At 42.4% G+C, this 52,076-nt stretch carries 50 protein-coding genes, 5 tRNA genes and 1 pseudogene (1 of these 56 running past the window's edge); 26 read left to right on the top strand and 30 right to left on the bottom strand.

Annotated features, from left to right (window positions below):
* Positions 1 to 178: 178 nt before the first annotated feature.
* The 10 genes from HKX40_RS04265 to miaB form a co-directional block, all read right to left on the bottom strand.
* Positions 179 to 255 (bottom strand) — tRNA-Asp (locus HKX40_RS04265).
* 89 nt (positions 256 to 344) lie between these two features.
* A tRNA-Glu gene (locus tag HKX40_RS04260) sits at positions 345 to 420 on the bottom strand.
* A gap of 16 nt (positions 421 to 436) precedes the next feature.
* Positions 437 to 513, bottom strand: a tRNA-Asp gene (locus HKX40_RS04255).
* Between the two features lie 110 nt (positions 514 to 623).
* A tRNA-Glu gene (locus HKX40_RS04250) sits at positions 624 to 699 on the bottom strand.
* 59 nt (positions 700 to 758) lie between these two features.
* Positions 759 to 834, bottom strand: a tRNA-Ala gene (locus tag HKX40_RS04245).
* A 199-nt stretch (positions 835 to 1,033) separates the two neighbouring features.
* Positions 1,034 to 2,692, bottom strand: a complete 1,659-nt coding sequence (gene lnt / locus HKX40_RS04240; protein WP_171588314.1) for an apolipoprotein N-acyltransferase — start codon at positions 2,690 to 2,692, stop codon at positions 1,034 to 1,036.
* Positions 2,693 to 2,697: 5 nt separating this feature from the next.
* Positions 2,698 to 3,588, bottom strand: coding sequence for a CorC family transporter (locus HKX40_RS04235; protein WP_171588313.1), 891 nt, complete (start codon positions 3,586 to 3,588; stop codon positions 2,698 to 2,700).
* Between the two features lie 132 nt (positions 3,589 to 3,720).
* A complete protein-coding gene (gene ybeY / locus HKX40_RS04230; protein WP_171588312.1) occupies positions 3,721 to 4,185 on the bottom strand; it encodes an rRNA maturation RNase YbeY in 465 nt (154 codons plus the stop codon).
* 2 nt (positions 4,186 to 4,187) lie between these two features.
* Positions 4,188 to 5,183, bottom strand: a complete 996-nt coding sequence (locus tag HKX40_RS04225; protein ID WP_171588311.1) for a PhoH family protein — start codon at positions 5,181 to 5,183, stop codon at positions 4,188 to 4,190.
* Between the two features lie 120 nt (positions 5,184 to 5,303).
* The gene (gene miaB, locus HKX40_RS04220; protein ID WP_171588310.1) at positions 5,304 to 6,728 is read right to left on the bottom strand and encodes a tRNA (N6-isopentenyl adenosine(37)-C2)-methylthiotransferase MiaB; all 1,425 of its coding nucleotides are present in this window, start codon (positions 6,726 to 6,728) and stop codon (positions 5,304 to 5,306) included.
* 253 nt (positions 6,729 to 6,981) lie between these two features.
* Here miaB and HKX40_RS04215 point away from each other — a divergent pair, with 253 nt between their 5' ends.
* Both HKX40_RS04215 and HKX40_RS04210 read left to right on the top strand, forming a co-directional pair.
* Positions 6,982 to 7,416 (top strand): type III secretion system chaperone family protein, encoded by a 435-nt coding sequence (locus tag HKX40_RS04215; RefSeq protein ID WP_171588309.1) that lies wholly within the window; start codon positions 6,982 to 6,984, stop codon positions 7,414 to 7,416.
* Positions 7,417 to 7,609: 193 nt separating this feature from the next.
* Entirely contained in the window at positions 7,610 to 9,421 is a 1,812-nt protein-coding gene (locus HKX40_RS04210; protein ID WP_171588308.1) for a cation:proton antiporter, read from the top strand.
* Positions 9,422 to 9,523: 102 nt separating this feature from the next.
* Here the strand turns inward: HKX40_RS04210 and HKX40_RS04205 are convergent.
* Positions 9,524 to 9,901 (bottom strand): annotated as a pseudogene (locus HKX40_RS04205) (acyl-CoA thioesterase); the annotation flags it as partial.
* A 198-nt stretch (positions 9,902 to 10,099) separates the two neighbouring features.
* On the opposite strand from HKX40_RS04205, the gene HKX40_RS10840 reads away from it, so the two are divergent.
* From HKX40_RS10840 to HKX40_RS04190, 4 genes are all read left to right on the top strand, one after another.
* Entirely contained in the window at positions 10,100 to 10,540 is a 441-nt protein-coding gene (locus HKX40_RS10840) for an acyl-CoA dehydrogenase family protein (RefSeq protein WP_343042974.1), read from the top strand.
* Complete coding sequence (locus HKX40_RS10595) at positions 10,528 to 10,797, top strand: acyl-CoA dehydrogenase family protein (protein WP_216605159.1); 270 nt, start codon at positions 10,528 to 10,530, stop codon at positions 10,795 to 10,797. Before HKX40_RS10840 ends, HKX40_RS10595 begins: the two co-directional genes overlap by 13 nt.
* Before the next feature lie 73 nt (positions 10,798 to 10,870).
* Positions 10,871 to 11,299, top strand: a complete 429-nt coding sequence (locus HKX40_RS04195) for an RrF2 family transcriptional regulator (protein WP_171588307.1) — start codon at positions 10,871 to 10,873, stop codon at positions 11,297 to 11,299.
* A complete protein-coding gene (locus HKX40_RS04190; RefSeq protein ID WP_171588306.1) occupies positions 11,286 to 12,647 on the top strand; it encodes a dihydrolipoyl dehydrogenase family protein in 1,362 nt (453 codons plus the stop codon). Before HKX40_RS04195 ends, HKX40_RS04190 begins: the two co-directional genes overlap by 14 nt.
* A gap of 108 nt (positions 12,648 to 12,755) precedes the next feature.
* On the opposite strand, the gene HKX40_RS04185 is transcribed toward HKX40_RS04190, so the two are convergent.
* The 3 genes from HKX40_RS04185 to HKX40_RS04175 all read right to left on the bottom strand — a co-directional run bounded on the left by HKX40_RS04185 (position 12,756) and on the right by HKX40_RS04175 (position 15,751).
* Positions 12,756 to 14,039: a TRAP transporter large permease gene (locus HKX40_RS04185; protein WP_171588305.1), complete on the bottom strand. Its 1,284-nt coding sequence runs from the start codon at positions 14,037 to 14,039 to the stop codon at positions 12,756 to 12,758.
* Between the two features lie 3 nt (positions 14,040 to 14,042).
* A complete protein-coding gene (locus HKX40_RS04180) occupies positions 14,043 to 14,669 on the bottom strand; it encodes a TRAP transporter small permease (protein ID WP_171588304.1) in 627 nt (208 codons plus the stop codon).
* Positions 14,670 to 14,752: 83 nt separating this feature from the next.
* Positions 14,753 to 15,751, bottom strand: coding sequence for a TRAP transporter substrate-binding protein (locus tag HKX40_RS04175; protein ID WP_171588303.1), 999 nt, complete (start codon positions 15,749 to 15,751; stop codon positions 14,753 to 14,755).
* 259 nt (positions 15,752 to 16,010) lie between these two features.
* On the opposite strand from HKX40_RS04175, the gene HKX40_RS04170 reads away from it, so the two are divergent.
* The 3 genes from HKX40_RS04170 to HKX40_RS04160 are packed head-to-tail and all read left to right on the top strand — an operon-like array spanning position 16,011 to position 19,024.
* Positions 16,011 to 17,675 carry a carbon starvation CstA family protein gene (locus tag HKX40_RS04170; protein ID WP_171588302.1) on the top strand — a complete coding sequence of 555 codons (1,665 nt, stop codon included), beginning with the start codon at positions 16,011 to 16,013 and terminating at the stop codon, positions 17,673 to 17,675.
* 9 nt (positions 17,676 to 17,684) lie between these two features.
* Complete coding sequence (locus tag HKX40_RS04165; protein WP_171588301.1) at positions 17,685 to 17,948, top strand: cory-CC-star protein; 264 nt, start codon at positions 17,685 to 17,687, stop codon at positions 17,946 to 17,948.
* Entirely contained in the window at positions 17,948 to 19,024 is a 1,077-nt protein-coding gene (locus HKX40_RS04160; protein WP_171588300.1) for an ArsA family ATPase, read from the top strand. The genes HKX40_RS04165 and HKX40_RS04160 overlap by 1 nt, the downstream gene beginning before the upstream one ends.
* A 121-nt stretch (positions 19,025 to 19,145) precedes the next feature.
* Here HKX40_RS04160 and hslU read toward each other — a convergent pair whose 3' ends face one another.
* The 5 genes from hslU to HKX40_RS04135 form a co-directional block, all read right to left on the bottom strand.
* Complete coding sequence (gene hslU, locus HKX40_RS04155; RefSeq protein ID WP_171588299.1) at positions 19,146 to 20,480, bottom strand: ATP-dependent protease ATPase subunit HslU; 1,335 nt, start codon at positions 20,478 to 20,480, stop codon at positions 19,146 to 19,148.
* Positions 20,481 to 20,488: 8 nt separating this feature from the next.
* Positions 20,489 to 21,022 (bottom strand): ATP-dependent protease subunit HslV, encoded by a 534-nt coding sequence (gene hslV, locus HKX40_RS04150; RefSeq protein ID WP_171588298.1) that lies wholly within the window; start codon positions 21,020 to 21,022, stop codon positions 20,489 to 20,491.
* A 128-nt stretch (positions 21,023 to 21,150) separates the two neighbouring features.
* A complete protein-coding gene (gene dksA, locus HKX40_RS04145) occupies positions 21,151 to 21,600 on the bottom strand; it encodes an RNA polymerase-binding protein DksA (protein ID WP_171588297.1) in 450 nt (149 codons plus the stop codon).
* 48 nt (positions 21,601 to 21,648) lie between these two features.
* Positions 21,649 to 22,779: a CobW family GTP-binding protein gene (locus HKX40_RS04140; RefSeq protein ID WP_171588296.1), complete on the bottom strand. Its 1,131-nt coding sequence runs from the start codon at positions 22,777 to 22,779 to the stop codon at positions 21,649 to 21,651.
* A gap of 213 nt (positions 22,780 to 22,992) precedes the next feature.
* Positions 22,993 to 23,487, bottom strand: a complete 495-nt coding sequence (locus HKX40_RS04135) for a transcriptional repressor (protein WP_171588295.1) — start codon at positions 23,485 to 23,487, stop codon at positions 22,993 to 22,995.
* 100 nt (positions 23,488 to 23,587) lie between these two features.
* Here HKX40_RS04135 and HKX40_RS04130 point away from each other — a divergent pair, with 100 nt between their 5' ends.
* The 4 genes from HKX40_RS04130 to HKX40_RS04115 are packed head-to-tail and all read left to right on the top strand — an operon-like array spanning position 23,588 to position 26,418.
* Complete coding sequence (locus HKX40_RS04130; protein ID WP_171588294.1) at positions 23,588 to 23,761, top strand: hypothetical protein; 174 nt, start codon at positions 23,588 to 23,590, stop codon at positions 23,759 to 23,761.
* Positions 23,762 to 24,478, top strand: coding sequence for a metal ABC transporter ATP-binding protein (locus tag HKX40_RS04125; protein ID WP_171588293.1), 717 nt, complete (start codon positions 23,762 to 23,764; stop codon positions 24,476 to 24,478).
* 6 nt (positions 24,479 to 24,484) lie between these two features.
* The gene (locus HKX40_RS04120; RefSeq protein WP_171588330.1) at positions 24,485 to 25,342 is read left to right on the top strand and encodes a metal ABC transporter permease; all 858 of its coding nucleotides are present in this window, start codon (positions 24,485 to 24,487) and stop codon (positions 25,340 to 25,342) included.
* 2 nt (positions 25,343 to 25,344) lie between these two features.
* Entirely contained in the window at positions 25,345 to 26,418 is a 1,074-nt protein-coding gene (locus HKX40_RS04115) for a metal ABC transporter solute-binding protein, Zn/Mn family (protein WP_171588292.1), read from the top strand.
* 189 nt (positions 26,419 to 26,607) lie between these two features.
* On the opposite strand, the gene xerC is transcribed toward HKX40_RS04115, so the two are convergent.
* From xerC to gatC, 6 genes are read right to left on the bottom strand one after another with little or no spacing between them, the layout of a single operon-like run.
* The gene (xerC, locus tag HKX40_RS04110; protein ID WP_171588291.1) at positions 26,608 to 27,582 is read right to left on the bottom strand and encodes a tyrosine recombinase XerC; all 975 of its coding nucleotides are present in this window, start codon (positions 27,580 to 27,582) and stop codon (positions 26,608 to 26,610) included.
* Between the two features lie 43 nt (positions 27,583 to 27,625).
* Positions 27,626 to 28,546, bottom strand: a complete 921-nt coding sequence (locus HKX40_RS04105; RefSeq protein ID WP_171588290.1) for a DUF484 family protein — start codon at positions 28,544 to 28,546, stop codon at positions 27,626 to 27,628.
* Positions 28,543 to 29,433 (bottom strand): diaminopimelate epimerase, encoded by an 891-nt coding sequence (gene dapF, locus HKX40_RS04100; protein ID WP_171588289.1) that lies wholly within the window; start codon positions 29,431 to 29,433, stop codon positions 28,543 to 28,545. Before dapF ends, HKX40_RS04105 begins: the two co-directional genes overlap by 4 nt.
* Before the next feature lie 5 nt (positions 29,434 to 29,438).
* Positions 29,439 to 30,893 carry an Asp-tRNA(Asn)/Glu-tRNA(Gln) amidotransferase subunit GatB gene (gene gatB, locus HKX40_RS04095; protein ID WP_171588288.1) on the bottom strand — a complete coding sequence of 485 codons (1,455 nt, stop codon included), beginning with the start codon at positions 30,891 to 30,893 and terminating at the stop codon, positions 29,439 to 29,441.
* Positions 30,893 to 32,404, bottom strand: coding sequence for an Asp-tRNA(Asn)/Glu-tRNA(Gln) amidotransferase subunit GatA (gene gatA, locus HKX40_RS04090; RefSeq protein WP_171588287.1), 1,512 nt, complete (start codon positions 32,402 to 32,404; stop codon positions 30,893 to 30,895). The genes gatB and gatA overlap by 1 nt, the downstream gene beginning before the upstream one ends.
* A 2-nt stretch (positions 32,405 to 32,406) precedes the next feature.
* Positions 32,407 to 32,715, bottom strand: a complete 309-nt coding sequence (gene gatC / locus HKX40_RS04085) for an Asp-tRNA(Asn)/Glu-tRNA(Gln) amidotransferase subunit GatC (RefSeq protein WP_171588286.1) — start codon at positions 32,713 to 32,715, stop codon at positions 32,407 to 32,409.
* Between the two features lie 191 nt (positions 32,716 to 32,906).
* Between gatC and HKX40_RS04080 the strand changes: the two genes are divergently transcribed.
* The 5 genes from HKX40_RS04080 to rodA all read left to right on the top strand — a co-directional run bounded on the left by HKX40_RS04080 (position 32,907) and on the right by rodA (position 38,924).
* A complete protein-coding gene (locus HKX40_RS04080) occupies positions 32,907 to 33,947 on the top strand; it encodes a rod shape-determining protein (RefSeq protein ID WP_171588285.1) in 1,041 nt (346 codons plus the stop codon).
* Between the two features lie 64 nt (positions 33,948 to 34,011).
* Positions 34,012 to 35,079: a rod shape-determining protein MreC gene (mreC, locus tag HKX40_RS04075; protein ID WP_171588284.1), complete on the top strand. Its 1,068-nt coding sequence runs from the start codon at positions 34,012 to 34,014 to the stop codon at positions 35,077 to 35,079.
* On the top strand, positions 35,072 to 35,614 hold the full coding sequence (mreD, locus tag HKX40_RS04070) for a rod shape-determining protein MreD (RefSeq protein ID WP_171588283.1): 543 nt from the start codon (positions 35,072 to 35,074) through the stop codon (positions 35,612 to 35,614). The genes mreC and mreD overlap by 8 nt, the downstream gene beginning before the upstream one ends.
* Positions 35,615 to 35,625: 11 nt before the next feature.
* A complete protein-coding gene (gene mrdA / locus HKX40_RS04065) occupies positions 35,626 to 37,662 on the top strand; it encodes a penicillin-binding protein 2 (protein WP_171588282.1) in 2,037 nt (678 codons plus the stop codon).
* A 98-nt stretch (positions 37,663 to 37,760) separates the two neighbouring features.
* Entirely contained in the window at positions 37,761 to 38,924 is a 1,164-nt protein-coding gene (gene rodA / locus HKX40_RS04060) for a rod shape-determining protein RodA (protein ID WP_171588281.1), read from the top strand.
* Here rodA and mutY read toward each other — a convergent pair.
* The 3 genes from mutY to HKX40_RS04045 form a co-directional block, all read right to left on the bottom strand.
* Complete coding sequence (gene mutY, locus HKX40_RS04055; RefSeq protein ID WP_171588280.1) at positions 38,900 to 40,078, bottom strand: A/G-specific adenine glycosylase; 1,179 nt, start codon at positions 40,076 to 40,078, stop codon at positions 38,900 to 38,902. The genes rodA and mutY overlap by 25 nt on opposite strands.
* Positions 40,079 to 40,177: 99 nt before the next feature.
* A complete protein-coding gene (locus tag HKX40_RS04050; protein WP_171588279.1) occupies positions 40,178 to 41,083 on the bottom strand; it encodes a cell division protein FtsX in 906 nt (301 codons plus the stop codon).
* Positions 41,080 to 41,748, bottom strand: coding sequence for a cell division ATP-binding protein FtsE (locus tag HKX40_RS04045; RefSeq protein ID WP_171588278.1), 669 nt, complete (start codon positions 41,746 to 41,748; stop codon positions 41,080 to 41,082). The genes HKX40_RS04050 and HKX40_RS04045 overlap by 4 nt, the downstream gene beginning before the upstream one ends.
* A 212-nt stretch (positions 41,749 to 41,960) precedes the next feature.
* Here HKX40_RS04045 and HKX40_RS04040 point away from each other — a divergent pair, with 212 nt between their 5' ends.
* The 6 genes from HKX40_RS04040 (at position 41,961) to panC (ending at position 47,098) form a co-directional block, all read left to right on the top strand.
* A complete protein-coding gene (locus HKX40_RS04040; RefSeq protein WP_171588277.1) occupies positions 41,961 to 43,112 on the top strand; it encodes an amino acid ABC transporter permease in 1,152 nt (383 codons plus the stop codon).
* Between the two features lies 1 nt (position 43,113).
* The gene (locus HKX40_RS04035) at positions 43,114 to 44,229 is read left to right on the top strand and encodes an amino acid ABC transporter permease (protein WP_171588276.1); all 1,116 of its coding nucleotides are present in this window, start codon (positions 43,114 to 43,116) and stop codon (positions 44,227 to 44,229) included.
* A 36-nt stretch (positions 44,230 to 44,265) separates the two neighbouring features.
* On the top strand, positions 44,266 to 45,003 hold the full coding sequence (locus HKX40_RS04030) for an amino acid ABC transporter ATP-binding protein (RefSeq protein ID WP_281360167.1): 738 nt from the start codon (positions 44,266 to 44,268) through the stop codon (positions 45,001 to 45,003).
* Between the two features lie 178 nt (positions 45,004 to 45,181).
* A complete protein-coding gene (locus HKX40_RS04025; RefSeq protein ID WP_171588275.1) occupies positions 45,182 to 45,376 on the top strand; it encodes a DUF3460 family protein in 195 nt (64 codons plus the stop codon).
* Complete coding sequence (locus tag HKX40_RS04020) at positions 45,376 to 46,245, top strand: segregation and condensation protein A (protein ID WP_171588274.1); 870 nt, start codon at positions 45,376 to 45,378, stop codon at positions 46,243 to 46,245. Before HKX40_RS04025 ends, HKX40_RS04020 begins: the two co-directional genes overlap by 1 nt.
* A gap of 10 nt (positions 46,246 to 46,255) precedes the next feature.
* A complete protein-coding gene (gene panC, locus HKX40_RS04015; protein ID WP_171588273.1) occupies positions 46,256 to 47,098 on the top strand; it encodes a pantoate--beta-alanine ligase in 843 nt (280 codons plus the stop codon).
* Positions 47,099 to 47,259: 161 nt separating this feature from the next.
* Here the strand turns inward: panC and HKX40_RS04010 are convergent, their stop codons facing one another.
* The gene (locus tag HKX40_RS04010; RefSeq protein WP_171588272.1) at positions 47,260 to 47,853 is read right to left on the bottom strand and encodes a 5-formyltetrahydrofolate cyclo-ligase; all 594 of its coding nucleotides are present in this window, start codon (positions 47,851 to 47,853) and stop codon (positions 47,260 to 47,262) included.
* A 26-nt stretch (positions 47,854 to 47,879) separates the two neighbouring features.
* Between HKX40_RS04010 and HKX40_RS04005 the strand changes: the two genes are divergently transcribed.
* Together HKX40_RS04005 and HKX40_RS04000 are read left to right on the top strand one after the other, a co-directional pair.
* On the top strand, positions 47,880 to 49,901 hold the full coding sequence (locus HKX40_RS04005; protein WP_171588271.1) for a lytic transglycosylase domain-containing protein: 2,022 nt from the start codon (positions 47,880 to 47,882) through the stop codon (positions 49,899 to 49,901).
* A gap of 43 nt (positions 49,902 to 49,944) precedes the next feature.
* Positions 49,945 to 51,105 (top strand): tRNA nucleotidyltransferase/poly(A) polymerase-related protein, encoded by a 1,161-nt coding sequence (locus HKX40_RS04000; protein ID WP_425500437.1) that lies wholly within the window; start codon positions 49,945 to 49,947, stop codon positions 51,103 to 51,105.
* Between the two features lie 45 nt (positions 51,106 to 51,150).
* Here the strand turns inward: HKX40_RS04000 and HKX40_RS03995 are convergent, their stop codons facing one another.
* A protein-coding gene (locus HKX40_RS03995; RefSeq protein ID WP_171588269.1) for a class I SAM-dependent methyltransferase crosses the window boundary here: on the bottom strand, positions 51,151 to 52,076 show its 3' portion. The gene runs 238 nt beyond the window's last position; only the last 926 of its 1,164 coding nucleotides appear in the window; its start codon lies beyond the right edge, outside the window; its stop codon occupies positions 51,151 to 51,153.

Below are 52,076 nucleotides of genomic sequence, written 5' to 3'. Positions count from 1 at the left end.
CCTAACTCCTTCGCTATCGTCTTCTTTGGGTGAAAATGCAAAAGCCTTTCGCAAGCTTGTTTTTTTATAGATACGGATATCGTCATATTTTGGACTCCTTACTGTCCAAATTTTCCGTACCAGTACATATCTATGAGCATAAAAAAACCACTACATAGTAGTGGTTTTTGGTAATAAGTGGCGGAGCGGACGGGGCTCGAACCCGCGACCCCCGGCGTGACAGGCCGGTATTCTAACCAACTGAACTACCGCTCCGCGCGGTTAACTTTATATAAAACGCAAATAATATGATGACTATCTGCGTAGTGCTAAACCAAGTTGCTTAGCTGACCACTGGTTAGTAGTGGCGTCCCCTAGGGGATTCGAACCCCTGTACCCACCGTGAAAGGGTGGTGTCCTAGGCCTCTAGACGAAGGGGACTTCGTCAAATAAATTGTGGCGGAGCGGACGGGGCTCGAACCCGCGACCCCCGGCGTGACAGGCCGGTATTCTAACCAACTGAACTACCGCTCCGCGCGATAAACTGTACATCTTTTGATGTGTAGACTATAACTAATTAATCATAGTCCGTAAATTCCATTGTTAATCCTGCTTTTGATAAGCTAGCCACTTGGTTAGTAGAGTGGCGTCCCCTAGGGGATTCGAACCCCTGTACCCACCGTGAAAGGGTGGTGTCCTAGGCCTCTAGACGAAGGGGACAGGACTTAACTGTCAAGACGACTAGTATAACATGATTTATTAAAAAATCAAATACTATTTGGTGGAGGTAAGCGGGATCGAACCGCTGACCTCTTGCATGCCATGCAAGCGCTCTACCAACTGAGCTATACCCCCACGGTTTGCTTGAATTGGTAATACTACGGTCTAGTCATTATTTTGTCAATAAGATATTGGAAAACAAGAGCGTTTAAACTGCAAAATGTTGGAAGTTTGCTACTTTTTATGCTAAAAGCACTTTAATTAGCTGAGGTTTAACAACAAATCCCTATTCAACAGCAAGGGTGTATCAGCTTACACAGAGAAATGATAAAAGTTATTGACGACGTTTTCTAATGCGTTGTATTGTTGCAACAATTAGCGTAAATACAACAAATATTAGAAATGGAGCATTCTTAGCTTGTGCATAGGGAGTTAGTCCTGTCATTCCTTGAATGTCTACATCCAATACGCCAGCCTGCAGATAGGGCAGTTTATCCACAATATCCCCTTTTTCATTAATATAAGCTGTTGCCCCAGTATTGGTTGCTCTAAGCATAGGGCGAGCAGTTTCTACAGCACGCATACGAGCCATTTGCAAATGCTGCCCTAATGCACTGCTATTGCCAAACCATCCCAGGTTGCTGACATTAAAGAGAATAGTTGCACCAGGGTAGGGTTGGATGCCCATAGAGGTTGATAGAGTAGTTGGAAAGAGATCATTGAGTAACTCCTCACCAAAAATGTCCTCATAGCAAATATTGGGGGCGAGGGCTTGCTGATTAATGAGTATATTAGCCTGTAGTCTATTGCCTAGGTTAAAGTCCCCTAGAGGAATACCAAGTGCATGGACAAACCAATGAAATCCTGTAGGAATATATTCCCCAAAGGGGACAAGATGGCGTTTGTCATAATGCGGTACACCTCCACGATAGAGTGCTTCAATAGGAGTGGTGCCATCGACGACAAGAATACTATTTGTAATCATTGGAACGCCACTAAGAGAGTCCTCTGCATAGGCACTACCAATAAAATATGTTGCCTGCTGGACTCTTGCTTGGTCGATAATATGCTGCCAAATTTCAGGTGGTAGCTGATTCTGATAGGTTGGGATAATTGTCTCAGGAAAAATAACTACTTTGGGAGGATTAAAAGGGTTCTTAGCAGGCTGGTTAGCTAATTCAAAGTTACGCATTATGCTAGGTAGCATAGTGATAGGGGAAAATTTCTCATGCTGGTCTATATTTCCTTGTACTAGGCGGACAGGTAAAGCATCCCCGATAGGTGATGACCAGGGGAAACTCTTGACTAGTTGGCCAGCAATAAGTATTAGAGCAACCAGCATCCATTTTTGCCAGGAGAAACGCAGAACTCCTACTACTAGTAGTGCAGCAATGAAAGCTGCCAACCAAGCCACTCCATAGGCTCCCCATAGTGAAGCCCAGCCACTGAGAGGTCCATCTACATGGGCATAGGCAATATTTAGCCAAGGAAAACCTGTTAGCACAGTTCCTCTCAACCATTCGCAGAGTGCCCAAGCAGAGGCGATTAAGATAGCATTGCCCACAGTGGCTGCTGCTTTTGGGGTGGATGGTGAAGTCCCTGTATTTGTGGTAGAGAGTGGTGAGTTAAAGTCTTTTGTCACCCTGTCTGTAGAGGAGATCTTTTTGCTTAGGTAGCGAAAAATAGCTCCTGCCAACATAGGGTAGAGTGATAAATAAAACGATAATAAAAATACGGCTGCCGCTGCCAATGGTGCTGATAATCCACCATAGGTATTCATGCTGATAAATAACCAGTAAATACCGGAGCAGAAGTGGCTGATAGAGAATGCAAAGCTATAGCGAATGGCATAGCGAGGTTGAGCAAAAATATACCCAAATAGGGTTGCTAGCATCAATAGTTGAATAGGAGCCAGCAAACTTGCAGGAAATAAATCAGAGGAAAACGTCTGGGCGTGTACTATCCCAGCGAGTAAAAGAATCAGCCAACGCATAGTCATTATTGAGATGTTTGCTCATCTGTAGGTGTGGTCAGTGGTACTCGGCGAATATGAATCCACTGGGCACGCTTTTCATCTGCACGCAACACTTTAAATTTTAAATCTTCAAAAGCATAAGTATCGCCACGTTTGGGGATTTGGTCAAGCTCGGCAGCTAACCAGCCTCCTAGAGTGTCATATTCATCTTCGGGTAAGTGACTATGAAGAGCCTCATTTAAATGTTTAATTTGTGTTATTCCCATGACACGCCAGCTATAGTCTGACTCAGGGAAGATAGTTTGTTCTGCATCCTCATCGTATTCATCTTCGATTTCGCCGACAATTTGCTCTAGGATGTCTTCCATGGTCACAAGACCTGTAATACTACCGTACTCGTCAATAACGATAGCGATATGGTTGCGTGTCGTGCGAAACTCTTGCATCAGGCTTTTGAGTGTTTTGGTTTCAGGAACAAAATATGCTGGACGTACCAAATCCCGTAGATTTTGATTGGGGTTAACTACATAACGCAGTAAATCCTTGGCGAGCAATAAGCCGATGATATTGTCACGCTCCTCTTCATATACCGGAAAGCGAGAGTGAGCTGTCTCAATGATATAAGGAACTAGCTCATGGATGGGTTGATTAATATCAATACAATCCATCTTGGAGCGAGAAACCATGATGTCGCTCGCGATTTTTTCAGTAAAAGAAATCGCCCCTAACACCATTAGATGTGTTTCTTGATCAATAATGCCTCGCTCATGGGCAGTGTTGAGAATCTCGTTAATATCCTCTCTATCTTCGGGTTCATGCTGTAGGCTAAACAAGCCTTTCACCTTTTCAGAGATTCGTCGAGAAATTGATTTATTTGATTTAACGTCCGTGGACGGGTAGGGTTCTGATGACATTGATATAACGTCGAGTTAAAGGGAATTTAAGCATAACCTAAAATTCCCGTTAAAAGGGTAAAAATTTCAAAAATTTAGTGAAAATACTGATAAAAGAGACGATTATGCACCATAAATGGTAGTGGTTGGCTCTTATGACTCTCTGTCTTGATAGGGATTAGGAAAACCTATCTTTTTTAGAATATGAGTCTCTAATGCTTCCATATGCTGGGCCTCCTCTTCTTCGATATGGTCGTATCCTAGTGAATGTAGTACACCATGTACAAGTAGATGGGCTGCATGTTGTTCAAAAGTTTTGTGTTGTTCATGTGCTTCGGTGCGTAGGATAGGTACACAAATAATAATATCGCCCCGCACAGTTTGTAGTTCATCAAGTCCATATTCAAATGTTAATACATTTGGAGCATAGTCTTTTTGGCGATAGGTTTTGTTGAGTTCAATGGCTTCGGGCTTATCGACAAAGCGACAAGTGAGCTCAGCAAACTCAAATTCTACTTCTTCGTGAGCAGCTTTAATCGCCTGTAACGCCCATGCACGTAGCTTCTGACGAGAGAGCTCTGGCACTTCTACTGCATATTGAACCGAGAATTGCAACATAATTATTTTTTCTCCGCTTGCTCGTACGCATCAATAATGCGAGCCACAAGAGGATGGCGTACAACATCTTTACTAGTAAATCGATTGATTTTAATCCCTTGTACATCTTTTAGGATGTGCAGGGAGTGCATAAGCCCACTTTTTTGGCCTTTGGGTAAGTCTACTTGACTAGGATCTCCTGTGATGACAGCCTTACTACCAAAACCAATACGGGTGAGGAACATTTTCATCTGCTCAGGAGTGGTATTCTGTGCTTCATCGAGAATCACAAAGGCATGGTTTAGTGTGCGCCCGCGCATATAGGCTAACGGAGCAATTTCAATGGTTTGCTTTTCAAAAAGTTTTTGTACCTTTTCAAACCCCATCAAATCATATAAAGCATCATAAAGCGGACGCAAGTAAGGGTCGACTTTTTGGGCTAAATCTCCTGGTAAGAAACCGAGTCGCTCACCTGCCTCTACCGCAGGGCGTGTCAAAATGATTCGCTGTACATTATCTCGCTCTAGGGCATCAATTGCACAAGCTACGGCTAGCCATGTTTTTCCTGTGCCTGCAGGTCCAACACCAAAAGTAATGTCGGTATGCAAAATATTTTGTAGATAACTGCGTTGACGTGGCGTACGAGGGCGTAAATCATTTTTACGTACACGTAGCTGAAACGCTGTATTTTCATCGGTAATAGATGGGGAACTAAAGTCCTCTTCTTCTGCAATTTCAGGCTCTGAGGCTGTTTTGTGTTGTGCTTTCAGCTCCACTAAGCCAAGTTGAATATCATCGATGGAAAGTGGTTGGTGTGTGGCTCTGTGAAAGAATAACTCAATTGTATTTGCTGCTTCTTGTGCATGCACTCCCTCGATATTGATGCGAGCACCATTGCGACCGATGTGTACATCCCAGGCAATAGCAATTTGACGCAAGTTTTCATCCAAAGGACCGAGGAAGTTGGCAAGATGGGTATTGTCACCATCTAGTGTGAGAGATTTTTGTTTTGCTGTCATATTCTTTGTTGTGTCTGAGCGACGATACTATATCGTCGCTGAAACACATTTTAAATGCATTCATACTCTATGTTATGTCATAGGGATGAGCAAAAACATAGAGTGATGATGACCAAAGGATTAGTCTTCTTTTAAAACGACTTCTCCACGTAAAGAGTTGGTGTAAACCGCTGTGATACGTACATCGACTATTTGACCAATTAAACGGTCGCCACCCTCGAAGTTGACAATACGGTTATTTTCCGTACGTCCCATGAGTTCTTGGCTATCGCGACGTGATTTACCTTCAACAAGAACCTTCTGAACTGTACCTAACATTTTCTCGCTGATAGCTTTGGCCTGCTTATTAATCTGTGCTTGCAGACGTTGTAGGCGTTTTAGCTTCACATCATAAGGGGTATCGTCATGTAAGTCTGCAGCAGGAGTGCCCGGGCGACGTGAGTAAATGAAAGAGAAAGAGTGATCAATATTTAAATCCTGAATCAATTTCATGGTCGCCTCAAAATCCTCATCTGTTTCACCAGGGAAACCCACAATAAAGTCAGACGATAAAGTTAAGCCAGGGCGAGCTGCATACAACTTACGAGCAATGGACTTGAATTCTAGTGCAGTATAGCCACGCTTCATAGCAGCGAGTACGCGATCACTACCAGCTTGAACAGGTAGATGCAAGAATGGCACTAGTTTAGGTAAAGTCGCATGTGCATCGATTAGACGTTTAGTCATCTCTTTAGGGTGAGAGGTTGTATAGCGGATGCGTTCAATCCCTGGGATTTCATGGACATACTCAAGCAACATGGCAAAGTCGGCAATTTCGCCAGTATCTTTCATTACACCACGGTAGGCATTGACGTTTTGCCCCAATAAATTGACTTCTTTTACACCTTGATCGGCAAGGTCAGCAACCTCCATCAATACATCTTCAAAAGGACGGGAGATTTCTTCGCCGCGGGTATAAGGCACTACACAATAAGAACAATACTTACTGCACCCCTCCATAATAGACACAAAAGCAGTTGGTCCATCAACACGAGCAGGAGGAAGTGCGTCAAACTTTTCAATCTCAGGAAAGCTGACATCAACTTGAGGGCGACCAGTAGCCTTTTTCTGATTAATTAATTGAGGCAAACGGTGTAGGGTCTGAGGACCAAACACAACATCTACATAAGGAGCACGTTGAATAATAGTGGCACCTTCTTGGCTTGCGACACAGCCGCCAACACCAATTAAAAGATTAGGATTCTTTTTCTTCAGTTGGTTCATGCGACCTAGGTCAGAGAATACTTTTTCCTGTGCTTTTTCACGGATAGAACAAGTATTAAGAAGAATGACATCTGCTTCTTCAGGATTATCAGTGAGTTCTAGACCTTGTTCTGCATTAAGTAAATCGGCCATTTTGTCTGAGTCGTATTCATTCATCTGACAGCCGAAAGTTTTGATGTAGAGTTTTTTGGCACCAGCAGGAAGAGTAATGCTCTCACCAGTTATTGGTGCATTTTGCGGTGTAGAAGTCACACCTTCACGTTTGATGGAAAGTTCTTGCATAAAAGATACCGTAGCGGGTTTTTATCCCGAGGGTAGAAAGTTGGAAAAGAGGTATTCTACCTTTTTTACATTATTTTTTCCTCTATCTTGTTGTTTTTTAACAAAAGTATATTTAATGGCAGTTAATAGCAGGAGTGGTGTGTTTGAGTAGCAAAGGAAGGGAGGTGTGTTTTTAGGAACGTATTGAATGGTTTATAATAGAACACACTGATGATGTGGTTATCATCGTGTCTATGATTTAGGAGAATTCGTAATGAATAAAAAAGCAGAAAGTTTTAAAGAGTTTCTAGATAATGCCAAAATCGGTGTTTTTGCAGTAGAAGAGGTGGCTGATGATGCGTTAAACTCTGTGATTTTCCGTTCTCATTTGGATATTGGTGGTAATCAATTACCAACCATCGTCGTATTAGATGATTCTGTGTATGCGATGATTCGCATTTTAATTGCTCCTAAGGTTGAAGATGAACAACATGCAGAGAAAGTACGTGCTTTATTAAACGACTTTAATAAGCAATTTAAGGTGTTTAAATATTATCTAGATGATAATAATGCTATTGTTCTTGATTTGTGCTTGGTAACTCCGGGTGACAAGATCGAAGGTGAGCTTGTTTATGCCATGTTTGATTTAGTGATTAATCATCTTAACGAGTCCTACAAAAACTTGATGAATGCTGTTTGGGGCAAATAGTCTTTGAGACGGTTAACATTTATCTCTGTTGTGACAGAGATGGAGATTTTGCCAAGGTTTGGCTTATTATTGCCTATGTAATTTACAGTAGGCGACACCCAAAGGTTAGGAGTGATTTCCTAACCTTTTTATCTGAATTATGTGATTAAGTAGATTACAATAAGCGTTACGTTATTTCATGGAAAGGGGATATATGGAACAACTTATCGCTTATCTGAATGCAACGCCCGCACTGTTGTTAGCATTCATCTTGGCACTGGGGATTGCTGCGCAGTGGCTAGCATGGTACCTCAAGCAACCATCTATTCTGTTTCTCTTGATATTGGGGCTGCTAATCGGACCGGTGTCAGGTATTTTGCAACCAGACAAGTTGCTTGGTGATTTATTATTCCCTTTTATTTCTCTAGGTGTTGCTATTATCCTATTTGAAGGCTCGCTTACACTTCAATTTCACGAAATTAAGCAACACGGTAGTGTAGTCAATCGTCTTGTTACGATTGGTCCACTTATTACGATTGTTGTAATAGCAGCAGCTGCACACTGGATGATGAATTTAAGTGTCCAGATTTCCTTATTGCTGGGAGCATTGGTGTGCGTGACTGGTCCTACTGTTATTGCTCCTTTACTCAAAAGTGTTCGTCCCAATAAAGCTATTCGTAACGTGTTGCGCTGGGAAGGTATCATTATTGATCCTATTGGTGCCATTGCAGTGGTATTGATTTATCAGTACATTATCACAGGTGGTGAAGATAGTTCAATGCTGCTGTTTGGTAAAATTGTGTTGACAGCAAGCGTACTTGGATTAATTGGAGCTTTTGTACTGGCCAATTTGATTATTCGTCATTGGATGCCGGATTACCTGAGAAATGTCTTTACCCTAGCCTATGTATTGTTGCTTTTTACCTTATCCAATGCTATTGAGCATGAGTCTGGCCTGCTTACCGTGACCATTCTTGGGGTGGCACTTGCCAATTGGCCTAAGTTTCCTCGAGACCATATTTTGGAGTTTAATGAGTCACTAACCATTTTGCTTATTTCAGTATTATTCATTGTATTGGCTGCGAGAGTGGATTTAAACGCCCTTATGGGAGTTGGTGCTGGGGGAGTGTTGGTGTTGCTAGTTGTTATGCTAATTGCTCGTCCACTTGCTGTTTTTATTTGTGCACATAACTCTATTCTGACACTCAATGAAAAATTGATGATTAGTTGGATTGGGCCTAGAGGGATTGTGGCTGCTGCGATTTCTTCTTTATTTGCTATCAAATTACAGAGTTACCATATTGAGGGTTATGACAAACTAGTACCTTTAGTATTTTTGATTATTATCGGTACAGTGTTGATTCAGGGTATGGGGGCAAAATTAGTTGGTAGTTTATTGGGCGTACGTGAGCCTGTGAATAATGGAGTGTTAATCATTGGTTCCAATCCGGTGGCATTGGCGGTTGCTGAGAGTTTGAATAAAGAAGGGTTTGATGTTGTGGTGGCCGATAGTCACTATACCAATTTATCAAAAATACGTATGGCAGGGATTCGTACTTACTATGGAAATCCTGTTTCTGAAGATGCAGAAAGAAATCTTGACTTGATTGGTATTGGGCATCTTTTTGCTATGAGTGTTGACAAAGAATTGAATACGTTGAGTGAGCTTTATTATAAACATGAGTTTGGCTCGCAACATATTTATCGACTACAGCTGTCGGCAGAGCAAAATGCTTCTGAACGCAATCAAAAGCAGCACCAATTTTCATCACGTTTGTTGTTTGGCGATACTGTTACCTATAGTCGGCTGGCGAGTATGTTATCAAGAAATGCACGCATCAAGACCACTAATTTGACAGACAACTATACTTATGAGCAGTTCTTGGCGGATAACCCACAGGCTATTCCCATGTTGACAATAGATAAAAAGAATAATCTGCATATTATTACACAACAAACTAAGTCAAAAGACCTGCAAGAAGTGAAGTTGCTTTCTTTGGTAGAGCCATTACAAGAAGAGAATTAGCCTTGATTTTTATCTTGGCTTTCGTAATTTTGAAGAAAAAAGAGCAGATTGGTATATTAATCAATCTGCTTTTAAAATATGGTGTGATTAAGGGCGAGGGGCTTATTTGTTATTGCTAAAGCGTGAGGTATTACGAATAAGGCTCTCTTGAATTGTGCTGGTGAGTAGCTCTCCTTGTTGGTTGTAGACTTTCCCTAAGTTAAGGCCTCGTCCACCGTATGCATTAGGAGACTCTAAAACATAGACATTCCACTCATTGAGATTGATAGGACGGTGAAACCAAATAGAATGATCTAGGCTTGCCATTTGTAGTTGTGGATCAAAGCCACTTTGTTGGTGAGGCAATAAGCTGGTAAAAATGAGGTAAAAATCACTTGCATAGGCAAGAGCAGCTTTATGCAACAAAACATTATCAATAGGAATTTCACCGGTAGCTTTAAACCAGCAATATGTTTTAGCAGGGAAATCTCCTCCCTTAAGTAGGCGTTTAGGTGTGCTGCACGAATTTCGATAGCATCTCCATCAATGGTATGCCGTTTAACAACTGACTTTGGCAACAGATGTTGGTGTTGTCTTGCAAATTCTGCTTCGCTAGGTAATTCCTCTGGAGTGAGAAGTCCTTCTGGTAGAGCAGCATGATGTTCAAAGCCGATTTCAGGTACTTGGTAGCTAGTTGCTATTGACGAGGAATGGGAGAAACAAAAACTCATACCTCGAACGTTTTGGAACGTATTGGGTGAAAACGGTTTTTTATGTGTGGATGTGCCTGATGTCTACGGAGGGTATGCTGCTCCGATAGAGTATTCCTTACGTATTGTGCAAGAAACAGCCAAGGCGGGTTTTTCCGCCCTAGCTGTAGGAATGGGAGGACAGAGTGAGCTAGTTTCTCCATATATCCAGCATATCGGTTCAGAAATGCAAAAACAGTATTGGCTACCTAAAATGGTATCGGGAGAGGTTGTTTCTGCCATTGCAATGACAGAGGCGGACGCAGGCTCTGATTTACAGTCTATGCGGACACAAGCCGTGCTTGATGGTGATGAATATGTTATCAATGGTGCTAAAACCTTTATTTCTAATTTGTTTTGGGGCAGGCACAATGCAAGGTGTTGGCAGTAACAGCATTTGTTCAGGAGTGTTTGCAAGATTACGCTACGGGTAACTTGACAATACCAAAGGTAGCAGCACTTAAGTGTTTCACCACGGATATACAGTGTGAAGTTATTGATATGCTACTCCAACTTTTTGGAGGGTATGGATATATGACAGAATATCCTATTTCACGGTTCTATACTGATGCCAGAGTACAAAAGATTTATGGCGGAACAAATGAAATTATGAAAGAAATAGTAGCACGGGAATTGGTAGGGAGGTAAATAGTAAACAAAAACTTTACAAATAAAAAAATGAGAGTATAATACTTTCAATCGTAATTTTTTTTATTACAAAATGTCTGAGTTTCTTATTGCTATTCATGCCTTAGTGTATTTGGGACACTGCAACACTGCCCTGAACAGCGAACAGTTAGCAGAAAATATTTGTGTTAATCCTGTTAGAGTTCGGGCAGTGATGAAGTGTTTTGTAGATAGTGGTATTGTGAAAACTAAGCGAGGTCATAGCGGGGGGTATGTGTTGGCTACGTCTTTAGAGGCGATTAGTCTTGCGGATGTTGCTCAAACTTTGCACTATGAACTTATTCACAATAACTGGTACACCGGGGATGAAAATGCTTGTTGTCAGATTTCAGCGGGCATACAAGGATATATTCGAGGCTTGATTTCAATTATTAATATTGATATTTACAATCTTTTAAAGAAGATTTCCTTAAAAGAAGTAGAAACGACTATTTTAAAAAGAGAAAACCATGAAACATTATGATTTGATTGTATTAGGCTGGGGTAAAGCAGGTAAGACTTTAGCTGGAAAGTATGCCTCAAAAGGTAAAAAAGTAGCCATTATTGAAAAAGACGCTAAGATGTATGGAGGCACTTGTATTAATGTTGGGTGCTTACCTACTAAGTCATTAGTGCACAGTGCAGGGTTAATCCATGAGATTGGAGAATTGGGCGTTACAAGAGATGCCGACTTTAACCAGCAAGGTTATGCTTTAGCCATGGCGCGCAAGAAGGCAGTGATAGCTAAACTTAACCAAAAGAATTTTGGGTTACTCAATGACAATCCAAATGTAGATGTTTATACAGGCGAAGGGAAGTTTATTTCTGACAAGGAAATTCAGGTTAATGATGAAGTATTGACAGCAGAATATATTGTGATTAATACGGGTTCCCAATCTCGAGAACTTCCCATTAAGGGGGCTGACTCTTCTCATGTGATGGATTCACAAGGTATGCTTGATGTTGAAGCATTACCTCGACGCTTGCTTGTTGTTGGGGCAGGGTTTATTGGTCTGGAATTTGCTAGTTATTTTGCTAACTTTGGTTCACAGGTGGATGTATTTCAGTTTAATGATGAATTTTTGCCTAGTGAGGATGCTGATGTTCAAGAGGAAATCAGAAAGGTATTGGAGGCGAAAGGTATCACTTTCCACTTTAATACTACTGTACAAGAATTTATTGATCAAGGTAATAATGTGTTGGTGAAATACTTATCTAATGGGACCATAGGTGAGCGGGTCTACGATAAGGTATTAGTCTCTGCTGGGCGAGTCCCTAATACTCACAGTTTGGGGTTAGAAAATACAAAAATTCGTCTCGGTAAGCAAGGAGAGATTCTTGTGGATGAATATTTGCGTACTGATGTTCCCAATGTTTTTGCTGTGGGGGATGTCAAAGGGGGAGCATTCTTTACTTACATTTCCTTAGATGACAGTCGTATTGTGTTGCCGCAACTCCTAGAAGAGGGTGGCTCTCGTACTATGAATAATAGAGGATTGTTTGCCACTACTACTTTTATTGATCCTCCTTATGCACGAGTCGGTGAAAACGAAAAAACAGCAGTAGCTAAAGGGATTGGCTATACGGTGAAGAAAGGCTTAAGTGCTGCTGTTCCTAAAGCTCATCTGATTGCTAAAACAGAGGGTTTTACCAAGCTGCTCTTTGATGAAAATCAGATCCTAATTGGAGCACAAGTATTTAACTATGAGGCTCATGAAAATATTAATTTCTTTACCTTAGCTATTAAACAAAAACTTACTTTGCCTGAGCTTAGGGATTTTATTTATACCCATCCTATTTACTTAGAGAGTATGAATGATTTTCTAGGATAACTAGAAATATTGTTCGAATAGGCATAAGAAATACCCAACAAGAGCATCACAGATTAATGATGTATTGTTGGGTATTTTAGTTAGTGGTATATCAATTATTACTTGCTATCACCGTTGACCTAATGCATCAGGTAACGCCAGTGAAATCTCTGGAATATAGGTAATAAGAAGTAGGAAAATCAACAAAATACTTAACCAAGGAGATGCGGCACGAATGACGCTAGTCACTGGGAGTTTGGTAATTGCTGAAGCTACAAAGAGGTTAAGTCCAACAGGAGGTGTTAATAGACCAATTTCCATATTCACTACCATGATAATACCGAGATGGATAGGGTCAATACCCAATTTCATCGCAATAGGGTAAAGGATAGGAACAAGAATCAGAATAATAGCTGATGGTTCCATAAAGGCACCTGCCACTAGCAGAACGATATTGACTACGATGAGGAATTGCCATGGAGCAAGATTCATTGAGGTCACAATCTCAGTGATTTGCTGAGGAATTTGCTCTGTAGTAAGTACATGAGCAAATAGCATTGCATTGGCAATAATAAACATCAGCATCACGCTGAGTTTACCTGACTCTAAAAGGACTTTAGGGCATTCTTTTAATGAAATGTCTTTATATACAAAGACAGCTACACAGAAAGAATACACCGCTGCTACGGCCGCTGCCTCTGTAGCAGTAAAGATACCAGAGTAGATACCACCAAGGATAATTACCATGAGGATAAGCCCCCACAAGGCCTTACGGGCAGAGCTTAACCACTCACGCAAAGTTACACGGGGTAGAGCTGGAAGGTTTTTCTTGCGGGCTACAACATAAATGGCAATCATTAAGATAACCCCAAGGAGCAAGCCTGGCATCACACCAGCCATAAAGAGGCGACCAACAGATTGCTCTGTCGCAGCAGCAAATACTACCATCACCACTGATGGAGGAATCAAGATACCCAGTGTACCAGCATTGGTAACAATCCCTGTACCAAACTCAATAGGATATCCTGAGCGAACCATGCCTGCAATAGCGATAGAGCCTACTGCAGCCACTGTTGCTGGGCTAGAGCCTGAAAGAGCAGCAAAAAGCATGCACGAGAGTACTGAGGCAATGGCTAGTCCACCACGAATATGTCCCACAGATGCATTGGCAAAATCAATAAGGCGTCTAGCCACACCACCTGTGGTCATAAAAGCACCAGCGAGTAGGAAGAATGGAATCGCTAATAGGGTGTAATGCTCTGATGTTTCGTAGATTTTTACCGCAATTGAGCTGATAGAATCATGACTGAAAATCATGATAACGATTGATGCTGAAATACCTAGAGAAATTGCGATAGGTACTCCGATAAGCATTAAAATGAATAAGGATGCAAATAATACGATAATTGACATAGATTACTCCTTATCCTCTTCATTTAGTTTAAGTGCATCACTAGCTTCATCAGCAAGACCAAGGTCGTTTTGTTGTCCTCGGAATAAGCGGAGCAACACTTCTATAAAACGAATGAACACCATTGCAAAACCGATAGGGACAATCATACCTATCTGCCAGACTTTAATATTAAAATCTTGTAAGTCCTCTGCACCAATATCTGCTGTATACATAGCACCAATCCAGCCTGAGCTAGCGTAAATAATCAAGGCACAGAAAGCTAGACAGAGCAAACATGCTAGTATGCTAATGGCACGACGAGCATTGGGAGAGAATTTTCTGATGAGGATATCAATGCCGATGTGACCTGCTGTGCGTACACCATAAGAGGCGCCAAGGAAAATTAAAGCACCAAAGAATAATTTAGTAAGTGCTTGGCTCCAAGTCATCTCCATCGCAAGGGTCATGATAAACAGTGCAATAGGCTCTGCAATGGGTTTAAGGGATTCATAGTTATCAGCTAACATTAAGAATGGCTGATAGGCATTGTTGAGAACCACATAGATAAAGGTAACCAGTGTCATCAATGCAAGAGATAACACAATGAGTATTTCTTCAAGTTTATCCCAAAGGAAAGCAAGTGATTTCATAAAAAAACCTTTTAAAGCAAAAGGGTAATAAGAACTAGCACAGACTAGTCTCATTACCCTCCTTTAGAAGTTATTGTATAGAATTATTTTTGATTAGATGCCTCAGCTGCTGAAATTAAGTCAGCACCAATTTGGCTTTCAAACTTCTTCCATACTGGACGCATAGCATCACGCCATTGCTTACGTTCTGCATCAGAAAGGGTGATGATTTCTGTAGTTTTAGCGTCGATAATTTTTTGTTTATCACCAAGATTAAGTTGATGAGATTTTTTGTTTACATCAACAGCAACCTGATCTAGCACTTCTTGTAAGCCAGTGCGGATGTCAGCAGGTAAGCCATCCCAGAATTTAGTGTTTACGATAACCATGTAAGAAAGCAGACCATGGTTAGATTCAGTGATGTATTTTTGAACCTCATGGATTTTTTGAGAGTAAATATTAGAGTATGGGTTCTCAGCACCATTAACTACACCAGTTTGAAGGGCTTGGTACATCTCTGCAAAGGCCATCTTGCGAGGAATGGCAAGGATTTGTTTGAACTGAGCATCAAGTACTTCAGAGTTTTGTACACGGAATTTTTGACCGCGAGCGTCTGTTGGTACGTGAAGTGGTTTGTTGGCAGAAAGTTGTTTAAGGTCGTTGTTCCAGTAGGCAAGACCAGTGATGCCCTTGTCACGCATAGAGTTTAATAACTCTTTACCTTTGGCACTTACTTGGAAGCGTTGTACAGCTTCAATGTCGTCAAACAAGAACGGTAAATCAAATAGTTGGATTTTAGGAGTAAATTTATCAAACTTAGCAAGAGATGGGGCTAGCATTTGTACGTTACCAGTTAGTAATGCTTCCATCTCTTTGCCGTCGCCGTAAAGAGAAGAGTTAGGATATACCTCTACCACAACACGACCAGGGAATTTTTCCTCGGCTAATTTCTTAAACAGCATAGCACCTTGACCTTTAGGTGTATCAGCAGCAACTACGTGTGAGAATTTAATAACGATAGGGTTATCTGCAAGTGCTGGGCTCACCATGCAAGCACCAAAAACGGCAGTAGAGATGAGTTTAAGTACGCTATTTTTTAGCATAAGAATCTCCTAAAGAGAAAAATTAAAAAACACGGATAGTGAAATGTTAGTCCAATTCGTCAGAGAGCGTAAGCGATTTCATATTGACTAGGGTTTGTACCTAGGTAATGAGTAGTAAGCAACAGAAAGTCTAGGGGTTTTTACTATATTTCGATTCTAGCTATTTGTTGCGAAAATAAGTCAAGATAAAATGATGCAACGCAAAATCTTTCTTTGGATTTTTCACTTATAGATTATTTTACTTTTGAAGGGGATGACGATGAGTTCTGTATTGATACTAATCGTTGGTTTAGTATGTATGGCGGTAGGTTATTTTGTCTACTCACGCTTTGTGGCTACTAAAATTTTCCAACTAGATCCTGATTTCCAGACGCCTGCTCAGGAAATTAATGATGGAGTCGACTTTGTTCCTACTAATAAATTCGTTTTGTGGGGGCATCATTTTACCTCTGTGGCAGGAGCTGCTCCGATAGTTGGTCCTGCTATTGCAGTGATTTGGGGATGGTTACCTGCATTCCTTTGGGTGGTTTTTGGTACGGTATTTTTTGCGGGTATTCATGATATGTCGGCAGTATGGGCAAGTGTGCGCAATAAAGGTCGCTCTATTGGCTCTATTGCTGGTACTGTAGTCAATGGCCGCACACGTAGCCTCTTTATGGTGGTGATTTTCCTTCTTCTTTTAATGGTGAATGCGGTATTTGCAGTGGTTATTGCAGGGATGATGATTAAGACACCATCAGCCGTCTTACCTGTGTGGGGAGCATTGGTCGTGGCGTTTATCGTAGGTCAATGTATTTATCGTTATAAGATGGGGCTTGTATGGGTATCTATCATTGGTGTGGTAGCGCTGTATGGTCTTATCTACGCAGGCCCTATGATGCCATTAGCTTTCCCTGATACAGTGGCTGGGTTGCCTGCTAATGCAGTATGGATTATTTTGCTATTTGTTTATGCGGCAGTTGCCTCTATCCTCCCTGTATGGATGTTGTTGCAGCCACGTGACTATATCAACGGTCTGCAATTATTTGTAGGGTTGTTTGTGCTTTATGCAGCGATTTTTATTGTGAATCCGAGTGTTGTGGCACCAGCAATTAATACAGATGCTCCAACAGGTACTCCACCGATTATGCCATTGCTATTTGTGACGATTGCTTGCGGTGCAATTTCAGGATTCCATGGTTTAGTATCAACTGGTACAACTTCTAAGCAAATCTATCGTGAAACAGATACACGCTTTGTGGGTTATTTCGGAGCAATGGGCGAGGGTATGTTAGCATTGGCTGCAATTCTTGCTGCTACGGCTGGTTTTGCCTCATTGGATGCTTGGAAAGCGGTATATGCAGCTTTCGGTAAAGGCGGTATTGGTGCCTTTATTGATGGTGGTGCGGCGATTATGCATGCAGGTGTTGGTCTTAGCCCGACTTTATCGGCAACAATGTTAACAGTGATGGCAGCCTTGTTTGCTGGTACTACTATGGATACGGGTGTACGTTTGCAACGCTATATTTTCCAAGAGTGGGGTGAGATTTATAATATCAAATCTTTCCAAAATGGTACTGTAGCAACTTTGCTAGCAGTAGGTAGTTGTGTGCTGTTATCCTTTGGTGCTGGTGGTCTTAAAGGTGACGGAGGTATGTTGATATGGCCTTTATTTGGTACCACTAACCAATTAATGGCAGGACTCACTTTACTCGTAGTTAGTGTAATGCTACTTAAGGCAGGACGTAAGGTATGGGTAACACTTATCCCTATGGTATTCTTGCTTATCATGAGTGTATTTGCTTTGTTATTGCAACTTAAGGGTTACTATGATCAAGGTAACTGGCTACTTGTGGTACTTGATGTCATTATCCTTGTTTGCTCAGTACTCGTTTCTTTAGAGTGTGCCGCATCATTAAAACGTTACTGGCCTAAAAAAGCCTAAGAGGTGTTAATGAGTTTAGCTGAGCGTTGGCAAGCGTTTAAAGAGGGGCTGGATGAGTTTTACCATGCCCCTTATCGGCAGACGTTGAGTAGAGCTTACCGCGATGAGCAGGATTTGTTTATGCTGCTTATTTTTGCGGAAAGCCTTGGTGTACCGAACGCAATGACATTTTATACATTAGAATTACAGCCTTTATTAATGGAGGAGTTTCATGACTGGCATAAACGCATGGGCATGGAACACTCCCCTATGGATAGATTTGGGTGCTGTTAATGGATAAATTACTAGAGAGTGCTTCTCAGAAATTTTTACTATTTGTGGGGGGTAAAGGTGGTGTTGGTAAAACTACACATTCTGCAAGTCTTGCTGTGCGTTTAGCAGCATTGGGACGCAAGGTGTTGATTATTTCTACTGACCCTGCTCATAGTCTTGGTGATGTTATTCAGCGTCCTTTATCTAGTGAAATTAAATCTATTACAGATGGTCTTTCAGCCCTAGAGTTAAATCCTCACCATATTGTTGATCAGCATTTTGAACAAGTGGCAGAGACATTAAAGGCTTATACTCGTCCTGAAATGATGAAGTCCTTGCGGCAGCACTTGGAGGCATCGAAATCCTCTCCAGGTGCTGAGGAGGCAGCCCTGCTTGAGGCAATTTGTTCATATATCGTTCAAGCACGTGATAGGGGTTTTCAGCATGTGGTTTTTGATACCGCACCGACGGGACATACCTTGAGGTTGCTGGAGTTGCCTCAGATGATGCAGGCCTGGACAGAGAGCCTATTGGCGCAGCAGGGGCGTCAGCAACGTTTACGTGAGGCGGCTCTGCCTTTTTGGAAAAAGACAGACCAACAACAAAATAGCCTCATGAGTGATGAGCGTAATCGCCGTTGGGATACTGCTCTGCAAGTACTTAAGCGCCGCCAAGAGTTATTTGCAAAGGCAGGAAGCATCATCAATGATGCCAAGCAGACTAGTATTATTCTTGTGATGACGGCAGAGATGTTGCCTTTGGCGGAGACTCGTCGTGCGGTCAAACAGTTGCAGCATTTCCAGTTGCCTTGTCACCATCTTATCATTAATCAGTTGTTGCCTCCCCCAGAAGAGGGGCAAGAGTTCTGGCAGCAACGTTATGAACGTCAGCAAGCGATTGTTGCAGCAATTGAAGCAGACTTTGCTGAGTTAGAACGTCATTATTATGGTTTGCAAGCAGTGGATATTCGCGGAGTAGAGGCACTACAAGAATTCGGTGAGACTGGTGAGGTTTCTGCGGGGAGCTTTCAACCTGGGGGAATTTTTACTCGACATATGGTAGGGTGTGCCTGTTGTGTGCCGAGCGATGAAGAATAGCTCTGTTAGCATTTTAATGCTCTATATATGGCTATAGTGAATTTTTTATAGTGCAACAGGCGCTGCCTGTCTATCTTAAGGGGAATCACTCCCCCTTAAGATTTTCTCTTTTTTAAAGAGGTTATAAGACATAACGAGAGAGATCTTGGCTACTTGCAGTCTCTTCAAGTTTACTATTTACATAGTCTGTATCAATCACCACAGTGCTACCACTTTGTGAAGTTGCATCAAAAGACAAGTCCTCTAATAGCTTCTCCATTACTGTGTAGAGACGACGAGCACCAATGTTCTCTGTACGTTCATTAACATCAAAAGCCAATTCAGCCAACCGATGTAAACCATCTGTTGTAAATTCTAGCTTAACACCTTCGGTTTCCATCAATGCTGTGTACTGTTTTGTTAATGATGCATCAGTTTCATTAAGAATACGAACAAAATCATCAGCAGTAAGAGACTCTAATTCTACTCGTATAGGGAAACGACCTTGTAATTCGGGAATCAAGTCAGATGGACGAGAAAGATGGAAAGCACCTGAAGCAATAAAGAGAATATGGTCAGTTTTAATCATGCCATATTTCGTATTGACAGTAGTACCCTCAACCAATGGGAGTAGGTCACGTTGCACCCCTTGACGAGAAACATCAGCTGAACCATGATCGGAACGGTTAGCGATTTTATCTACCTCATCTAGGAAGACAATGCCGTTTTGTTCAGCATTACGGATAGCTACGTTACGAATTTCTTCCTCATTGACGCGTTTAGCTGCCTCTTCTTCGACAAGCATCTTGAAGGCATTCTTCACCGTCATTTTCTTGGGTTTGACTTTATCCTTGCCAATATTGGCAAAAAGACCGCGAATTTGCTCTGTCATTTCTTCCATGCCAGGCATGCCCATGACTTCCATCTGCATAGTGGGTTGGGCAACTTCAATTTCGATTTCCATATCGTCAATTTTCCCCTCGCGCAGACGCTTGCGGAACGTCTGACGTGCGGTATTTTCTTCGCGGATAGGTTCACCGTGAGCATCGCGGGCAGGAGTGACAAGCACATCAAGAATGCGATCCTCGGCGGCATCTTCCGCTTGTGTGCGGACACGACGCATTTCTAAATCACGTGTTTGTTTGACAGAGATGTCTACTAAATCACGGATAATGGTATCCACATCACGACCGACATAACCGACTTCGGTAAATTTTGTTGCTTCAACTTTAATAAAAGGGGCATTAGCAAGTTTTGCTAAACGGCGTGCGATTTCTGTTTTACCCACGCCAGTAGGACCAATCATAAGGATATTCTTGGGGTGGATTTCGTGACGTAATGGTTCAGGTACTTGTTGGCGACGCCAGCGGTTACGTAATGCTACTGCTACCGACTTCTTGGCTTTATGTTGGCCAACAATATGTTTGTCTAGTTCAGAGACAATCTCTTTTGGGGTCATGATACTTAGGTCGCTCATAACATTCCTTATAACTTTTCAATAATATGGTTCTGATTAGTGTAAATACATAAATCACCAGCGATTTCAAGAGATTTTTTTACAATCTCAGCAGGTGATAAATCAGTGTTTTGTAGTAGTGCAAGTGCTGCAGATTGGGCATAAGCACCGCCAGAACCAATAGCGGCGATACCATGTTCAGGTTCTAAAACATCACCATTGCCTGTCAATACAAGAGTATGTTCTTTATCAGCAACAATCAGCATGGCCTCTAGACGGCGAAGTACGCGATCTGTACGCCAATCTTTAGTTAGCTCAACGGCTGCACGCATTAAATGACCTTGATGTTTTTCTAATTTAGCTTCAAAACGTTCTTGCAAAGTAAAGGCATCGGCCGTCGCACCAGCAAAACCAGCTAAAACAGTATCTTTGTAAAGACGGCGAATCTTGCGGGCAGTACCCTTGATGACTATATTGCCCAATGTGACTTGACCGTCCCCGCCAATAGCGACTTCATTGCCCCGGCGAACACAGACAATGGTCGTAGCATGAAATTGTTCCATAATAAATTCCTAAAGTTTTTAGGCTATATGGGGCATGATGGAGGGATTTCAAGGGGGGGCTTTACGGCTTCTTAATCAAACACCCCGTATTGACGGGGTGTTTGTTTTGTAAGAGGGGTATGAATTTATTAATCACCGTAGAGTTTCTGGCGCTTTTCTCGACGCTCTTGTGCCTCTAGAGATAAGGTAGCTGTAGGACGAGCGAGTAAGCGACGAATACCGATAGGTTCGCCTGTTTCCTCGCACCAGCCGTAGTCTTTAGATTCAATGAGTTGGAGTGATTGCTGTACTTTTTTGAGCAGTTTGCGCTCGCGATCGCGTGTGCGAAGCTCCAACGCATGTTCCTCTTCGATAGTCGCACGGTCAGCAGGGTCAGGTACAAACTGTGTTTCACGAAGATTCTCAGTAGTGACCCCCGCTTTGTTGAGAATGTCGTGCTCTAATGTCTTGAGGCGATGCTTAAAGAATGCTAGTTGAGCATCATTCATATAATCATCTTCTGGCATAGCGAGTAGTTGCTCTTCAGTAAGCAATGTTTCTTCAGCTACTACAGGTGCTTTTTTTGATGATTTTGCCATATTCCAGTCTCCCAGACTTTGCATATAAAAAGTTAATCGAATAGCGTCTTAAGAGAGACACTGTGTAAGTCCTTGTTGGAAAATTTCCTGAGGAAGTTTTCTGCCGATAAATACAATTTTACTTTGTTTTTTCTCTTTTGTAGACCAAGGTTTTCCCGGGTTCGTACCTAGAATCATATGCACGCCTTGGAGTAGATAGCGTACGGGAGCTCCTTTAAGATAGAGAATGCCTTTGTAGCGATATAAGTCGGGACCATAAACTTGTACCATGCCACTGAGAAAATCATCTAACTTAACAGGATCAAATGGACGATCAGAGGTAAACAAGAATGCGCCAATTTCGTCATCGTGGTGAGCATGGTGATGATCATGATGACAATGTTCGTCACACTCGTGGTCATGGTCGTGATGACAATGTTCGTCACATTCATGGTCATGGTGGTGATCATGTGTGCAGTGCTCGTCACACTCATGGTCATGGTGATGATGACAATGTTCACCATGTTCATGTTCGTCTTCTTTAAGAAAGTCTGGGTCAATTTCTAATACGGAGTTAAGATTAAAGCCGGTGATGTCAATAATTTCTGCCAAATCAACTTCACCAAAATGTACTGGCGTGATTTTAGCGCGGGGATTCATCATGACAAGACGATGGCGTAATGCTTGGTATTCTGCATCACTGATTAAATCTACTTTAGAGACAAGAATGCGATCAGCAAAGCCTACTTGTTGTTGTGCCTCAGGTTGGGTATCTAGTGTCTCCATGCCATGCTTTGCATCTACAATCGTGATAACGGCATCTAGCATATAGTAGCTGGCAACCTCTTCATCGATAAAGAAAGTTTGGCATACAGGGCCTGGATTAGCAACACCAGTGGTTTCAATCATTACACGTTCAAATTGAAGCTCGCCTCTCTCGCGACGATCTTTGAGATCAAGAAGTGTGCGTTGTAAATCGCCACGAATAGTACAACATACACAACCGTTATTCAACTCGATAATTTCTTCATCTGAATCTTGTACTAACAGTTCGTTGTCAATGCTTTCTGGTCCAAATTCATTCTCAATAACAGCAATACGACGACCATGATATTCATTGAGAATGCGTTTAAGCAAAGTGGTCTTGCCAGAGCCTAGAAAGCCGGTGAGTACAGTAACTGGAATCATTTTTGTGGCCATGTTATTTCCTAGAAAGTGACAGCTACATAGGGTGTTTAGCCGAATAGAAGACGAAATGTACTTTTATTACAGCCTGTTATTTATAACATAGAAATGTTATATTTGTTTTGCTTTTGCAAAACGCAACACCCAAATTAAGCCGACATTGTAAACTGATATTTAAAAATATCGCTGCTATATGGGGATGCCGATTTAAAAAACAAGAGCATATGCTTATGATTTTGTATGTGAAGAAGCGTGTTTTTGTTGGCAAGAGGTACAGGTGGCACGGATTTCCGTCTGAGGAGCATTTTGACTAAAGCCAACTTGGGCGAGCAAATCATGTAATTGTTCATTAATCTGTGGTGCTCTAATTTCGCGCACAGCACCACATTCTGTACAGACGGCGAGTAAATCATGATGCTCATGTGCGTCAGCATGGATATGTTGACAGGCTGTCCAGCCATTAATGGCATCAAGACGATGGATAAATCCCTCTTCTTCCAGAAACTCCAATGCTCTATAAACAGTGGCGGGCTTAGAGCTGGGGTGAATTTCTTGCATCTTATCAAGAAGCTCATAGGCCTTGAGACTGCGTTCGTTGTCTAGCATGAGCCCTAAAACTTGAGCTCGAATAGTCGTTAAGCGCTTGCCTCTAGACTCGCATAGAGCAGCAGCCTCTGCAAGTTTATGGTTGGTATCAGGCGAAAAGGCGTGTGGACGATCCATCGTGACAAGTCCTTCTGATAAAAAATACTTTTGATATATTATAACATATGCTACAATATATCAAAACGATGAAAGTAATGTTTGCAGTATGAATTCTACAATGAAAACGAATCATTATGCCAATACGGCTGATTTTGCTACCAAAGAGTGCTTGGCTCCCTGTTGTGACCCACATACAGTATTGACAACATCTTTATGGGGGCGACTAAAGCCCCTTTTTTTGTTGTTAGTCTTGTTATGGTTGTTTGTAGCTAACTTCTTGGGTTGGTTATAGATGTTTGCCATTCGTCTGACAGATTTAAGTGTAGGACAGCGCAGAAGTACCCCAGATTTTGTTCTCAAAGGGATTTCTGGACAGTTTGATCAAGGGTCAATGACTGCCATTTTAGGGCCCAATGGGGCAGGAAAATCTACATTGATTAAAACCATTGTGGGTTTTTTGAGACCTATTTCAGGCAAGGTAGATATTGCTCCTCAGCTACGAGAGCAGATGAGTTTGCTTCCTCAGTTAAGCGAGATTGATAAGAGTTTTCCTATTACTGTGCATGACTTGGTTGCACTGGGGGCGTGGCGAAGAGTGGGACCTTTTCGCTCCTACAGCGAAGAGGAGCGTAGTCGCATACGTCATGCCTTGATGCAAGTAGGATTACAGCACCAAGCACAACAATTGATTGGCACACTTTCAGGCGGTCAGTTACAGCGAGCTTTGTTTGCTCGCCTTATTGTGAGAGACCCACAGATTTTCCTGTTGGATGAACCTTTAACTGCCATTGACGAAGATACTTGTGCTGATTTGGTCCGTCTTATGCAGGGGTGGCACCAAGCAGGTAGGACGGTAATTGCAGTTTTACATGATGCCGCCTTGGTCGAAAGAGTCTTTCCTGACACCTTATTATTAGCAGGTGAGCAAGTCGCGTGGGGAAAAACAGCGGATGTCCTTAATGAGGATAACTTACAAAAAGCACGCCGATTGGCACTTAAGGGATTTTAGTTTGTGATGTATGAAATTTTTTTAGCCCCTTTTGTTGATTTTGGATTTATGGCAAGAGGGTTGTTTGGTGCCTTGTTTTTAGCCTTATCGGCTAGCTCAGTCGGAGTTTTTCTGGTGCTGCGCCGTATGAGTCTAGTAGCAGATGCTATGTCTCATGCTATTTTGCCTGGGGTAGCATTGGGCTTCTTGATTGCAGGGATGTCTGTCGGTGCCATGATGCTGGGTGGTTTTGTCACTGGGGTGGTTGTGGCTGTAATGGCTGGACTAATTGCTCGCTGGACGACGCTCAAGGAGGAATCGAGTTTTGCGGCATTGTATTTGGTGTCTTTAGGACTTGGTGTGGTATTGGTATCTATTCGTGGAACCAATATGGATCTTGTACATGTGTTATTTGGATCAGTGTTGGCATTAGACAATGAAAATCTACTCTTTATTATGGTGATGAGTAGTCTGTCAGTCTTGGTGCTATCGATGATTTATCGTCCACTTGTTTTGGATTGTTTGGATGCAGTTTTTTTACGAGCAGAAGGTGGAGGTGGGGCACTTACACATGTGGTGTTTTTATTTTTGCTTGTAATGAATTTACTAGCAGGTTTTCAAGTTTTGGGAACCTTGATGGTGGTCGGTATGATGCTATTGCCCGCTATCTCAGCTAAGTTTTTAGGAAGGACATTAAATCAACAGCTGATAATTTCTGTCTTGCTAGGTATGGTAAGCGTTTATATCGGTATGGTGGTTTCTTTTCAGGTTAATCTTCCCGCTTCTGCCTGTATTATTTTGACCGCAGGTGTAGTGTATTTTTGTGCCTTATGTTTTGGTACCCACGGTGGTCTTGTTTGGCAAATTATTCAACAGAGGAAATAAATATGAAATTATGGTCAATTTTTGGATTAAGTTTGGGTATGAGTTTGGCTGTACAGGCGCAGGCAGTAACTGTTGCTACAAGTTTCTCTATCCTTGAGGATATGGTGAAAAATGTGGGTGGAGATGAAGTGAAGGTGGTTAACTTTGTCGGTCCTGATATGGATATCCATAGCTATGAGATTAAGCCAAGTGATGCTAAATTACTTTCTAAAGATGTTAAGGTATTGTTTACCAATGGATTGGAACTTGATAACTGGGCAAATCGGCTTGCCAAATCATCTAACTTTAAAGGTAAGATAGTGGCTGTGTCTGATGGCATTCAGAAGCAAAAACTCTCAGAAGAGGTTTTAGGAGAGGAAGATCATGACCATGAACATGAGGGGCATGACCATGAAGCACATGACCATGAACATGAGGGGCATGACCATGGAGCACATGACCATGAACACGAGGGACATGGCCATGAAGCACATGACCATGAACATGAGGGACATGACCATGAACATGAGGGACATGACCATGCAGCAGAAGGTCATCATGATCACCATCATGGAGAGTTTGATCCCCATGCATGGCAAAGTTTGAATAATGCACAAGTCTATGTAGATAATATTGCTAAAGCCTTAAGTGAAGTGGACACTAAAAATGCAGCAACTTATGCTAAGAATGCGGCAGCTTATAAACAAAAATTACAGGCATTGGATAGCGATTTAAAGAAACAATTTGCAGCATTGCCAGAAAACCGCCGTTATTTAGTCACAACACACGATGCTTTGGGGTATTTTGCTCGTGATTATCAGCTTAAAGTCTTAACCCCATTAGGATTTACTACTACAGCAGAGCCTTCAGCTAAAGATGTTGCCACTGTAATTAAAGCAATTCGTGATGCAAAACTTCCAGCTGTTTTCTTGGAAAATGTACAGAATCGCAAGTTGGTGGATCAATTAGCCAATGAAAGTGGGGCCAAAATCGGTGGTACTCTGTACACAGATGCTTTAGCTGCAGAAGGCTTGGGCTCCACTTATTTGGGTATGATAGAGTCTAATGCTAAAACGATTTTAGAGGCATTGAAGTAAGTGATATTTTTATCGGGAAAATAGAATATTTCCCATCCAACCTAGGGTATTATCCTATTGTGATTGTTATATTTTGTTCTATTATATACATATTGTAATAAAAATATCCTAGTAGTCATGTTAATAATGTATCGATTCCCCTTGGAAGTAGTGCCTTACTTTAGAGTGGGGTATGTGCTTCAGAGCATCTCATTTACTTGAGGTGCTCTTTTTTTTGGCTCTTGGATGGGCCTGATCATAGACTTGGGCAAGATGTTGAAAATCCAATTTGGTGTAAATTTGCGTAGTGGAAATTTTTGCATGCCCCAACAATTCTTGAACTGCACGTAAATCTTGTGATGATTGGAGCAGGTGGCTTGCAAAACTATGGCGCAGTACATGGGGATGGATATTGGTAGGAAGATTGCTCTTAATACCTAACTTCTTAAGTTGTATCTGAACGACTCGGGGAGTGATGCGTGCACCACGTTCTCCTAGGAACAAAGCAAACTCATCCTGTACTGGAGTGCTAGGTTTGACAAGAAGGGGGCGTTTACTTAACCAATGCTTAATTGCCTGTACTGCTTTTTCTCCAAGAGGCAATAAACGTGTTTTTTTGCCTTTACCAACAACTGTAATTTCATGTTCAGCGAGATTAATCCAACCTTGAGACTCATAGGAGTCTGTTTTGTGAAATTGGGTATCTACACTGACAAGCTCAGATAAACGTAAGCCACTAGAATAAAACAGTTCAAACATGGCTTGATCTCGAGCAGCTATGGCATCATTACCCTCTAACTGAAGACCAGTATCAAGCAATGTTTTAGCTTGATCTGCGGAGAGGGCTTTGGGTAGAGAGCGAGGCACTTTGGGTGTTTTGACGCCTACTGTGGGGTTGATTTTTAAATGTTTTTGAATACAAAACCATTTATAAAAGCTACGCCATGTAGATAGAATGCGTGCTAGTGAGCGAGGACTATAGTCTTGGGCATGTAATCGTGCAATTGCTGAACGCACTTGAGGATGGGAAATGTCAGATAAAGCCACATCAGGATAGAGTGCAGTCAGCAGAGAAATATCACGCTGGTAAGCTGCTAACGTATGGGTGGAATAACGTTTCTCATTGCCTAGAAATGATAACCACTGCATCACTTCAGAGGGAATGGGAATGGTGGTATCTGACATTTTGGTAACCCCCCTTACAGAACTTCCGGAATGGTTTAGCGTCTTATTTTGCTGGGTCTAACAAAGAGTGATTGTCCTTAAGAGTAGGCTCTGTATCCTCATTGAGTACTGGATAATCATCGGATTGAAGAGATGGTTCATCCGTAGGCTCTAATACAGGATAATCATTAATCAAACTAGGTTCATTATCTTCAGTGAGTACAGGAATATCATCAATCTCTGTGTCAAAAGATTTGTCAGTAACGTGAAATTCCTCTGTTTCTTCATCATTGATTTCAGTATCCCAGTTATCTACTGGCGTATCATCCATCACAATTGGTGCAATACGTGAAATAGCAGCACTAGCAAGATAGCCTAGAGTCTCTAAAAAAATCACACCCATGCCTTCATAAAAATGATTGGCATCTTTACTTGCAAAAATTAATGCACCTATGACTTGATCATTAACGTGCAGCGGAGCTACCGCAATGGAGGCAGCAGGCTCACTAAGCCAAGCTGATAAGCCCGCATGAATGTTTTTGCCTGTATAGGGTTGCGAGAGTGATTGGATATATTGCTGAACCTCTTTGTTATCTTCAAGTTGATAATCCTCAAGGTTCTCAAGTCCCCAGAGTAACAACTCTACCTCTAATTCAGGGAATGCATCTTGTAGACCTGTCACGATTGAGGCAGGGATAAGTTCGTTTTCTTTTTGAGCTAGTAACGAAGCACACCAGTCGGTAATGGTGTCACTAATACCTTGATTCTCATAAGCTAGATAACCTAAATCTTGGAGATTCTGGTGTGAATGCTTAAGTTGTTGGCGAAGAGTATTTACCTGATGTTCTAGTAGTGAAAGTACTCCAGGACCATCAGGATTGGGTACTGTTATTTCTGCAAATATATCAGCATGCTCTGCTAAAAATTTAGGATTATTTTTTAAAAACTCAGCAATAGCTTCGGGAGTAAAAACAGTCTCTGTCATGGATTTAATACCTGTGCTGGAATGGATTGGAGAAGAGCGTCAATATCAATAGTGCCTTCATAAACAGTTGTGGCTGATCCAGTCATGATGATGGAATGTCCATCATAGGCAATGCTTAAGTCGCCGCCGCGTGTGTGAACTTTTACAGGACTTTCAAGAAGACCTCGACGTATACCTGCTACTGCAGCAGCACATGCACCTGTACCACAAGCAAGCGTCTCTCCTGCCCCACGTTCGTATACTCGGAGATTAATTTCGTGGGCATTGAGTACTTGCATAAAACCAGCATTAACACGGTTTTTAAAGCGTGGGTGGCTCTCAATAAGCGGACCTTGAACAGCAACAGGAGCTGTTTTTACATCATCTACGACTTGCACTGCATGAGGATTAGAAATACCGACAATGGATAAATTTACCTCATCACCATTTGCCAGAGGCAAGTGCCACAGTGTATCTTGCCCGCAGGAGGTAGACCGTAAGCCATCAACATCGAAAGCAATGTCCTGTGGGTTAAAACGGGTTTGACCCATTTCGACACTGACTGTTTGATTGTCATGTTCAGTGAGGGTAATCAACCCTGTTGCAATCTCGGCTTTGAGCGGGTTGCGACCTGAAAGTTTTTGCTCATGGACAAAGCGCACAAAACAACGAGAACCATTACCACAATGCTCTACCTCACTACCATCTGCATTAAAAATGCGATAGCGGAAGTGGGCTTCGGGGTGGCTTGGATCCTCAACTAATAAAATTTGATCTGCACCTATGCCAAATTGGCGGTGTGCAATAGCACGTGCTATTGCCGGGGTGATGTGAATAGCTTGGCGTACGCCGTCAAGAACGACAAAGTCATTGCCAACACCGTGCATTTTAGTAAAGTGCCATTTCATTGATGTCACCCTAGTTTTTGTTTGAGTAATTCGTTGACTTGAGCCGGATTAGCCTTGCCCTTGGCTGCTTTCATCACTTGACCAACAAGAGAGTTAAAGGCCTTTTGTTTGCCCGAACGATACTCTTCGACAATAGCTGCATTTGCTGCAATCACTTCATCAATCATCGCGCTGATGGCACCAGAGTCACTGATTTGTTTGAGTCCCTTGGCTTCAATAATCGCGTCTACATCGGCACCATTTTCTCCTGCCCACATTGCTTGGAAGACATCACGAGCAATTTTGTTAGAAATGGTATTGTCACTAATACGAGCAAATAGTTTGGCTAATTGTGCTGGAGTGACAGGGCATTGGACAATGTCCAGCTCATCCCGATTAAGGCTGGCCATCACTTCGCCCATCACCCAGTTGGCAGCTTGTTTAGCCTGGTCTTTGCCGGCCTCTGCTACGATTTGTTCAAAGTAATCTGCAACAGGGCGGCTAAGTGTAAGCTGGGCTGCATGATAAGCGGATAAGCCTAAATCGCTTTCATAACGAGCACGACGCGCAGCAGGTAGTTCAGGCATTTCATTGCGGACTTTGTCCATCCAGTCAGCAGAGATAACCAAAGGAGGTAAGTCTGGGCAAGGGAAATAGCGGTAGTCATGAGCATCTTCTTTACTACGCATGCTACGAGTTTCATCCTTGGCTTCATCATAAAGACGAGTCTCTTGGACAACGGTACCTCCATCTTCGATAAGCTCAATTTGACGGCGCGCTTCAAATAAAATTGCACGCTCTAGGAAGCGGAAAGAGTTTACATTTTTAATCTCAGTACGAGTACCGAATTCTGTATCACCCTGACGTCGCACAGATACGTTGGCATCGACACGGAAAGAGCCCTCTTGCATATTGCCATCGCAAATACCTAACCATACTACAAGACCATGCAACGCACGTGCATATGCTACTGCTTCTGCTGCAGAACGTAGTTCAGGTTCAGTCACAATTTCCAATAAAGGTGTGCCAGTACGGTTTAGGTCAATACCAGTAGAGAGTTCACCGAGTGGGCCGGTAAAGTCATCATGCAGCGATTTACCAGCGTCTTCTTCAAGATGAGCACGAGTGAGGTTAATAGTTTTTTCCTCTTCACCCACAAAGAAACTTAATTTTCCTCCAACTACCACAGGCAATTCATATTGACTAATTTGGTAGTTTTTAGGTAGATCAGGGTAGAAGTAATGTTTGCGTGCAAATACTGAAAGAGGGGCTACCTTGGCACCAATCGCTAAACCAAAGGCAATCGCCTTTGCTACTGCCTCACGGTTCATTACCGGTAAACTACCAGGCAATGCCATATCGACAAGATTAGCTTGTGTATTGGGGGCGGCGCCAAAGGCTGTGCTGCTGCCAGAGAAAATTTTTGATTTGGTTGAAAGCTGTACGTGAGTTTCTAAACCAATAACAATTTCCCAACTCATTATTTCACCTCCGCTTGACGCAAATGCCAATCAGTATGTTGTTGGAAACAATCGCCAACAGCGAGTAACTGACCTTCTTTAAAGTAATTGCCGATAATCTGTAAGCCAATAGGGCGTTTACCATTGGCACCGCCAAAGCCACATGGGATAGAGAGAGCAGGTAAACCAGCTAGACTTACTCCGAGGGTATAAATATCAGCAAGCCAGTCAGCAGTGACATCTTCTTTGTTGTCGCCAATATTTTTTGCAACTGTTGGTGTCACAGGGCCCATGATGACATCACATTGGTTGTTAAGGGCCGCTTGGAAATCATTGGCAATCATGCGACGAATGCGTTGGGCTTGAAGGTAATAAGCATCATAATAGCCCTGCGATAATACATAAGTACCAATCATAATGCGGCGTTGTACTTCAGGACCAAAACCCTCTACACGAGAACGGCTTACCATTTGCTCCAAACCGGAATATTCCTTGCTACGGTGTCCATAGCGGACCCCATCATAACGAGAGAGATTGCTAGAAGCCTCAGCTGGTGCAATGACGTAGTAGGCTGGAATAGCAAGAGCTGTGCGAGGTAAAGAAATATCGACACGTTCAGCCCCTAAAGCAACAAACTGTGCAATCGCTTTTTCTACAGCCTCTTGCACTTCTGTACTAATACCTTCAGCAAAGTATTCCTTAGGTACGCCGATACGTAAGCCTTTAAGCGGTAAGCTACTATTTGCTTGGAATGCTGTAGTTGCCTGCTCAAAATCTTTTTTAACACGACCTTGGGTATTTGGTGTGCCATCACAATTCATCACACTAGTGGAGTCTTTCTCATCGAAAGAACTCATGACATTAAGCAGTTCAACTAAATCGCGAGTGTTACGTGCAATAGGTCCGGCTTGATCTAGACTGGAGGCAAAGGCAATCATACCAAAGCGAGATACGGTACCATAAGTAGGCTTAATGCCAGATACGCCACATAGAGCAGAGGGTTGACGTACAGAACCTCCTGTATCAGTCCCAGTAGCAGCTAATACAATACCTGCAGCAACGGCTGCTGCTGAACCTCCAGATGAACCGCCTGGTACAGCTTGTTCATCCCAAGGGTTTAAGCAAGGGCCGAAAGCAGAATTTTCATTGCCTGAACCCATAGCGAATTCATCACAGTTTAATTTACCGATATTGACACAACCTGCCTGAGCTAATAAATCAACGACAGTGGCGTCAAAAGGACTGGTATAGTTAGCTAGCATTTTACTTGAGGCAGTGGTACGCCAGCCTTTGGTCACAAAGACGTCTTTATGGGCGATAGGCAAACCAGTTAGGAAGCCTTGTGCCCCCTTGGCGATGCGCTCATCAGCTAGACGTGCCTGGGCTAAAGTAAGTTCTGAATCAATATGCAAAAAAGCATTAAGGCGCGAGAGTTGTTCTGCCTTGTTAATTGCTTCTTGTGCTAGTTCTACAGCACTGACCTGTTTGCTATCAAGTGCTGCTCGTACGGCTTGTATAGATTGGAAAGACATAATTACTCGATAACTTTTGGTACTAGGAATAATCCCTCTGATTCTGCAGGGGCGTTGGCCATCAAAGATTGACGGTTTTCAATGGAAGCAGTTTCAGTGACAACATCTTCACGTAAACGCAAACTGATTTCTTCGTGCACAGAAAGAGGGTGGGCTAGGGGAATGACACCGCTGGTATCTACTGATTGTAAAGCTTCAATCAATCCTAGCATGCTATTAAGTTCGTTTAGAGCCTTAGCTTGAGCCGCTTCGCTGAGTTCCAAGCGAGCAAGACGTGCAATTCGGCTCACATCTTTAGGTGTAAGTGACATAGACTGTAAGAAAAAAAGTCAATAAAAATTGTAAAAAAAGGAAATTTACCACTAAAGCTGGTATATAAAAGCCTTAGAAATGATAAAATTTCGGGATTCTGTTCATTATAAGTTAATATTAAGCAATATCCAATTTATAATACCCCATTGGACTTAATAACTTTAGCTCACCTCATTCCCTATATATAAATATGTTCCGATTTTTACGAAATTATTTATCTACCGATATGGCAATTGACCTCGGTACTGCAAATACCCTCATCTACGTGCGTGGCAAGGGTATTGTACTTGATGAACCTTCTGTTGTAGCTATCCGTCATGATGGCGGTCAAGGCCGTAAGGTTATCCAAGCAGTAGGTCATGCTGCAAAACAGATGCTGGGTCGTGTACCTGGCAATATTGATGCTATCCGTCCTATGAAAGACGGTGTAATTGCTGATTTCTCTGTGACTGAGCAGATGATTAAGCAATTTATTAAGATTGTAAACCCACGCGGTTTCTTTTCTCCTAGTCCTCGTATTATCGTATGTGTGCCTTGTGGTTCTACCCAAGTTGAGCGTCGTGCTATTCGTGAGGCTGCTTTAGGTGCTGGTGCTAGTCAGGTATATCTCATTGAGGAGCCTATGGCTGCTGCTATTGGTGCTGGTCTTAATGTATCCGATGCGAGTGGTTCTATGGTGGTTGATATTGGAGGTGGTACCACAGAGGTGGCGATTATTTCTCTAGGTGGTATGGTATACAAGGGGTCAGTGCGTGTTGGTGGTGACAAGTTTGACGAAGCAATTGTTAACTACATTCGTCGTCATCATGGCATGTTGATTGGTGATCAGACCGCAGAGATTATTAAAAAAGAAATTGGCTCCGCTTTCCTTGGCGGAGAGGTTCGTGAGATTGAGGTCAAAGGTCGTAACTTATCTGAGGGTGTTCCTCGGAGCTTTACAGTGACTTCTAATGAAATCTTAGAATCATTGACTGACCCTCTTAATCAGATTGTCTCTGCTGTTAAGATTGCACTTGAGCAGACACCTCCTGAGTTGGGTGCAGATATTACTGAAAAAGGTATTGCACTTACTGGTGGTGGTGCCTTGCTACGTGACTTAGACCGTCTCTTACAAGAGGAAACAGGTCTGCCTGTAATGGTTGCAGAGGATCCTTTAACTTGCGTGGTGCGTGGTTGTGGTGAAGCATTAGAGCACCTTGAGTTATTAGGTCCTGTCTTTATCACAGAATAATGATGATTAGGTATAGCACCCATGGTATAGTTACCTTGGGTGCTATTGTCTTTTTAGGTGACGGATGCAGCAAGAGAAGTCTTTGCGCCTATTTAAAAGAGGCCAAGCCTCTGGTGTTAAGCTGGCTTTTTTAGGCGTACTTTGCATTGTAATGATGATAGTAGATTCACAGACGAATCTACTCGTTTCGTCACGCAGGTTCATTGCTACAGTACTGACTCCCTTTCAAAAAGCAGCCCTTTGGCCACGCGATGTTGTCAAAGAAATTACCAACTGGTCTAATGCTGTTGAGCTGGCTAAAATCCAGACTGAAGAAACTCAACGTCAACGGATAGGACTAACGCAGCTTAGTGTGCAAGCGACTCGATTAGAAGCTGAAAATGCCCAATTAAGGCAGTTACTAGGCATCAAAAACTCTGTAAGTATTCCTTCCGTTGCTGTGCAAATCCTGTATGCAGCGGCAAATCCTTTACACCAGACACTCATATTGACCAAAGGGGCTAATGATGGCATTGCTCCTGGCATGCCTGTGATTGGAGAGGGTGGTATAGTAGGGCAGGTACAGCGAGTCACTTCTAGTACATCAGAAGCATCATTAATTACCGATGAGCGAGTCACAATGCCTGCTATTGTTGTGCGTAATGGTTTACGTGTTGTGGTGTATGGTACAGGGCATCCTGGTTTGATAGAGGTGCGTTATCTTGCTCAAGGAGCTGATATTAAAGAAGGTGATCAGCTGGTTACTAGCGGTATTGGTGGAGTATATCCCGCTGGTTTAGCTATTGGTCGAGTGAGTAAGATTGAAAATAATTCCGCACAAGGTTTTGTGAGTGCATTGGTAGAACCATCAGCGCACCCAGAGCAATATTTGCACTTTCTAGTTTTATTGACAGAGACTGACTCTCTCTCTACTGAGGAAAATGATGTTTCTGCCAGTGGTAATCCATTATCTGAAGCAGGTATTAAGTCAGTTGCTCCATCTACCAAGCCAGTGTCACCGATGAGTACATCGGTAGCTGTACCTGCTAAATCTGATGCAAAATCACTAACAGCTCCTGCACAATCACTTACTAAACCAAAGACAGCAAACTCCTCTAAAGCGGTAGATAATCAAGGAGTTCAGAATGACTAAATCTAATACTCCCATTCGCTCCCTACACCCTATTGATACGGGGGATGATGTTTTTCAAAGCTCTGGTAGTTTTGTTTGGGGAAGCATTTTTGTCACTTTTATGGCGTCTTTATTACCTTGGCGTGACTGGCCAGGTTCCCCTGATATTCTATTAGTTGTACTGGCGTTCTGGTGCGTCCATAGTGCTAAAGGCGTAGGCATGTTTGCTGCGTTTTTATTGGGTTTATTGATGGATGTTCATGATACTAATGTGTTGGGACGTCATGCTCTTTATTATGTGATTGTGATTTATTTTGTGATTAATATGCGTCGTCATATTGTCCAATTTTCTGTGTTTGCCCACTTTTTCTCTATGCTACCTGTATTTGTGTTGGCAGTTATTCCTGGTCGTATTTTTGAGGCATGGCTTGCTGGCGTATGGGCGGGCTGGGGCTGGCTATGGTCTGGCTTGATTACTGCATGTTTATGGTTTGTGGTGGATCTTTTGTTTAAGTTTCTCTCACATTCTCCCAAAGATGAGCATAAACTAGAGTAATAGGTGCGTTTATGTTGGAATTTGGCAAAAGCTCTGGCATTAATAGACGCAAATTGATTGTACGAATTATCGTAGCAAGTCTTTTTGTGTTGATGTGCTTTGGAGTGCTAATTTATCGTCTGTGGGTATTACAAGTGGAGCGCTACCAAGGGTTATCAGAGCGAGCTGAGCGGAACCGTATTTCCTTGGTGCCTATTCCTCCTCGACGAGGTGAGGTAGTGGATCGCAATGGAGTGGTATTAGCTAGAAGTTACCGTGACTATACTATTGAGATAACCCCTGCTCAAGTTAAGAAAATAGATGATGTCATTGCTGAGCTGAAGCAACTTATACCTATTACTGACTTAGATATTCGTCGTTTTCGTCGACGTTTATCTGGCGCTCCTCGTTTTGGCTCGGTTATTTTGCGTCACAATATTACTGATGAAGAAGCGGCCATTTTCGCTGCTCATTCTTATCGTTTTCCGGGTGTTAGTTTGAAAGCACGTTGGGTACGTGAATATCCACAAGGTGAATCGGCAGCCCATTTAATTGGTTATGTGGGGCGTATCTCGGAAAAAGATAAAGAGCAACTTGAAAAAGAGGGGCTAGAGGGTAATTATCGCGGCACTGATATTATTGGTAAGAAAGGGATTGAGGCGAGTTACGAACAGCAATTACATGGAAAGACTGGCTGGGAAGAGGTTGAAATATCGGCTTCGGGACGGCCTGTGCGTGTGTTAAAGCGGATTGATCCTGTCCCTGGTGATAACTTGCGACTCTCCATTGATATGGGATTACAACAGATGGTAGAGGGGATTTTTAAAGATCCCAAAAATCCTCAGCGTGGAGCATTGGTTGCCATTAATCCTAAGACAGGAGAGGTTTTAGCCTATGTGTCGGAGCCTTCTTTTGACCCTAATCTATTTGTGGACGGCATTGATGTAGAAAATTGGCGTCGATTAAATGAGTCTGCTGATGTACCATTGTTGGATAGGCCGATTTCAGGAACATTCCCTATTGGTTCGACATATAAGCCTTTTGTTGCTTTAGCAGCGTTGTCTTTAGGATTGCGTGATGCAGATACACGTATTCCTGACCCTGGCTATTTCGAGTATGGGAATCAACGTTTTCACAATGCAGGGCGTGCGGTTTATGGACCCACCGATATGCATAAGGCGATTATGGTGTCATCGGATACCTACTTCTTTAGTTTAGGACCTGTGATTGGGGTAGATAACTTGCATGATTTCACCCAGCAATTTGGGTTTGGTAAGCAGACAGGTATTGATTTACCAGGAGAAAAACGTGGTATTCTTCCCTCTAGAGAATGGAAACGTAAGGCATTTAAAGATCCCAAAAAGCAAACTTGGCATGTCGGCGAGACAATTTCTGTGACGGTGGGACAAGGATATAATGCCTTTACGATTATGCAGTTGGCACAGGCGACGTCTGTACTGGCGGCTAATGGTGTTTATATGCGGCCACACATTGTTCACTGGCTAGAAAATCCTGTGACTCGTAAAGCGGAGCAAGTTGTCAAAGAGCCTGAGTATACGATTGCACTTAAGCCTGAAAATCTGCAAGTAATTAAACGCGCTATGATTGATGTTAACCGTTATGGTACGGGTAGCCGAGTATTTGCAGGCGCAGCTTATCAAGCGGCAGGTAAAACAGGGACAGCACAAGTGTTTAGTTTGCGTGGGGCTAAATACAATGCCCGGGCTTTGAATAAGCGCCTGCATGACCATGCTTTATATATGGGTTACGCGCCAGCTAATAATCCTCAAATTGCAGTGGCACTAATTGTAGAAAATGGAGGTTGGGGATCTACTGTAGCTGCTCCTATAGCCCGCAAGGTGTTTGATTACTGGTTGTCTCCTAATCGCTCAGTACAGCCTGAATATGTGCCTACTTTCTACCAAGAAGAAGGCGAACCAGTTGAAGAGAGCTCTCCTGATACTGAGGTACCAGAGGAAACGCCTCGTAACCCAGAAGATAAAACCCAAGAGGCTATTCCTGAGATTTTTGAGCCACTTTCTCCTAACGCCGCTCAATCACGGGAGTAGAGTATGGAAATACAACACTATGATATTGTAGCTCTTCAAGGGTTTGTCTTTATGCCTTTAAGAGGGTTATATGCTTTATCCGTCAAAAAGGGGGGGGTATGAATAGGGCCTTAAATTCGGCAATGAATGCAGTAATACGTTATGTGGGATATGCTTTCAAGTCAATTGATTGGCCTTTACTGATTATTTTAGTGCTATTTGCAGGGTTGGGTATGGTGGTCATGCATTCCGCAGTAGGAGGGACGGATGGTCGTTTTGAAGGACAAGCACGTAACTTTCTTGTAGCTTTTGGTACCATGTGGTTTGTTTCACTATGGTCTCCTTCCAAGGTGATGAAAATTGTGATTCCTTTCTATGTGACTGGGTGTCTTTTGCTACTAGCTGTACTGTTATTTGGCTATACCAGTAAAGGAGCAACTCGTTGGTTGGATATTGGTTTTCTACGTATTCAACCATCTGAAATGATGAAGCTCTGTGTGCCTATGATGTTGGCTTGGTATTTTGACAAACATCGTAGCGACTTGAGAATCATGGATTTTATTGTGGCAGGAGTACTTCTCCTGGTGCCGTTTGTATTGATTATCAAGCAACCAGATTTAGGTACTGCATTACTCGTGTTTGCGACAGGCTTTTTTGTAATTTATTTTGCAGGGTTATCTTTCAAATTGCTAACTCCATTGTTTATTCTAGGGGTTGTTGGCATTGCTCTGATAATTCATTTTGAGCCTTTGCTATGCGAAACAGATTTTGACTGGGTTATCTTGCATGATTATCAGAAAACGCGAGTATGTACGTTGCTTAATCCGAATCTAGATCCTCTTGGTAAGGGTTTTCACACAATTCAAGGAATGATTGCCATTGGTTCTGGTGGTGTCTATGGTAAGGGTTATTTACAAGGAACGCAGACACACTTAGACTTTATTCCAGAACAGACCACGGACTTTATTTTTGCAGTGTTTGCTGAGGAGTTTGGGCTTTATGGTAGTGTGTTTCTGTTGATTCTTTATACCTTGTTGCTGGCTCGTTGCTTTGTCATCACACTCAAGGCCAAAACCCAATTTGGATCATTACTTGCTGGTGCTTTGACTATGATGCTGTTTGTCTATGTTTTTGTCAATATGGGTATGGTCATGGGCATTTTACCTATAGTAGGGGTGCCATTACCATTTATGAGTTATGGAGGAACAGCATTGGTGACACTAGGTATTGCATTTGGTTTGTTGATGAGTATTGCCAATTATACGCCACATAAACCCTCATAAAGCCCATTGATAATTTTGGCTACAGGGCTAGGAAGTGCTAGCTGTTGGCGGCAATCATACCAATGTGATTTAGGAAAGAAGCAGGGTTGTTCATTTAAATCAGGGCTGCCAATTTCATAGGGAAGCAGTGAGTCTTGTAAACCCAAGTTTCGCATGGTTGCATTCTTTTTTAATGAAGCCTGTTCTTGCTGTAATACGAATCCCTGATGTTGCTCGTCAGAGGGACAGAGCGTTACTAGGATGGGGTGTATCAATAGGCGATAATGCGAGAAGATATGCTCAAAACTTGCCATTTTAAGTGCAGATACATGAGGGTGTGTTGCTAACCAATGATTTACTTCCTGCTGTGTTGCTAGTTCTGGCAGTGATAGTAACCCTCCCCAGATTCCCTGTGCTGGGCGTTGCTGTAATAATATTTGCTGCCCATGCTGAATTACTAGCATAAAAGTCTCTCGTTGAGGGATAGCTTTTTTTGTTTTCTTCTCTGGAAATTGTGCTTGAGCCTGGTGAGCGTAAGCGTAGCAATCTGATTGTAGCGGGCACGCAGTACAGCTAGGCTTGGTACGGGTGCAAACCATAGAGCCTAAATCCATCAACCCCTGATTATAACGCCCAATTTCTGTTTCTCCTTGCACATTAGCATAAGCCTGCTGCCAGAGTTGTTTTTCCATTGCGGCACCATAGCCCGTGATACCGTAAAAGCGAGAGAATACGCGTTTGACATTACCATCCATAATAGGTGTAGAGGCATTAAAGCAAAAGGCAGCGATAGCATTGGCTGTTGACTTGCCTATACCCGGTAGTAGGGCTAATTCTTCAGGGGTTTGTGGGAAAAATCCACCATGTTGTTGCATCACTAATTGTGCGCAACGATGCAGGTTGCGAGCACGAGCATAGTAGCCCAGTCCTGCCCAGTAAGGCATAACCTCTTCCTGAGAGGCCTGTGCAAGATCAGCTACAGTGGGAAATCGTTTGATAAATCGTTCATAATAGGGGATGACTGTTCGGACTTGGGTCTGTTGCAACATAATTTCAGATAGCCATACCAGATAGGCATCATGTGTATTTTGCCAAGGCAAATGATGACGGCCAGATTGTTGTTGCCAAGTCTGTATGCGTTTTACAAAACTGATAGTGGATTGATGAGAAACCATTGCCTATCCGTGGGGAGTGTATTCACTGGTATAACCGGTGCTTTTACCACCACTGCCCCACTCATTATGAGGTAGGTCAGTGGTGTTGATATTAATTTTTTAGAAAGAAGAGTGACGAGTGACAGACCAACGGGCAGCGATAGCGGCAATAATCATCACAATGACAATAGCTAAAACAATCCAAAAGGCATGAGGTAGTGCTAAATTAAAGGGCTGCCCATAACTTTCAGCCACAACTAAGATAGCATTGTTCATTAGGCTAAGACCTATGGCAGTTAATGCAATAGAGAGTAAGCCAGCACAGAACCCCGTGATAATACCCAAGTATAAAAAAGGACGGCGTACAAAGGACTCTGTAGCACCAACTAGGCGAGCTACAGCAATCTCGTCTCGTTGTAATAAGGCTTGCATGCGAACAGTATTAAAAATAGTTGCAACGACGATAATAGCAACCCCAACCGCAAAAATACCTAACAATACCTTAAAGAAAGAGATGATGCTCTCAAGTTTCTTTAGCCAGTCCCGGTCAAACTGTACTAGGTCGACTTCAGGGTTGTTTTGCCATTGTTGCGCAATTTCATTGGCTTGTAGGGTAGAAACCCCATTGCTAAGAGCAATGATAATACTGTGAGGTAAGGGATTATTTGGTAATACATCCAAGGATTCTTTCCACTCCTGAGAAGAGCGCAATGTATCAAGTGCTTCTTGTTTAGACATTACAGTAATATGGTCAATTTGGGCATTTGATTCAGTTTTAATTTGAGCAGCGAGTTGTTGTGTCGCTTCAAGTGACACATTATTTTTCATAAATAATGTGATGACAGGATTCACCGACACAGTTTTAGCCACAGGTGCTAAGGAGGTGAGAATTGCACTGACGACTAGAGGAAGTGATAGCACAAAGGCAATCACTGTAATGTTAGTAATCGTAGAAAAGGGTGTCAACAATAAGCGACGCAACGCTGTCCGTATGGCATAAAGATGATGACGTAACCAAGTTTTCATGCGTGGTATCCTAAATCGGTAAAGTGACCGGGTTCAATAAGTAAAGTGCGGTTGGCATAACGTTGTAGTAGGGGTCTATCATGGGAAGCAATGAGTGTAGTGACACCAACACGATTAAAATCTCTGAAAACATCAAGGATAAGGTGGGCATTCTCTTGGTCAAGATTGGCGGTAGGCTCATCGGCAATTAAAATACTTGGCCGGTTGACAATAGCACGGGCAATGGCAAGACGCTGTTGCTCACCACCTGAAAGAGCGATAGGATTGTATTTCTCCTTGCCACCAAGACCTACTTTAACAATAGCGGCTCTAGCTCTAGAGGCAGCGGTATCATAGCTAAGTCCCATAACAGTTAGTGGTAACATCACATTTTCAAAAGCATTGCGGTCATAGAGTAGGTGAGTATCTTGTAAAATAATCCCTACAGAGCGACGCAAATAGGGAATAGAGCGTGGCTCAAGTTTGTCAATGCGGGTTCCTTTGACAGTAATAGAGCCACGGCTAGGGGCTTCTAGTCCACCGATAAGTTTTAGAAGGGTGGATTTACCTGCTCCAGAAGGACCAGAAATAAAGACAAAATCACCGCTATTAATTTTGAAATTAATGTCGGCGAGGATATTGGCACTTTGACCGTAGGCCTTAAAGACGTGCTGAAACTCAATCATAGCAAAAGATTATAAGCAAATAAGGTAAGTCCTATTTTAACATCAGAATACGTTGTGTTTTCACTAAAAAAGAAACAACGAAATAGTCAATAAGTGGTATATTTCTCTTTATAGCAAAAGCATATGACTATTTATGATATAGGGGTTTCCATAAAACAATCCCATTCTTTGTTTTAAGATGAGAATCTATTTGGTGACTAATTGGATAGTAAATGAAAAAACTTTCATGGAATGACGAACGGGTACGGGCATGGGTATATCAGTTGATTATCCTAGGCTTGGTTGTGGGGTGTCTATGGTATTTAGTCGACAACACACTACATAACCTCTCATCTAGAAATATTCAAACTGGCTTTGGTTTTTTAAATAAAGAAGCTGGGTTTGCCATAGGGGAGAGTTTCATTCATTACGATTTAACAGACACTTACTGGCAAGCAATCCAAGTTGGTATTGTGAACACCTTGTTTGTGTCTCTGGTGGGTATTTTATTATCTACCGTGCTTGGTACCTTTATTGGGATTGGACGATTATCTAAAAATTGGTTAGTGAATCGTTTATCAGCAGTGTATGTAGAGGTGATGCGCAATATACCATTATTGATTCACTTATTTTTTTGGTATGCCTTATTGACTGAGATTCTGCCAGGGCCACGTCAGGCACTTAATCCTGTAGATGGGGTATTTTTATCCAATCGGGGCATCAAATTTCCTGCGTTAATAGGAACATCAGTTGAGTGGTTATTATGGGGCGTTTTGATTGCTGTTGTTCTTGGGGGTCTTATTTCATGCTGGGCCAAGCGTAAACAAAACCAGACTGGACAAACGACACCTGTTTTACTAATTAATATTGGTGTTTTTATGCTTGTCCTGTTGCTGGCTTGCGCTGCTTCAGGGTTTGATTTACAGTTGGTTAAACCTGTGTTAAGAGGGTTTAATTTCGAGCAGGGTTGGAGTATTAGTCCTGAGTTGGCTGCTTTGTTGATTGGATTGGTGCTTTATACTGCGAGTTTTGTAGCGGAAATTGTACGGTCAGGGATACAGAGTGTGAGTAAAGGGCAATGGGAGGCAGGTGCTTCGCTAGGCTTATCTCGTTCCAAGGTTTTACGTCTTATTGTTATGCCTCAGGCTGTGCGTGTGATGATACCAGCGATGAGCAATACTTTTATGAATTTCACGAAAAATAGCTCTTTAGCAGTAGCAATTGGTTATCCTGATATTGTGTCTATCGTCAATACCATGCTTACACAGACAGGGCAGGCAATAGAAGCAGTGATTATTATCATGTTGGCGTATTTTACGATTAGCATTAGTATTGCTCTGTTTATGGCATGGTATAACCATCGCATGGCTTTAGTGGAGAGGTAAGATGACAGAGAAAATCTCCGTCCATACAGAAAGTGTGCATTCGTATAACAGTGTAAAGCCTCCTGCTCAAAAGGGTGTTTGGTGTTGGCTAAAAAATAATTTATTTGCTTCGCCTGCACATACATTAGCCACTATCTTGGCATTATGGTTTTTGCTTTTCTCCATCCCTGCATTGCTTGAGTGGGCATGGTTTGGTGCTAATTTTTCAGCAAATACAGGAAGTGAGTGTCAGCAGACTGTAGGGGCATGTTGGTCTTTTGTTGAGCATAAATACCGCATGATTTTGTGGGGTATTTATCCTTTTGATGAGCAGTGGCGTCCATTCCTTGTGACAGTTTTGCTCATTGTACTTATTATTTACAGTGCAATCCCTCGCTTTTGGAATAAGGCATTGGTATTCATTTGGATAGCTGTGATGGCTATTTGTTGGTTGCTGATGCAAGGGGGGCTGTTCTCTCTTAGCTTTGTAGAAACCGCAAAGTGGGGTGGTTTGACGATTACCTTGATTTTGTCCATTTTCGGTATTTTGGTGGCAACGCCTTTGGGCATTTTATTGGCATTAGGACGACGCTCCGATATGCCATTGATTCGCTCGCTCAGTATTATTTATATTGAGTTGGTACGCGGTGTACCGTTTATTAGTTTGCTCTTCATGGCATCGGTGATGGTGCCGTTATTCTTTCCTGAGGGCGTAACCATGAATAAACTGCTGCGAGCACAACTAGCTGTAATTGTCTACGTGTCTGCTTATATTGCCGAGGTTGTAAGAGGAGGGTTGCAGTCTATTCCTAAAGGGCAATTTGAAGGGGCTGCATCTCTTGGTTTAAGTTATTGGCAAACAATGCGCTTGGTTATTCTGCCACAGGCACTTAAAGTTGCTATTCCTCCTTTAGTAAGCATTTTTATCTCTATTTTTAAAGATACCTCATTGGTGGTAATTATCGGTATTTATGACCTCACTCTTTCTGCCAAGGTGGCTCTTGCTGACCCACAGTGGCAAGGATTTAGTGTAGAGGCTTATGTGTTTATTGGATGCATTTATTTTGTCTTTTGTTATGCGATGTCTCGTTACTCGCAATATATCGAGCGACGCTTGGATATAGGAAAACAACACTAAGTGGTGTCGCAATCTTTCAAAATATGGAGTAATGTAATGGCTAAGACAATGATTGAATTAACTAATGTAAACAAATGGTATGGTGATTTTCATGTGCTTAAGGATGTGAATCTACAAGTGAGTGAAGGGGAGCGTATTGTGATTTCTGGACCCTCAGGGTCAGGGAAGTCGACACTGATTCGCTGTATTAATGGTCTAGAGGCACATCAAGCAGGGGAAATTATTGTGGATGGTGTAGCACTGGATCATAATGTGAAGCACTTAGAAGCGATTCGTCGTCAGGTAGGCATGGTGTTTCAACACTTTAATCTATTTCCTCATCTTAGTGTTTTAGAGAATCTCACCTTGGGACCTATTTGGGTATTGAAGAAAAGCAAGAAAGAGGCTCATGACATTGCTATGCATTATTTAGAACGTGTTAAGATTGCCGACCAAGCCTATAAATACCCAGGACAGTTATCTGGAGGGCAACAGCAGCGAGTCGCTATTGCACGCTCGCTTTGTATGTCACCCAAAGTGATGTTATTTGATGAGCCTACCTCAGCCCTTGATCCTGAAATGGTGAAAGAAGTACTGGATGTGATGGTGGAATTGGCAGAGACAGATAAAATTACCATGCTCTGTGTGACCCATGAGATGGGTTTTGCCCAGAAAGTTGCTGATTCTGTAGTGTTCATGGATCAAGGTATGATTGTGGAGCAAACTCCACCAGCTGAGTTTTTTACTCAACCACAAACAGAGCGTGGACAGCAGTTTTTGGCACAGATTCTTTAACAGCCTACAATAAGGCAAGCGTCTAATCCCTATCTGCTTTAGTTGGATTACCTATTTAGGGTAGGCTGCTATAGAAGGGGTTTTGTTATCATACCCTAGCCTTAAGATAGTATATTTCGATACAGATTTTATAGCTTGGTGCTATAATCAGCTTTTGTTTTACTTGATAGAGCTCATCATGTCACAAAAAAATTACGAGTCAGAAGCGACCTTGTTTTTAAAACAATACAAGAAAGATCATCCAGAGACCACAGCAAAACAACTTGCTGGTCGGGCTCGTCTATGGGATAAGGTTATTGATGCCGAACAACAAGAACAGTTTAAAGCGGCACGTGTTTATCAGAAGCCTTACGTTTATCAAACTGATAAATAATGAGCCCTATTCAGGCTGAATTAGACGCCTTGGTAAATCCTGATGTAGATAGTACACCGGATGTTGTTGATTCGGTGGCTTTGGCTCGTCTGTACGGCGAGCCTTTATTCAATATTCCCAATGATCTCTATATTCCGCCTGATGCCTTGGAAGTCTTTTTAGAGGCTTTTGAGGGACCACTAGATTTACTTCTCTATCTTATCCGTAAGCAGAATTTTAATGTGCTAGACATACCTATGGCAGAAGTTACTTCACAGTATATGGTGTATGTGGAGCAAATTCGTAAGCGCAATCTTGAGCTGGCGGGAGAGTATTTGCTCATGGCGGCAATGTTGATTGAGATTAAATCACGCATGCTGTTGCCAGTGAAAAAAAGCGATACGGGTGAAGAGGTGGAAGACCCTCGTGCTGAACTTGTACGTCGTTTATTAGAATATGAGCGTATGAAGTTGGCTGCACGTAAATTAGACGAATTACCCCAATTAGGTCGAGACTTTGAACGGGCCAATGCTCAGATGAATATTAGTGTTGAGCGTATGCTCCCTGATGTCAATCCTGAAGATTTACGCCTAGCATGGCTGGATATTATCAAGCGTGCCAAGCTGAATCAGCGGCACCATATCTCACGTGAACAGTTATCTGTACGTGACCATATGAGCCATATTTTAAGAAGATTGGCAAATGTGCGTTTTATGGAGTTTACGGATCTATTTATGGAGCGTATTAATGAGGGAGCTCCACCAGCGGTGATTGTGGTGCATTTTATTGCCATGCTGGAATTGAGTAGAGAGTTACTCGTTGAAATTACACAAGTTGAACCCTATGCACCGATTTATGTGCGTTTGACTTATACCTCTAATACCGTTTAAAGGATATATTGTGAAGGTTGTTCATACTATTGAGGAATTGCGAGACCAATTACGAGGTCAACTAAGAACTGCTTTTGTACCCACTATGGGGAATTTGCACGAAGGTCATCTATCATTGATGCGTTTGGCTCGTCAGCATGGCGATCCTGTGGTGGCAAGTATTTTTGTAAATCGCTTACAGTTTGGACCCAATGAGGATTTTGATAAATATCCACGGACATTGCAAGAAGACATTGCTAAATTAGAAGAGCGACGTGATGTGTACGTTTTGTTTGCCCCCACTGAAAAAGAAATGTACCCAGAACCACAAAGCTACCGTGTACAACCCCCCAGTGAATTAGGTAATATTCTCGAAGGGGAGTTCCGACCTGGTTTTTTTGAAGGAGTAAGTACTATTGTGCTTAAACTTTTCTCCTGTGTCCAACCCAAGGTAGCTGTATTTGGCAAGAAAGATTATCAACAATTAATGATTGTACGCAGCATGTGTCGTCAGTTTCAGTTGCCAGTACAGATTTATGCCCATGAAACCGTGCGTGAGGCCAATGGTCTTGCCCTATCTTCACGCAATCGTTATTTAAATGCAGCTGAATATGCAGAAGCTCCAATGCTTTATGCAACATTGAATGATGTACGGAAACAGTTGCTGGCAGGTAATATAGACCGTGAAGAGCTTGAATACAAGGCGGCTAAAACACTTACTGACCGTGGTTGGGCGGTGGATTATATGTCTTTACGCAAACAAAGTAATCTACTCGCTCCTACAACAGAAGAAATTATCAATAAAGAGCCTCTTGTAGTACTTGCTGCTGCTAAATTGGGTAATACTCGTCTGATTGATAATTTAGAGATTTAGTATGCTATTGGTTTAATCAAGATTGTGAAGGCTTTAGCAAAAAAGGGGTTATCCGTTGGCGATAACCCTTTTTACTTCACCCTAAGTATCAACTGGTATTTACAACTTGATAAAACAGGTGTCGAAATTGGCTTGCAGACACTGTTATGGGCAGGGTATTTTTATAATACCCAGCCAGATGGGGTGAGAATATTTGCAAGTGGCACATCATGTACAGCGGGCTGATAGTCTGTGTCTTCAATTAATCCTTCATCCCACCCCAAACCTATAGCATAAGGTTTTAGACCTTGGCTAATCCATTGATTTAATGTTCTATCATAATATCCCTTACCATAACCTAGACGGTCTCCCTGTGCAGTAAACCCAAGTAAAGGTGTCAATACCAAATCGGGCATGGTGGTCACTTCTTCGTCGGCTTGAGGTTCAGGAATATTGAAATGACCTAACACCATGGGATATGTGTGGGACCAGCGGAAGAAGCGTAGTGGGGCATTTTTCTCGACTACTTTGGGCAATAGCACAGAGTATTGGGCTTCATCAAGTTGGGTTAATACCGGACGAATATCGACTTCGGCACCAATAGGCCAAAAAGCTGCAATCGTATGTGTTGTATTAAAGTGCTGTTGAATAAAGTCCCATAACCGCAGACAAAGTCGTTGACTATCTGCCTGACGCTGTGAGAGTGTTAATGCTTGGCGTTTTTGCAAGAGTTTCTGGCGTAACCATGTATAATCAGTAGTAGATTGAGTAGCCATTGTTGATTTTCAACCAAAGGATAGTTATGGAAAAAAGTATTCTACGATATTTTAGCTGGACATTGAGTACTCTGCTGTTATTGGGATGTACGTCAGGAAAATCAACCAGCCGTGCTATTGATGAGGGACAGGAAATCGTAGCGGAGACTCCATCACACCCAAGAGTGTTGTATCGTGCTGCTATGCCGGTGGATGAGACTGCACGTAATGTGGTAGTGCAGGCACACGAAGTCATGAGACAAAAGCGATGGGATTTGCTTTTACTCTCTGTTAGTCAAGCAGAAAAAGACCATGAGTTAGGGGCTTATCCACTCTATTGGTATTTGCGTTATCGTACTAGCCAAGATAGTCTTCCTCTCCCAGTTAATGAGCTACAAAGGTTTCTGCAACAAAATCCCAATACTTATGTGGGAGAACGTTTAAAAGCGGATTGGATTGTGGCTGCCGCAAAAAGGGGAGACTTTCATACCATTAATAAACTGGGTAAGGCCAAGGTCAACTATGCTCCAGCACAATGCGCTTATTACCATGCACAGGCAATAGAGGGTAAACGTATCAATAGTGCTCAAGCATTAGACGGAGTGATTGATGATGAGCGTTGCTGGGATATGGTGGCCAGCCTCAAAAATCGTCAGATGGTTACTTTGGCACAGTTACAGGTACTTATGCGAGAGGCAGTAGAGTACGATAGCAAAGAAAAAGCCAAGCGTTATGCGGGTATTTATTTTAATGCAGAAGACTTTAACCAGTTTATTGCAATTATGAAAGCACCTAGTCAGTGGTTGGCAACACAATCTGGTCAAGGATTAACGGCAGCTCAAAAAGAGTTGCGAGCGATTGCTTTTAGTCGTTTGGCCCGTCAAGATCGGGATTTGGGCATGCGTGTGCTTGAAAGCCGAGGAGCAGAATTGCTAGCGACCCCTGATTTGCAATGGGCATATTCACAATTTGCTTTAATGGCTGCGCTTAACTTAGAAAGTAGAGCAGATGCTTGGTATCGTAAGGCAGGGGATATTCCCTTAAGTGACTATAATGCGGCTTGGAGGGTGCGTATGGCATTACGACAAGCAGATATTGATTGGACATGGGTATCCAAAACAATATCGTTGATGAGCAAACAGCAACAACAAGAATCAGCATGGGTCTATTGGAAAGCTAGGGCTTTGCAAGCCTTAGGAAATGAGCAGCAGGCAAAGGCATTATTTAAAACCTTAGAAAAGCATTATGATTTCTATGGACTACTAGCACAAGAAGCATTATATGAACAAGTACAACTTCCGTCTGAACCAGTAGCGGTGACGGCACAGGAGCTGGCACGGATTAAACAAAATACAGGTTTGCAGAAAGCGGTTGCTTTATTTCGCTTGGGATGGCGACGTGAAGCAGTGGCAGAGTGGTCTTATGCGATTGCAGGGCTTAACGACCGTGACTTACTCGCAGCAGCGCAGTGGGCAAAAGAAGAGCAAATTTTTGATAGAGTGATTAATACCTCTTTACTCACCAAGCGTCAGATTAGCTTTCAACAACGTTTTATTGCTCCTTATGAGGGCAGGGTGGAGCAGCAAGCATTGAAAGTGGAGATTAGTCCTGCTTGGGTGTATGGACTAATTCGACAGGAGTCTCGTTTTGTGCCAGTGGCACGGTCTGGAGTGGGGGCGTCTGGCTTGATGCAGTTGATGCCTGGTACTGCTAGGCTAGTTGCCAAGAAAATCGGTTTACAGAATTTTTCTATGAATCAAATCAACGATTTTGAGACCAATACTTTGTTAGGAACTGCTTATTTGCGTATGATTCTTGATGGTTTGGATGATAATGAAGTGCTAGCTACTGCAGGATATAATGCGGGGCCCATGCGAGCTAAACGCTGGCGGGCGACCTTAACACACAATGTAGAGGGAGCTATTTTTGCAGAAACTATTCCCTTTACCGAAACCCGACTTTATGTCAAACATGTCATGTCTAATGCGATTTGGTATGATGCCATATTTAATCAGGGAAAAGTTGCTTCATTGAAAAATCGTCTGGGCATGATTGCTCCAGCACCTTAATCTCACGAATGAATATATGACACTACTCTCAACACTAGCATCATTGGTTGGTGATAATGACAACTGTACGTGCGGTTTACAGGTTTATTGTGTAGGAGGGGCTGTACGTGATGCTCTACTCGGTTTGCCAGCAGGTGATCGCGATTGGGTGGTAGTAGGTAGCACTCCTGAGGAAATGGTATCACGAGGCTTTACGCCTGTAGGCGGTGATTTTCCAGTTTTTCTACATCCTAAAACCCGTGAGGAATATGCATTAGCACGTACTGAGCGTAAGTCAGGTAGAGGCTATCAGGGATTTACTTTTTATACAGGAGTTGATGTTTCTCTAGAGGAGGATTTGCGTCGTCGAGATTTTACTATTAATGCAATGGCTGTAGATGCACAAGGTAGATTACATGATCCTTATAAGGGATTGGTTGATTTGCAAACTAGAGTATTTCGTCATGTCAGCGAAGCCTTTATTGAAGACCCTGTGCGTATCTTACGTTTAGGTCGATTTTTAAGTCGTTTTACCTTGTTTCAGGTGGCTGAGGAGACGCTCTTTTTGTGCTGTCAAATGGTAAGTAATCATGAAGTAGATGCACTTGTTCCAGAGAGGGTTTGGAAAGAAATTTCGCGTGCTCTAATGTGTGCAAAACCGAGTCGTTTTTTTAAGTTTTTAGACAGCATTGGTGCTTTAGATCGAGTGTTGCCAGGGGTGGGAGAGGAGGTTTCTGATTATCTGGATAATGCTGATGTATCAACATTAGATTTATCTCAGCGTTATGCATTGATGGCTTATGCCAGTACTGGTGGAGATGTTGATAAGATAAAAACATTGTCGCAACATCTACATGTATCTCGTGAGCAAGCCGATTATGCCTATTATTTGCCAGTAGTCGTAGATATGCTACCGGCACTAAACCTACCTAACAAATCTTCCTTGCCGTTATCAGATAGTCAGGCAGAGAATATCGTTGTATTTATAGAAAAACTAGACGGGATACGTAAGCCAGGGCGTTTATTGGCATTGATTAAGGTTGCAAAGCTATTGCTAAAAATACCTGATATGGCATATATGCAGTGTTGGCATGACAGACTAGATGCAATTAATGACATCTCTACGGGTGATATTGCTAAACAGTATGCCCCTGACACTCAGGCAATTAAAGTGGCTATTCATCAGGCACGTGTGGATAGATTAATTCGTCTGGTACATGACTAATCTCTAGCTAGTGAGAAGTGAGCTAGAAGCATAACTTCACAAGAATTAAAGACCGTATCTTCTATCGCCTACTATAAAACCAACGGGGTCAACATCAAGATTTTTGCCTAGCAACATCACCTTAAATAACTCTCCCATCTCTGCTTCAGATAGTAGTTTCTGAACAGGTCCCACTTGTCGTGCATAGTGTTGTACATCATTGGGGTTAAGTTGATTAAGAAGGTTTAATAGACCGCAGTTCATGAGAAATCTTGCCTGACTAGTATAGCCCAATACTTCTAAATTACTGTCAATCGCAGCATCAGCAATGGCAGTAAAATCAACATGAGCTGTGATGTCTTGCAATCCTGGGTAGAGTAGTGGCTCATCATGGGCATGGTGTTGTAAGTGACACATGAGAGTGCCACGATGACGTTGTGGGTGGTAGTATTCACTGCGTGGGAAACCATAATCAATGAGTAAAATGCCGCCACAAGCTAGGTTAGCACCTAGGGATCTAATCCATGCTTCAGCTTGTAAATTTACTTCGGTACGATAACAAGGGTAGGCAGGTAGACGAGTTTGCATTAGTTGGACCAATTCTGCTGAAGCAGGCTTGTTGAGATAGTGTAGCTCACCATTCTCCCACGAAACATAGACTTCTTCTAAATGCCCCTCATGGTTCCATTCAACTAGTTTTACTGGCATAGCATCTAACACCTCATTAGCCAGCATACAACCAGTGAAATGTGTTGGTAATTCAGTTAACCAGGTGACTTGTTGAGCGTAATTTCCTAGGGTTTCTTGCTGACGTTGTTTTAAGTCTAATGATAATTCTAGGATAAAGTAGTGAATAGATGGGTCGGCGAGTTGCTCTAGAATAGATAATGCTAATTTGCCGCTACCAGCCCCAAACTCAAGGATATTTTTACTTGCAGACGCTTCTAATATTTGTGAAATTTGGGTGGCGAGTGTGCGACCATACCATGGTG

Origin of the sequence: Pelistega europaea (assembly GCF_013133775.1) — a bacterium.
In the GTDB taxonomy this organism is placed as follows: domain Bacteria; phylum Pseudomonadota; class Gammaproteobacteria; order Burkholderiales; family Burkholderiaceae_B; genus Taylorella; species Taylorella europaea.
The sequence above is the reverse complement of the archived record's forward strand: the minus strand, read 5'-3'. Positions and strand labels throughout refer to the sequence as shown.

Excerpts from the sequence above, each read along its gene's own strand:
- hslU (WP_171588299.1), bottom strand. The coding sequence starts at position 20,480 with ATGAGCGACCTAAGTATCATGACCCCAAAAGAGATTGTCTCTGAACTA.
- gatA (WP_171588287.1), bottom strand. The coding sequence starts at position 32,404 with ATGTCTTTCCAATCTATACAAGCCGTACGAGCAGCACTTGATAGCAAA.
- gatB (WP_171588288.1), bottom strand. The coding sequence starts at position 30,893 with ATGAGTTGGGAAATTGTTATTGGTTTAGAAACTCACGTACAGCTTTCA.
- lnt (WP_171588314.1), bottom strand. The coding sequence starts at position 2,692 with ATGCGTTGGCTGATTCTTTTACTCGCTGGGATAGTACACGCCCAGACG.
- HKX40_RS04040 (WP_171588277.1), top strand. The coding sequence starts at position 41,961 with ATGAAAAAACTTTCATGGAATGACGAACGGGTACGGGCATGGGTATAT.
- HKX40_RS04190 (WP_171588306.1), top strand. The coding sequence starts at position 11,286 with ATGAAACATTATGATTTGATTGTATTAGGCTGGGGTAAAGCAGGTAAG.
- ybeY (WP_171588312.1), bottom strand. The coding sequence starts at position 4,185 with ATGTTGCAATTCTCGGTTCAATATGCAGTAGAAGTGCCAGAGCTCTCT.
- HKX40_RS04030 (WP_281360167.1), top strand. The coding sequence starts at position 44,266 with ATGGCTAAGACAATGATTGAATTAACTAATGTAAACAAATGGTATGGT.
- dksA (WP_171588297.1), bottom strand. The coding sequence starts at position 21,600 with ATGGCAAAATCATCAAAAAAAGCACCTGTAGTAGCTGAAGAAACATTG.
- HKX40_RS04135 (WP_171588295.1), bottom strand. The coding sequence starts at position 23,487 with ATGGATCGTCCACACGCCTTTTCGCCTGATACCAACCATAAACTTGCA.
- hslV (WP_171588298.1), bottom strand. The coding sequence starts at position 21,022 with ATGGAACAATTTCATGCTACGACCATTGTCTGTGTTCGCCGGGGCAAT.
- HKX40_RS04185 (WP_171588305.1), bottom strand. The coding sequence starts at position 14,039 with ATGTCAATTATCGTATTATTTGCATCCTTATTCATTTTAATGCTTATC.
- HKX40_RS04125 (WP_171588293.1), top strand. The coding sequence starts at position 23,762 with ATGTTTGCCATTCGTCTGACAGATTTAAGTGTAGGACAGCGCAGAAGT.
- HKX40_RS04050 (WP_171588279.1), bottom strand. The coding sequence starts at position 41,083 with ATGAAAACTTGGTTACGTCATCATCTTTATGCCATACGGACAGCGTTG.
- HKX40_RS04175 (WP_171588303.1), bottom strand. The coding sequence starts at position 15,751 with ATGCTAAAAAATAGCGTACTTAAACTCATCTCTACTGCCGTTTTTGGT.
- HKX40_RS04115 (WP_171588292.1), top strand. The coding sequence starts at position 25,345 with ATGAAATTATGGTCAATTTTTGGATTAAGTTTGGGTATGAGTTTGGCT.
- HKX40_RS04195 (WP_171588307.1), top strand. The coding sequence starts at position 10,871 with ATGTCTGAGTTTCTTATTGCTATTCATGCCTTAGTGTATTTGGGACAC.
- HKX40_RS04170 (WP_171588302.1), top strand. The coding sequence starts at position 16,011 with ATGAGTTCTGTATTGATACTAATCGTTGGTTTAGTATGTATGGCGGTA.
- HKX40_RS04080 (WP_171588285.1), top strand. The coding sequence starts at position 32,907 with ATGTTCCGATTTTTACGAAATTATTTATCTACCGATATGGCAATTGAC.
- HKX40_RS04140 (WP_171588296.1), bottom strand. The coding sequence starts at position 22,779 with ATGGCCACAAAAATGATTCCAGTTACTGTACTCACCGGCTTTCTAGGC.
- dapF (WP_171588289.1), bottom strand. The coding sequence starts at position 29,433 with ATGAAATGGCACTTTACTAAAATGCACGGTGTTGGCAATGACTTTGTC.
- HKX40_RS04020 (WP_171588274.1), top strand. The coding sequence starts at position 45,376 with ATGAGCCCTATTCAGGCTGAATTAGACGCCTTGGTAAATCCTGATGTA.
- HKX40_RS04025 (WP_171588275.1), top strand. The coding sequence starts at position 45,182 with ATGTCACAAAAAAATTACGAGTCAGAAGCGACCTTGTTTTTAAAACAA.
- HKX40_RS04105 (WP_171588290.1), bottom strand. The coding sequence starts at position 28,546 with ATGACAGAGACTGTTTTTACTCCCGAAGCTATTGCTGAGTTTTTAAAA.
- mreC (WP_171588284.1), top strand. The coding sequence starts at position 34,012 with ATGCAGCAAGAGAAGTCTTTGCGCCTATTTAAAAGAGGCCAAGCCTCT.
- HKX40_RS04225 (WP_171588311.1), bottom strand. The coding sequence starts at position 5,183 with ATGACAGCAAAACAAAAATCTCTCACACTAGATGGTGACAATACCCAT.
- gatC (WP_171588286.1), bottom strand. The coding sequence starts at position 32,715 with ATGTCACTTACACCTAAAGATGTGAGCCGAATTGCACGTCTTGCTCGC.
- HKX40_RS04130 (WP_171588294.1), top strand. The coding sequence starts at position 23,588 with ATGAAAACGAATCATTATGCCAATACGGCTGATTTTGCTACCAAAGAG.
- miaB (WP_171588310.1), bottom strand. The coding sequence starts at position 6,728 with ATGCAAGAACTTTCCATCAAACGTGAAGGTGTGACTTCTACACCGCAA.
- mreD (WP_171588283.1), top strand. The coding sequence starts at position 35,072 with ATGACTAAATCTAATACTCCCATTCGCTCCCTACACCCTATTGATACG.
- HKX40_RS04160 (WP_171588300.1), top strand. The coding sequence starts at position 17,948 with ATGGATAAATTACTAGAGAGTGCTTCTCAGAAATTTTTACTATTTGTG.
- HKX40_RS04005 (WP_171588271.1), top strand. The coding sequence starts at position 47,880 with ATGGAAAAAAGTATTCTACGATATTTTAGCTGGACATTGAGTACTCTG.
- HKX40_RS04035 (WP_171588276.1), top strand. The coding sequence starts at position 43,114 with ATGACAGAGAAAATCTCCGTCCATACAGAAAGTGTGCATTCGTATAAC.
- HKX40_RS04165 (WP_171588301.1), top strand. The coding sequence starts at position 17,685 with ATGAGTTTAGCTGAGCGTTGGCAAGCGTTTAAAGAGGGGCTGGATGAG.
- HKX40_RS04010 (WP_171588272.1), bottom strand. The coding sequence starts at position 47,853 with ATGGCTACTCAATCTACTACTGATTATACATGGTTACGCCAGAAACTC.
- HKX40_RS04210 (WP_171588308.1), top strand. The coding sequence starts at position 7,610 with ATGGAACAACTTATCGCTTATCTGAATGCAACGCCCGCACTGTTGTTA.
- HKX40_RS04235 (WP_171588313.1), bottom strand. The coding sequence starts at position 3,588 with ATGTCATCAGAACCCTACCCGTCCACGGACGTTAAATCAAATAAATCA.
- mrdA (WP_171588282.1), top strand. The coding sequence starts at position 35,626 with ATGTTGGAATTTGGCAAAAGCTCTGGCATTAATAGACGCAAATTGATT.
- HKX40_RS04120 (WP_171588330.1), top strand. The coding sequence starts at position 24,485 with ATGTATGAAATTTTTTTAGCCCCTTTTGTTGATTTTGGATTTATGGCA.
- mutY (WP_171588280.1), bottom strand. The coding sequence starts at position 40,078 with ATGGTTTCTCATCAATCCACTATCAGTTTTGTAAAACGCATACAGACT.
- HKX40_RS04215 (WP_171588309.1), top strand. The coding sequence starts at position 6,982 with ATGAATAAAAAAGCAGAAAGTTTTAAAGAGTTTCTAGATAATGCCAAA.
- rodA (WP_171588281.1), top strand. The coding sequence starts at position 37,761 with ATGAATAGGGCCTTAAATTCGGCAATGAATGCAGTAATACGTTATGTG.
- HKX40_RS04180 (WP_171588304.1), bottom strand. The coding sequence starts at position 14,669 with ATGAAATCACTTGCTTTCCTTTGGGATAAACTTGAAGAAATACTCATT.
- HKX40_RS04045 (WP_171588278.1), bottom strand. The coding sequence starts at position 41,748 with ATGATTGAGTTTCAGCACGTCTTTAAGGCCTACGGTCAAAGTGCCAAT.
- xerC (WP_171588291.1), bottom strand. The coding sequence starts at position 27,582 with ATGTCAGATACCACCATTCCCATTCCCTCTGAAGTGATGCAGTGGTTA.